This is a genomic window from Agrobacterium sp. ST15.13.015 (assembly GCF_027871645.1).
GTDB classification, from domain to species: domain Bacteria; phylum Pseudomonadota; class Alphaproteobacteria; order Rhizobiales; family Rhizobiaceae; genus Agrobacterium; species Agrobacterium leguminum.
Window position 1 is genome coordinate 1 of sequence record NZ_JAQAHF010000005.1, and the last position, 57,671, is coordinate 57,671.

At 59.6% G+C, this 57,671-nt stretch carries 48 protein-coding genes and 1 riboswitch (1 of these 49 running past the window's edge); of the genes, 30 read left to right on the forward strand and 18 right to left on the reverse strand.

The features are described 5' to 3' along the window. Positions 1 to 143 precede the first annotated feature (143 nt). From PIB16_RS09245 to PIB16_RS09265, 5 genes are all read left to right on the forward strand, one after another. Positions 144 to 1,094, forward strand: a complete 951-nt coding sequence (locus PIB16_RS09245) for a phosphoribosylaminoimidazolesuccinocarboxamide synthase (protein ID WP_065657018.1) — start codon at positions 144 to 146, stop codon at positions 1,092 to 1,094. Between the two features lie 2 nt (positions 1,095 to 1,096). Further along, positions 1,097 to 1,756 carry a TetR/AcrR family transcriptional regulator gene (locus tag PIB16_RS09250; RefSeq protein ID WP_065657017.1) on the forward strand — a complete coding sequence of 220 codons (660 nt, stop codon included), beginning with the start codon at positions 1,097 to 1,099 and terminating at the stop codon, positions 1,754 to 1,756. A gap of 198 nt (positions 1,757 to 1,954) precedes the next feature. After that, positions 1,955 to 3,157 carry an efflux RND transporter periplasmic adaptor subunit gene (locus PIB16_RS09255; protein WP_271045491.1) on the forward strand — a complete coding sequence of 401 codons (1,203 nt, stop codon included), beginning with the start codon at positions 1,955 to 1,957 and terminating at the stop codon, positions 3,155 to 3,157. Between the two features lie 53 nt (positions 3,158 to 3,210). Beyond that, positions 3,211 to 6,300 carry an efflux RND transporter permease subunit gene (locus PIB16_RS09260; RefSeq protein ID WP_271045492.1) on the forward strand — a complete coding sequence of 1,030 codons (3,090 nt, stop codon included), beginning with the start codon at positions 3,211 to 3,213 and terminating at the stop codon, positions 6,298 to 6,300. 149 nt (positions 6,301 to 6,449) lie between these two features. Further along, positions 6,450 to 7,895 (forward strand): efflux transporter outer membrane subunit, encoded by a 1,446-nt coding sequence (locus tag PIB16_RS09265; RefSeq protein ID WP_065657015.1) that lies wholly within the window; start codon positions 6,450 to 6,452, stop codon positions 7,893 to 7,895. Between the two features lie 111 nt (positions 7,896 to 8,006). On the opposite strand, the gene efp is transcribed toward PIB16_RS09265, so the two are convergent. Next, positions 8,007 to 8,576 carry an elongation factor P gene (efp, locus tag PIB16_RS09270; RefSeq protein ID WP_003504809.1) on the reverse strand — a complete coding sequence of 190 codons (570 nt, stop codon included), beginning with the start codon at positions 8,574 to 8,576 and terminating at the stop codon, positions 8,007 to 8,009. A gap of 251 nt (positions 8,577 to 8,827) precedes the next feature. Between efp and epmA the strand changes: the two genes are divergently transcribed. From epmA to PIB16_RS09285, 3 genes are all read left to right on the forward strand, one after another. Then, positions 8,828 to 9,892 carry an EF-P lysine aminoacylase EpmA gene (epmA, locus tag PIB16_RS09275; RefSeq protein ID WP_271045493.1) on the forward strand — a complete coding sequence of 355 codons (1,065 nt, stop codon included), beginning with the start codon at positions 8,828 to 8,830 and terminating at the stop codon, positions 9,890 to 9,892. Next, the gene (locus PIB16_RS09280; protein WP_271045494.1) at positions 9,889 to 10,953 is read left to right on the forward strand and encodes a lysine-2,3-aminomutase-like protein; all 1,065 of its coding nucleotides are present in this window, start codon (positions 9,889 to 9,891) and stop codon (positions 10,951 to 10,953) included. Before epmA ends, PIB16_RS09280 begins: the two co-directional genes overlap by 4 nt. Before the next feature lie 378 nt (positions 10,954 to 11,331). Then, positions 11,332 to 11,523 carry a hypothetical protein gene (locus PIB16_RS09285; protein WP_003492264.1) on the forward strand — a complete coding sequence of 64 codons (192 nt, stop codon included), beginning with the start codon at positions 11,332 to 11,334 and terminating at the stop codon, positions 11,521 to 11,523. A 384-nt stretch (positions 11,524 to 11,907) separates the two neighbouring features. Here the strand turns inward: PIB16_RS09285 and PIB16_RS09290 are convergent, their stop codons facing one another. Together PIB16_RS09290 and PIB16_RS09295 are read right to left on the reverse strand one after the other, a co-directional pair. Then, complete coding sequence (locus PIB16_RS09290) at positions 11,908 to 12,144, reverse strand: Lrp/AsnC ligand binding domain-containing protein (protein WP_003521320.1); 237 nt, start codon at positions 12,142 to 12,144, stop codon at positions 11,908 to 11,910. Between the two features lie 103 nt (positions 12,145 to 12,247). After that, on the reverse strand, positions 12,248 to 13,174 hold the full coding sequence (locus PIB16_RS09295) for a LysR family transcriptional regulator (protein WP_220317657.1): 927 nt from the start codon (positions 13,172 to 13,174) through the stop codon (positions 12,248 to 12,250). Between the two features lie 130 nt (positions 13,175 to 13,304). On the opposite strand from PIB16_RS09295, the gene PIB16_RS09300 reads away from it, so the two are divergent. From PIB16_RS09300 to modC, 4 genes are all read left to right on the forward strand, one after another. Further along, complete coding sequence (locus tag PIB16_RS09300; protein ID WP_271045495.1) at positions 13,305 to 14,588, forward strand: NAD(P)/FAD-dependent oxidoreductase; 1,284 nt, start codon at positions 13,305 to 13,307, stop codon at positions 14,586 to 14,588. A gap of 267 nt (positions 14,589 to 14,855) precedes the next feature. Continuing rightward, entirely contained in the window at positions 14,856 to 15,647 is a 792-nt protein-coding gene (gene modA / locus PIB16_RS09305; protein ID WP_271045496.1) for a molybdate ABC transporter substrate-binding protein, read from the forward strand. A 53-nt stretch (positions 15,648 to 15,700) separates the two neighbouring features. Continuing rightward, positions 15,701 to 16,408, forward strand: a complete 708-nt coding sequence (gene modB, locus PIB16_RS09310) for a molybdate ABC transporter permease subunit (RefSeq protein WP_020813461.1) — start codon at positions 15,701 to 15,703, stop codon at positions 16,406 to 16,408. Further along, positions 16,405 to 17,481, forward strand: a complete 1,077-nt coding sequence (gene modC, locus PIB16_RS09315; RefSeq protein WP_271045497.1) for a molybdenum ABC transporter ATP-binding protein — start codon at positions 16,405 to 16,407, stop codon at positions 17,479 to 17,481. Before modB ends, modC begins: the two co-directional genes overlap by 4 nt. On the opposite strand, the gene PIB16_RS09320 is transcribed toward modC, so the two are convergent. The 6 genes from PIB16_RS09320 to thiC form a co-directional block, all read right to left on the reverse strand. After that, the gene (locus tag PIB16_RS09320) at positions 17,450 to 17,845 is read right to left on the reverse strand and encodes a winged helix-turn-helix domain-containing protein (RefSeq protein WP_271045498.1); all 396 of its coding nucleotides are present in this window, start codon (positions 17,843 to 17,845) and stop codon (positions 17,450 to 17,452) included. The two genes, modC and PIB16_RS09320, sit on opposite strands and share 32 nt — an antisense overlap. Positions 17,846 to 17,848: 3 nt before the next feature. Further along, the gene (locus tag PIB16_RS09325; RefSeq protein WP_271045499.1) at positions 17,849 to 18,853 is read right to left on the reverse strand and encodes a P1 family peptidase; all 1,005 of its coding nucleotides are present in this window, start codon (positions 18,851 to 18,853) and stop codon (positions 17,849 to 17,851) included. Between the two features lie 89 nt (positions 18,854 to 18,942). Continuing rightward, entirely contained in the window at positions 18,943 to 19,716 is a 774-nt protein-coding gene (locus PIB16_RS09330; protein ID WP_142844333.1) for a thiazole synthase, read from the reverse strand. Between the two features lie 4 nt (positions 19,717 to 19,720). Then, entirely contained in the window at positions 19,721 to 19,918 is a 198-nt protein-coding gene (gene thiS / locus PIB16_RS09335) for a sulfur carrier protein ThiS (RefSeq protein ID WP_271045500.1), read from the reverse strand. Continuing rightward, positions 19,887 to 20,891: a glycine oxidase ThiO gene (thiO, locus tag PIB16_RS09340; protein WP_271045501.1), complete on the reverse strand. Its 1,005-nt coding sequence runs from the start codon at positions 20,889 to 20,891 to the stop codon at positions 19,887 to 19,889. Before thiO ends, thiS begins: the two co-directional genes overlap by 32 nt. A gap of 1 nt (position 20,892) precedes the next feature. After that, a complete protein-coding gene (gene thiC / locus PIB16_RS09345) occupies positions 20,893 to 22,716 on the reverse strand; it encodes a phosphomethylpyrimidine synthase ThiC (RefSeq protein WP_271045502.1) in 1,824 nt (607 codons plus the stop codon). A 94-nt stretch (positions 22,717 to 22,810) separates the two neighbouring features. Next, a riboswitch (TPP riboswitch) is annotated at positions 22,811 to 22,922 on the reverse strand. Between the two features lie 182 nt (positions 22,923 to 23,104). Between thiC and PIB16_RS09350 the strand changes: the two genes are divergently transcribed. The 5 genes from PIB16_RS09350 to PIB16_RS09370 are packed head-to-tail and all read left to right on the forward strand — an operon-like array spanning position 23,105 to position 28,893. After that, entirely contained in the window at positions 23,105 to 23,356 is a 252-nt protein-coding gene (locus tag PIB16_RS09350; RefSeq protein ID WP_003504852.1) for an acyl carrier protein, read from the forward strand. After that, positions 23,356 to 24,537 carry an acyl-CoA dehydrogenase family protein gene (locus PIB16_RS09355; protein ID WP_065657002.1) on the forward strand — a complete coding sequence of 394 codons (1,182 nt, stop codon included), beginning with the start codon at positions 23,356 to 23,358 and terminating at the stop codon, positions 24,535 to 24,537. Before PIB16_RS09350 ends, PIB16_RS09355 begins: the two co-directional genes overlap by 1 nt. A 4-nt stretch (positions 24,538 to 24,541) precedes the next feature. After that, complete coding sequence (locus PIB16_RS09360; protein ID WP_271045503.1) at positions 24,542 to 25,450, forward strand: amino acid--[acyl-carrier-protein] ligase; 909 nt, start codon at positions 24,542 to 24,544, stop codon at positions 25,448 to 25,450. A gap of 6 nt (positions 25,451 to 25,456) precedes the next feature. Beyond that, a complete protein-coding gene (locus tag PIB16_RS09365) occupies positions 25,457 to 26,440 on the forward strand; it encodes a DUF1839 family protein (protein WP_080856796.1) in 984 nt (327 codons plus the stop codon). Further along, positions 26,437 to 28,893 carry a beta-mannosidase gene (locus PIB16_RS09370; RefSeq protein ID WP_271045504.1) on the forward strand — a complete coding sequence of 819 codons (2,457 nt, stop codon included), beginning with the start codon at positions 26,437 to 26,439 and terminating at the stop codon, positions 28,891 to 28,893. The genes PIB16_RS09365 and PIB16_RS09370 overlap by 4 nt, the downstream gene beginning before the upstream one ends. 21 nt (positions 28,894 to 28,914) lie before the next feature. Here PIB16_RS09370 and PIB16_RS09375 read toward each other — a convergent pair whose 3' ends face one another. Beyond that, on the reverse strand, positions 28,915 to 30,720 hold the full coding sequence (locus tag PIB16_RS09375; protein WP_271045505.1) for a serine aminopeptidase domain-containing protein: 1,806 nt from the start codon (positions 30,718 to 30,720) through the stop codon (positions 28,915 to 28,917). 344 nt (positions 30,721 to 31,064) lie between these two features. Between PIB16_RS09375 and PIB16_RS09380 the strand changes: the two genes are divergently transcribed. The 4 genes from PIB16_RS09380 to PIB16_RS09395 all read left to right on the forward strand — a co-directional run bounded on the left by PIB16_RS09380 (position 31,065) and on the right by PIB16_RS09395 (position 37,236). Continuing rightward, entirely contained in the window at positions 31,065 to 33,782 is a 2,718-nt protein-coding gene (locus PIB16_RS09380; RefSeq protein WP_271045506.1) for an ABC transporter ATP-binding protein, read from the forward strand. A 43-nt stretch (positions 33,783 to 33,825) separates the two neighbouring features. Further along, positions 33,826 to 34,281, forward strand: a complete 456-nt coding sequence (locus PIB16_RS09385; protein WP_065656995.1) for a cyclic nucleotide-binding domain-containing protein — start codon at positions 33,826 to 33,828, stop codon at positions 34,279 to 34,281. 190 nt (positions 34,282 to 34,471) lie between these two features. Continuing rightward, on the forward strand, positions 34,472 to 35,332 hold the full coding sequence (locus PIB16_RS09390; protein ID WP_080856800.1) for an MBL fold metallo-hydrolase: 861 nt from the start codon (positions 34,472 to 34,474) through the stop codon (positions 35,330 to 35,332). A gap of 209 nt (positions 35,333 to 35,541) precedes the next feature. Further along, entirely contained in the window at positions 35,542 to 37,236 is a 1,695-nt protein-coding gene (locus tag PIB16_RS09395) for an adenylate/guanylate cyclase domain-containing protein (protein ID WP_080856801.1), read from the forward strand. A gap of 34 nt (positions 37,237 to 37,270) precedes the next feature. Here PIB16_RS09395 and PIB16_RS09400 read toward each other — a convergent pair whose 3' ends face one another. Together PIB16_RS09400 and PIB16_RS09405 are read right to left on the reverse strand one after the other, a co-directional pair. Further along, positions 37,271 to 37,753, reverse strand: coding sequence for a class I SAM-dependent methyltransferase (locus tag PIB16_RS09400; protein ID WP_078052412.1), 483 nt, complete (start codon positions 37,751 to 37,753; stop codon positions 37,271 to 37,273). Between the two features lie 4 nt (positions 37,754 to 37,757). Continuing rightward, entirely contained in the window at positions 37,758 to 39,098 is a 1,341-nt protein-coding gene (locus tag PIB16_RS09405) for a nucleotide sugar dehydrogenase (protein ID WP_271045507.1), read from the reverse strand. A 127-nt stretch (positions 39,099 to 39,225) separates the two neighbouring features. On the opposite strand from PIB16_RS09405, the gene PIB16_RS09410 reads away from it, so the two are divergent. Both PIB16_RS09410 and PIB16_RS09415 read left to right on the forward strand, forming a co-directional pair. Continuing rightward, on the forward strand, positions 39,226 to 40,323 hold the full coding sequence (locus tag PIB16_RS09410; RefSeq protein ID WP_271045508.1) for a glycosyltransferase family 4 protein: 1,098 nt from the start codon (positions 39,226 to 39,228) through the stop codon (positions 40,321 to 40,323). Further along, positions 40,320 to 41,063: a polysaccharide deacetylase family protein gene (locus PIB16_RS09415; protein ID WP_080856803.1), complete on the forward strand. Its 744-nt coding sequence runs from the start codon at positions 40,320 to 40,322 to the stop codon at positions 41,061 to 41,063. The genes PIB16_RS09410 and PIB16_RS09415 overlap by 4 nt, the downstream gene beginning before the upstream one ends. Here PIB16_RS09415 and PIB16_RS09420 read toward each other — a convergent pair. After that, positions 41,055 to 42,017 (reverse strand): glycosyltransferase family 32 protein, encoded by a 963-nt coding sequence (locus tag PIB16_RS09420; RefSeq protein ID WP_271045509.1) that lies wholly within the window; start codon positions 42,015 to 42,017, stop codon positions 41,055 to 41,057. The two genes, PIB16_RS09415 and PIB16_RS09420, sit on opposite strands and share 9 nt — an antisense overlap. 211 nt (positions 42,018 to 42,228) lie before the next feature. Here PIB16_RS09420 and PIB16_RS09425 point away from each other — a divergent pair, with 211 nt between their 5' ends. From PIB16_RS09425 to PIB16_RS09455, 7 genes are all read left to right on the forward strand, one after another. Beyond that, complete coding sequence (locus PIB16_RS09425; RefSeq protein ID WP_080856804.1) at positions 42,229 to 44,121, forward strand: ABC transporter ATP-binding protein; 1,893 nt, start codon at positions 42,229 to 42,231, stop codon at positions 44,119 to 44,121. Next, the gene (locus PIB16_RS09430) at positions 44,118 to 46,019 is read left to right on the forward strand and encodes an ABC transporter substrate-binding protein (RefSeq protein ID WP_271045510.1); all 1,902 of its coding nucleotides are present in this window, start codon (positions 44,118 to 44,120) and stop codon (positions 46,017 to 46,019) included. Before PIB16_RS09425 ends, PIB16_RS09430 begins: the two co-directional genes overlap by 4 nt. A 1-nt stretch (position 46,020) precedes the next feature. Then, the gene (locus PIB16_RS09435) at positions 46,021 to 47,019 is read left to right on the forward strand and encodes an ABC transporter permease (protein ID WP_080856806.1); all 999 of its coding nucleotides are present in this window, start codon (positions 46,021 to 46,023) and stop codon (positions 47,017 to 47,019) included. Continuing rightward, a complete protein-coding gene (locus tag PIB16_RS09440) occupies positions 47,016 to 48,191 on the forward strand; it encodes an ABC transporter permease (RefSeq protein ID WP_065656984.1) in 1,176 nt (391 codons plus the stop codon). The genes PIB16_RS09435 and PIB16_RS09440 overlap by 4 nt, the downstream gene beginning before the upstream one ends. A gap of 72 nt (positions 48,192 to 48,263) precedes the next feature. Beyond that, positions 48,264 to 49,472 carry a glycosyltransferase family protein gene (locus tag PIB16_RS09445; protein ID WP_271045511.1) on the forward strand — a complete coding sequence of 403 codons (1,209 nt, stop codon included), beginning with the start codon at positions 48,264 to 48,266 and terminating at the stop codon, positions 49,470 to 49,472. A 43-nt stretch (positions 49,473 to 49,515) separates the two neighbouring features. Then, positions 49,516 to 50,763: a glycosyltransferase gene (locus tag PIB16_RS09450; RefSeq protein ID WP_271045512.1), complete on the forward strand. Its 1,248-nt coding sequence runs from the start codon at positions 49,516 to 49,518 to the stop codon at positions 50,761 to 50,763. Further along, positions 50,760 to 51,911, forward strand: a complete 1,152-nt coding sequence (locus tag PIB16_RS09455) for a glycosyltransferase family protein (protein ID WP_271045513.1) — start codon at positions 50,760 to 50,762, stop codon at positions 51,909 to 51,911. Before PIB16_RS09450 ends, PIB16_RS09455 begins: the two co-directional genes overlap by 4 nt. Here PIB16_RS09455 and PIB16_RS09460 read toward each other — a convergent pair. From PIB16_RS09460 to PIB16_RS09480, 5 genes are all read right to left on the reverse strand, one after another. Further along, positions 51,877 to 52,617: a copper homeostasis protein CutC gene (locus PIB16_RS09460; RefSeq protein WP_271045514.1), complete on the reverse strand. Its 741-nt coding sequence runs from the start codon at positions 52,615 to 52,617 to the stop codon at positions 51,877 to 51,879. The two genes, PIB16_RS09455 and PIB16_RS09460, sit on opposite strands and share 35 nt — an antisense overlap. A 26-nt stretch (positions 52,618 to 52,643) precedes the next feature. Further along, positions 52,644 to 53,849 carry an MFS transporter gene (locus PIB16_RS09465; RefSeq protein WP_020808536.1) on the reverse strand — a complete coding sequence of 402 codons (1,206 nt, stop codon included), beginning with the start codon at positions 53,847 to 53,849 and terminating at the stop codon, positions 52,644 to 52,646. 62 nt (positions 53,850 to 53,911) lie between these two features. Then, a complete protein-coding gene (locus PIB16_RS09470; RefSeq protein ID WP_271045515.1) occupies positions 53,912 to 55,345 on the reverse strand; it encodes a M81 family metallopeptidase in 1,434 nt (477 codons plus the stop codon). A gap of 12 nt (positions 55,346 to 55,357) precedes the next feature. Next, positions 55,358 to 57,277, reverse strand: a complete 1,920-nt coding sequence (locus PIB16_RS09475; RefSeq protein ID WP_271045516.1) for a beta-N-acetylhexosaminidase — start codon at positions 57,275 to 57,277, stop codon at positions 55,358 to 55,360. Between the two features lie 44 nt (positions 57,278 to 57,321). Continuing rightward, positions 57,322 to 57,671, reverse strand: partial view of an SDR family oxidoreductase gene (locus tag PIB16_RS09480; RefSeq protein WP_078052402.1) — the 3' portion only. It continues 433 nt past the right edge of the window; the window shows 350 of its 783 coding nt (coding positions 434-783); the start codon falls outside the window, past its right edge — the gene reads right to left on this strand; the stop codon is at positions 57,322 to 57,324.

Here is a 57,671-nt window from a genome sequence, read left to right on the forward strand (position 1 = left end):
ATTTCTAACGGGAACCGGAGAAAAAGGCAGCCTTCATGTCGCGACTGGCCCTGTTCCAGGAAACATGCAATAGGAACGGACGAGAGTTTCAGAAGACTTGAGGCGTCCAACGCCTCTTTATAAAGCCAAGAATTGGAGAGCCCGTGCGCATTCTCGATGAAGCCGTCATTTCCGAGCTGCCGAATTATTACCGTGGCAAGGTGCGGGAAAACTACGATCTGCCCGACGGCAACCGCATCATCATATCGACCGATCGCCTTAGCGCATTTGATCGTATACTCACCTGCATACCTTATAAGGGACAGGTATTGACCCAGACGGCACGCTACTGGTTCGAACAAACGAAGGATATTTGTCCGAACCACGTCGTGAGCTATCCCGACCCCAATGTCGTCATCGGCAAGCGGCTGGACATATTGCCGGTCGAGGTGGTGGTTCGCGGTTATCTGGCCGGCACCACCGGCACGTCGATCCTGACCCTTTATAAGAAGGGTGAGCGGCAGATGTACGGCATGAGCCTGCCGGACGGGATGAAGGATAACCAGATTCTGCCCGAACCGGTGATCACGCCGACGAGCAAGGCCTTCGATGGCGGCCATGACGAACCGCTGACGCCGGCCGAGATCGTGGAGAAGAAACTGCTGACGCAGGAGCAATGGGACACGCTTTCCCGTTACGCGCTGGCGCTGTTCAAGCGCGGGCAGGAAATTGCCGCAAAGCAGGGCCTCATTCTCGTCGACACCAAATATGAATTTGGAACGGATGAAAACGGCACGATCATCCTGGCCGATGAGATCCACACGCCCGATAGCAGCCGCTACTGGATGGCCGACAGTTATGACGAAAGCTTCCGCAACGGAACACGGCCGGCAAGCTTCGACAAGGATTTCGTGAGGGCCTGGGTCGCCGAACGCTGCGACCCTTATAAGGACGACGTTCCCGAAATTCCGCAGGACCTCGTCTTGCAGACTTCGAAGGTCTATATTGATGCTTACGAGCGCATCACCGGACAGAGCTTCGTTCCCGACGATAGCGGCGAGACACCGCTTGCAAGAATACGCCGGAACCTGGAGCCGTTCTTCCCCGGAGTATGACCGTGAGCAAAACGATCGAACAGGCGAGAAAGGCCGACAGGAAGAGTGACCGTCCTGTCAGGCGCCGGCCTCGCCGTTCCGCCGAGGAAACGCGGCGGGACATTCTCGCCAAGGCAGAAGAGCTTTTCCGCGAACGTGGTTTCAATGCGGTGGCGATTGCCGATATCGCCGCGGCGCTCGGCATGTCTCCCGCCAACGTCTTCAAGAATTTCAGCTCGAAGAACGCGCTCGTCGATGCGATCGCCTTCGAGCAGATCGGCGCATTCGAACGGGACATCCAGCCGCTGGATAAAAGCCACGCGCCGCTTTCGAGACTGCGCCATCTCGCCCGCACGCTGATGGAACAGCACCACCAGGATCTAAACGACAATCCCTACATATTCGAAATGATCCTGATGACGGCGAAGCAGGACATGAAGTGCGGCGACTATTATAAAGCCGTCATCGCCAACCTGCTCGCCGAGATTATCCGCGACGGTATAGATGCGCGAATCTACGCGCCGGCCGAGATTTCTCCCCTGGCGGAAACCGTGCTCCACGCGCTGACAAGCGTGATTCATCCCGTCCTCATTGCCCGGGAAGATATCGGCAATTTAGCAACACGTTGCGATCAACTCGTCGATTTAATCGACGCGGGATTGCGCAATCCGCTTGCTAAGTGACGATTCCCAATTTACGTCACCTTCTCGCAATTGCTTGCGAAGCGCAAAAGCCTGCGCTTCTATGCGCGTGGCGGTCCGGACAGAATGAGCGAATCGGGTCCTTCCAAGGCCTTCGCCTGTCGTGTCTGTTTCCGGACGCGCATCCGCCGAGCGACATTGCGCTTATAGTTGAATGCGATCGATACGCAGGGAAGAACAATGAGCCGACGTATTTTACCCCTATTTGCTTCTCTGTGTGTGACCGCTCTTCTGGCAGGTTGCAGCGATGGCGGCGAGAGCAGCCAGAACGCCGCCCAGAGCGCCGAGCGTCCGCCGTCCCCGGTCAGCATCATCCTGATGAAGACCAGCGAATATCCCTTGACCACGGTTCTGCCCGGTCGCGCCAGCGCGTTCCAGACAGCGGAAATCCGCCCGCGCGTCACCGGCATCATCCGCGAAATTCCCTTCAAGGAAGGCAGCGAGGTCAAGCAGGGCGATATTCTCTACCAGATCGAGGACAATACCTATCTGGCGGAAGTGGCGCAGGCCAAGGCAAACGTGGCGAAGGCGGAAGCAAGCATTCCGAGCGCCCAGGCGAACCTTGCCCGTTACGAACGCCTGGTCAACAGCGGCGCGACGCAGATCGAATATGAAAACGCCAAGGTGACGCTGCTGCAGGCGCAAGCCGATGTGGCCCAGACCAAGGCGGCGCTGGAAACGGCGGAAATCAACCTCGATCTCACCAAGGTCCGCGCTCCCTTCGACGGCATTACCAGCGCAACCGCTTTCAGCATCGGCAACGTGGTGACGGCCAACCAGACGACGGCTTTGACGACGCTGCGCCGCATCGATCCGATCTATATCGATCTGATGGAATCCAGCATCAATCTTCTGCGTCTGAAAAAGGCGATCTCGGCGGGCCAGCTCGGCGGCGACACAAAGGAGACCGGCATTCACCTGACGCTGGAAGACGGCACGGAATACAAGCATGACGGCAAGATCGACATGTCGGACATGGCCGTGAGCGAAACCACGGGCACCTTCTCCATCCGCGCCCTCTTCGAAAACCCGGACGATCTTCTGCTTCCCGGCACCTATGTCCGCGCCACGCTGACCATCGGCAAGGAAAAAGGCTTCCGCATTCCGCAGCGCGCCGCAAGCCGGAACGCCAATGGCGAACTGACAGCGAAATTCGTGACGGCGGAAAACAAGGTGGAAACCCGCACCTTCCCGTCCAGCCAGCAGTCGGGCAATGCCTGGCTGGTAACTGAGAACGTCAAGGATGGCGACAAGCTCATCGTCGACGGCTTCCAGTGGATCGCCGACGGTGCGACCGTCGCACCGGTTGAAGTGACCATCGACGATCGCGGTATCGTCGTTATGCCGCAGCAAGCTCAGCCTGCCGCCGCCCCCTCGAAATAAGCATGAGCACGAAACCCTCGGTCGAAGCTCGTAAAAGGTAAGGCAGGACTGCCATGGCCCATTTCTTCATCCGGCGCCCCGTGTTTGCATGGGTTATCGCCATCGTCATCATGCTGGGCGGCGCCCTTGCGATCTGGACGCTTTCCATTTCGCAATATCCCGATATCGCACCGACAACGGTACGCGTCAGCGCGACCTATAATGGCGCGAGCGCCGAGACAGTCGAAAAATCGGTGACGACCATCATTGAGGACGGCATGACCGGCCTTGATGACCTCACTTATATGACATCGTCGTCCTCAACCGGCAGCGCCGAAGTGACGCTGACCTTCGGCAATACCATCCTGCCGGACATCGCGCAGGTTCAGGTGCAGAACAAGCTGCAGCTTGTCCAGTCGCAACTGCCTGACACGGTGCAGCAGCAGGGTCTTCAGGTCAGCCGATCCACATCCAGTATTCTGATGGTTGGCGCGCTGATCTCGACCGACGGCAAACGCAACTCGGCCGATCTCGGTGACGTCTTCTCCTCGCGTGTCGAAGACCAGATCAAGCGCCTCGAAGGCGTGGGCAGCATCAACGTCTTCGGTTCCGAATATGCGATGCGCATCTGGCTGGATCCGTTCAAGCTCAACAAGTACCAGCTGACCACGGCCGACGTGACCAGCGCCATCGAGAGCCAGAACACCCAGGTTTCCGTGGGTTCGCTTGGCGCGGTGCCCGCAGTCAAGGGTCAGCAGCTCAACGTGACGGTGACGGCGCAGAGCCAGCTCACCACCGTCGCCGATTTCGAATCGGTCATCCTGAAAGTCGAAAAGGACGGCGCAACCGTTCGCCTGAGCGACGTGGCCCGCATTGAAATCGGCCAGGAAACCTATGGTGGCGATTCCCGTTCGAACGGCCGTCCCTCTGCCGGTTTCGCGGTTAACCTCGCCACGGGTGCCAACGCACTCGATACGGCAGCGCGCGTAAAGTCGGCGCTTTCCGCTGTCGAAGGTTCGCTGCCCGAGGGGGTTTCGATCGAATATCCTTATGACACGACACCCTTCGTGAAGCTATCGATCGAGAAAGTGGTACACACGCTGATCGAGGCGATCATCCTGGTTTTCGTCGTGCTGCTGGTGTTCCTGCAAAACCTCAGAGCCACCTTCATTCCGATGATCGCGGTTCCCGTCGTGCTTCTCGGCACGTTCGGCGTCCTTGCGCTGACAGGATATTCCATCAATACGCTCACCATGTTCGCCATGGTTCTGGCCATCGGCCTTCTCGTTGACGACGCTATCGTCGTTGTCGAAAACGTCGAACGAATCATGTCGGAAGAGGGCTTGTCGCCGGTCGAGGCGACCGAGAAGTCGATGGGCGAGATCACCGGTGCGATCATCGGTATCGCGCTCGTGCTCACCGCCGTGTTCATTCCGATGGCTTTCTTCGGTGGATCGACGGGTATCATCTACCGCCAGTTCTCGGTCACCATCGTTTCGGCCATGTTGCTTTCGGCAGTGGTCGCCATCGTTCTGACGCCGGCGCTCTGTGCCACGATGCTGAAGCCGATCGGCCATCACAAGAAGCAGCGCGGACCGGGCGCCTGGTTCAACCGTGGCTTCGGCAAGACGACGGATGGTTACGTCTCCTCTATCGGTTATCTGCTGAAGCGGCCCCTGCGCGTGATGATTATTTTCGCGATCGTCATCGGCGGCTGCGCCTGGTTCTTCAGCAAGCTGCCCAGCTCGTTCCTGCCACAGGAAGACCAGGGCGTGCTGCTGACGATCATCCAGACGCCGACCGGTTCGAACATCGAACGGACCAATGAGGTGGTAAAGCAGGTCGAAAGCTACTTCCGTGAAAAGGAAGCCGCCAATGTCGAATCGGTTTTCGGCGTTCTCGGCTTCAGCTTCAGCGGTTCTGGCCAGAACAACGCCATCGTCTTCACCAAGCTCAAGGATTTCGCCGAGAGAACAGCCCCCGACCAACACGCCGGCGCCATCGTGCAGCGTGCGATGGGCACCTTCTTCGGTTTCCGCGATGCGCAGGTGTTCCCGCTTCTGCCGCCGGCAATTCAGGGCATGGGCACATCGAGCGGTTTCTCGATGTATCTCGTGGATAGCGGCCGCAACGGCACCGAGGCACTGACCGCCACGTCCAAGGAACTGATCGCGCTTGCGACCAGCAATCCGAAGGTCAGCTCGCTCAGAAGCGACAGCCAGGACAATGAAACGCAGATGAAGATCATTCTCGATCAGGAAAAGATGGGCGCCATGGGTGTCGATCTCTCCTCCGTGAACCTCATGCTGTCGACGATCTTTGCCGGCCGGGATGTCAACGACTTCACGCTGAACGGCGAGCTCAAACCCGTTTATGTTCAGGGTGATGCGCCGTACCGCATGCAGCCGGACGATCTCAAGTTCTGGTATGCCCGCAACACCAGCGGCGAGATGGTGCCTTTCTCTTCCTTCAGCGAGGTGAAGTGGATCAATGCTCCGCCGTCTCTCGCCCGCTTCAACGGCACGGGCGCCATCTCGCTCGAAGGCACCGCCGGTGCGGGCGTTGCATCCGGTGACGCCATGGACGAGATGGAACGCCTGACGGCAAGCCTGCCGGGCGGTTACACCGTGGCGTGGCAGGGCATTTCCTATCAGGAACGCCTTTCCGGCTCGCAGGCGCCGATGCTCTATGCGCTGTCGGTTCTGATCGTGTTCCTTTGCCTTGCCGCCCTTTATGAAAGCTGGTCGATCCCCTTCTCGGTCATCATGGCCGTGCCGGTGGGCGTCCTCGGCGCATTGACCGCGGCGCATTTCTTCGGGCAGTCGAACGACGTCTACTTCAAGGTGGGCCTGCTGACGACCATCGGCCTTGCGGCGAAAAACGCGATTCTGATCGTCGAATTCGCCAAGGAAAGACAGGAGCATGGACTAAGCCTGATGGAAGCGACGCTCGAGGCGGCGAAGCTGCGCCTGCGTCCGATCATCATGACGTCGCTAGCCTTCATCCTGGGTGTCGTGCCTCTCGCAATCGCAACCGGAGCGGGTTCTGCCGCACAAAATGCAATTGGTATCGGGGTGCTGGGTGGTATGCTTTCTGCAACACTGCTCGGAATTTTCTTCGTTCCGTCCTTTTTCGTCATCATTCGTCGCCTTTCAAGGCGTTAACAAAACAAAAATGGGCTGTGCCAACCGTTAATACGCTGCTAGAAATGTTGCCGATTTGGCAAATGCACGTTTCTACGGCATATCGACCGCGCAGCCCATTTGTCAGCAAGCCGCGCTCGGTAAGCCAACCAGAGAATTGGGAAAATTACATGCTGTCTATTCGCGCTACTCTTCCCCTGACAATGCTGCTGCTCTCAGGCTGCGTTGTCGGGCCCGACCACAAGACGCCGGAAATTCAATTGCCGGGAAAGTTTGCGGAAGCCGGAAAAACCAGTAATGGCGACATCAGCACCGTTGCGTGGTGGACAGCCTTTAACGATAGCCGCCTCAATGGTTACGTTTCCACTGGCCTCAGCCAGAACCTGACCGTGATGCAGGCGATCGAGCGCATCAATCAGGCGGAAGCCCAGGTCATCTCGGCCGGCGCGGGCGGTCTGCCGAGCCTGACGGCTAACGGCAGCCACACGACCAGCGAGACCAAGGGCAGCTACCGTGATGTTCCCGTCACCAACGTGTCCTCAGGCAGTCTCAGCGTCTCCTGGCTGCTTGACCTCTTCGGCCGCTATCGCCGCGCCACGGAAAGCGCCAATGCATCGCTCGATGCCGCTTACTCCACCGTCGATGTTCAGCGCCTGACGCTGATTTCTTCGGTCGCAGCAGCCTATATCGATGTGCGTTATTATCAGGAGCGCCTGGCGATTGCCCGTCAGAACCTGGCTTCCCGCCGCGAAACGCTGGACCTCACCAAGCTGCAGCTTGAAGCGGGTGCGGCCTCCCGCCTCGATGTCGTCCAGTCCGAAGGTCTGGTGAACTCGACGCTGTCCGACATTCCGGGCCTCGAAACCAACTTCCGCAAGGCGGCGCATCGCATCGCCACGCTTCTCGGCCTACCGGCCTCATCTCTGATTTCCGAATTGCAGAAGGGCGCACGCCAGCCGGTTGCCCGCAGCATTCCGCGCACCGGCATCCCGGCCGATCTCATCCGCAACCGTCCGGACATTCGTGTCGCCGAACGCAATCTCGCCGCCGCAGTTGCCTCAATCGGTGTCGCGGAAGCGCAGCTCTATCCAAGCATCGAGCTCGGCGGCTCGATCACGCCAAGCTACAATTTCCTGAGCGGTGGCGGCAGGGGAACGGCCAATAGCTGGTCCTTCGGTCCGAGCCTCGTTCTGCCGATTCTCGATGGCGGCAGCATCCGCGCCAATATCGATCTGGCCAACTCCCAGGCGCGTGAGGAATATCTCGTCTGGAAGCAGACGGTGCTGACCGCTGTGGAAGAAGTCGAAAACGCTTTGGCCGCTGTCACCCGCGATCAGCGCACGGCCGATGCATTGCGCAAGACCGTGGCGTCCTATCAGGAAGCGTTGCAGCTTTCGACGGCCAGCTACCGCGACGGCGCCTCCTCGCTGCTCGACGTTCTCGATGCGCAGCGCCAGGTTTCCACCGCACAGGCGAGCCTTGCACAGGCTGTGCAGCAGACCGCGCAGGACTACGTCTCGCTGAACGTAGCGCTTGGCGGCGGTTATGCCGTTGGCCAGACCACGGCTCCGAAGAAGGCGCCCGGCCCAACCCGGACCGCGGCAAAGGCCATGTAAGATACGCCGCAAGGCAAAGAAAAAGCCCGCGTCTCGACGCGGGCTTTTTGTTATTCGTGACACAAAAAAAGCACCGGTCTCCCGGTGCTTCTGTCTAACCGGCCGTCAGGCTCAGTTCTTGGCGCGCTCGACGTAGGAATTGTCTTCCGTCGCGATGACCACGCGGATACCGGCATCGATATGCGGCGGCACCATGGTGCGGATGCCGTTGGAAAGAATGGCCGGCTTGTAGGAAGAAGAAGCCGTCTGGCCCTTAACGACCGGTTCGGTTTCCGTGATTTCCAGCGTGACGTGACGCGGCAGTTCGACGGCCAGCGGATTGCCTTCATGAATGGAAAGAATGCAGGTCATGCCTTCCTGCAGGTAGGCCTTCTGATCGCCCATCGTTTCGGCATCAACCACAACCTGATCGTAGTTCTCCGGGTTCATGAAGTGGAAGCCTTCACCATCTTCATAAAGGAACTGGAAGTTCAGGTCTTCAACGAAAGCGCGCTCGACCTGCTCGGTGGTGCGCCAGCGCTCGGAGACCTTCACGCCGTCAACGATGCGGCGCATGTCCACCTGCGTGACCGGCGTGCCCTTGCCGGGGTGAAAGTTCTGTGCGGTAAGAACGACGTAAAGCTTGCCGTCCACGTCGAGAACATTGCCCTTGCGGACGGATGAGGCGATAACCTTGACCATATGACTTCCTTGTAACTCGATGAAATGCGTCGTAAAGGACTGCGCGGCAGCACCGGCCCCGGCAGACGTTTTGTCTTTTTTCTGGGGCGCAACTACCTCAAATCCGCACGAATTGCCAGCCTTCTACAGCAATTCGCGGAAGAGTACCTAGCGGTTTTCCGCCCGGAATAGCTTTAAATGACGCGATCAGGCGTTTTGCGGGCCGTTTATCCGCAATTGGGCGCCACAGAGAAGACGGAAAAGAACAGAGAATGCGCGCGAGCAACGAGACAATGTCGCCATGGTGGACGCCGGACGTCCACGCCGACCGCCGCGCATTTCTCATTGGGCGCAATGCGATCCAGTCGGCTTTTCGCGGCTACTTCGCCAGCGCCGATTTTCTTGAGGTCGACACTGCTGCATTGCAGATTTCCCCCGGCAACGAAGCGCATCTGCATGCTTTCGCCACGCAGGGCCTGACGCCGGCCGGCGACGCCGTGCCGCTTTATCTGCACACCTCGCCTGAATTCGCCTGCAAGAAGCTGCTCGCCGCCGGTGAAAAACGCATCACCTGTTTTGCCCATGTTTACAGAAACCGGGAACGAGGCCCCCTGCACCATCCGGAATTCACCATGCTGGAATGGTACCGGGTCAGCGAAACCTATGAGAGCCTGATGAAGGACAGCGCCAATCTTCTGGCGCTGGCAGCCGAAACGGCAAAGACGAAAAATTTCGCCTATCGCGGCCGCAGCGTTGATCCTTTCCTCGAGCCGGAGCGGGTAAGCGTCGCCGAAGCCTTCGAGCGATATGCGGGCGTCGACCTGCTGGCCACCATCAGCCGAAACGGCGAAACCGACGCTCGCCATCTTGCGGCGAACCTCACCGAGGCCGGGATCCGCGTGGCCGACGACGATACCTGGGCAGATATGTTCAGCCGCGTCATCGTGGAGCGGGTGGAGCCGGAGCTGGGTTTCGGCAGGGCGACCATTCTCGATGAATATCCGACCTGTGAGGCGGCCCTTGCCCGCAAGTCGCCCAAGGATGCGCGGGTGGCGGAGCGTTTCGAGCTATATGCCTGCGGCGTTGAACTCGCCAATGCCTTCGGCGAATTGACCGACGCCGCCGAGCAGAGGCGGCGTTTCGAAATGGAAATGGCCGAGAAGCAGCGGGTTTACGGCGAAACCTATCCGCTTGACGAGGACTTTCTGGCCGCGCTGGCAATCATGCCGCCGGCAAGCGGCATAGCGCTCGGTTTCGACCGGCTGGTGATGCTGGCAACCGGCGCGCCCCGTATCGATCTCGTCATGTGGGCCCCAGTCGCGGAATATGGACGATGACAGGGCTTGAGACCATCAAGACAGCCGAAGCACTTCTCGAAGCGGGGCTTATCGAAGCCGAAGCGCTCGAGACGCTGCGCACTGTGACGCAACGTTACGCGCTCGCCATCACGCCATCGATTGCCGGGCTGATCGACAGCCGCGACCCGCAGGATCCCATCGCCCGACAATTCGTTCCTGACCCGGCCGAACTCGTTCATCTTCCTGAAGAACGGGACGATCCGATTGGCGACGACGCGCACAGCCCCGTCCACGGCATCGTCCACCGTTATCCCGACCGGGTGCTTTTAAAGGCAGTGCATGTCTGCCCCGTTTATTGCCGCTTCTGTTTCCGCCGGGAGATGGTCGGACCGCAGGGCAACGGCATGATGAGCCCGGCGGAACTTGACGCCGCATTCGGCTATATAAAGGCCAATCCCGCCATCTGGGAGGTCATCCTGACCGGTGGCGATCCGCTGGTGCTTTCCCCACGGCGCTTGTCCGACCTGATGACGCGCCTGAGAGACATACCGCATGTGAAGATCGTCCGCTTCCACACCCGCGTGCCGGTTGTCGATCCTGACCGTATCGATGCGGCGCTGATCGATGCGCTGAAGGCCAGCGGCAAAACCACCTATGTGGCCCTGCACGCGAATCATTCCCGTGAACTCGGCGAAGCCGCAAGGCAGGCCTCGGCACGCCTGATCGACGCCGGTATCGCCATGGTGAGCCAGACGGTCCTTTTGAAAGGCGTCAATGACGACCCGGCGGTTCTTGCCGAGTTGATGCGCGCCTTTGTCGAGACCCGTATCAAGCCTTATTACCTGCATCATCCCGATCTTGCGCCTGGCACCAGCCATTTCCGGCTGACGATAGAAGAGGGGCAGCGAATCGTTTCCGCTTTGCGGGGGCATGTCTCCGGCCTTTGCCAGCCGACCTATGTTCTCGACATTCCCGGCGGCCACGGCAAGGCGGCAATTGGCAGAAATGCGGCCGAAAAAACCCGCGATGGCTGTTATTCCGTTTCCGACTTCAACGGAAACGATCATGTTTATCCACCACCAGCCACCGGCGACGATTAAAAAATACATAAAAAGCCTGCTACAGCGGGCTTTTCGCGGCGGCAGCCGACGAAAACAAAAATTTCACATTTCCGCCCCTCTCCTGTCATCATAAAGAAAAATATTCTACCTATAACAATCAGCATTGATTTTAGTGCTGGTCTGGATTATCAGTGTGGAACTGGAGAACGAGTCTCCTGATTCCGGGCCAACACCAATACAGGGAGTGTGTCATGTCAAAACATATCAACATCAACGCAATCCTTGGTTTTGAGTCCTGGAACGCTGGATTTAAATCCACGTGTTCCCGCTGCTGTCGAATGTGACTTAACGGTCTCAATTTACTGAAAATCAGTTCGACAACATGCTGTGTGAAGTAGCCACAGCGGGAGTATATCTATGCAGAAGCAAGTTATTGAATTCGCTGGCGAACCCGTCGGCATCGTCATCCCGGATAATGACCGGTTGAAGTTCATCGCGGTGAAGTTCCACGTTCACGACCTGGACGAACAGAAGTTCGACAGCGCCGACGACGTGCGGATTGCGATCCGCGATCTCGTGCGCAACCGGAATCTGGCCGCAGTCGCCTGATGCGGGAAAACTTTCGCCCGCTCACAGAACCGTCAAAACCAGAGCGCGCCAAATATCGGACCCCGAACAGCGGCCCGATGGCGCGCTTTTTTCTCGGTTGACAAGCCATCTACCCGCCTGGCACCAGCCATTCAGGGTGTATCAAAAGCTCCGATGCACTAAGCTAAAAAGCGCCTGAAAATCAGGACTAGAGCCGAACGCCACGTACGCGGTCTTCCTGACGTACCCAACTCTTCCCTCATTCCTGTGCTCGTCACAGGAATCTAGCCAGACCAAGTCCTTGGGCTGAAAGGCCTCACCCTCCGCGCAGACGCGCGTCGACTGGATTCCTGTGAAAAGCACAGGAATGAGGGCCGAGCTTGTATCGAAGGTTCGAATTGCGGGTCAGAATGCAGTAAACGTCAGCGTCGTCAGCGAACGCACGATTCCCGGAATATTGACGATGTTCTGGTTGATGAACTTGCCGATATCTTCTTCCTGCGGCAGATAGATTTTCAGCAGCAGATCATATTCACCGCTGGTGGAATAAAGCTCGGAAACCAGTTCCGTCTTATAGATGGCGTCGGCGACATCATAGGTCTTGCCGGGCTCACATTGAAGCTGAACGAAAATGGGCTTCACGGACATCTCCCGTATTTGAACTTTCGGTGCATGGCTGCTCGCGCCACGCGTCATGGCCCACTATTGGCTGAGCAGCGTCCGTCTTGCAAGACCGCTTACCGGTTTACGCCGAAAACTCCGCGGTCCTGCCGTTCGCGCCAGTTGCGGCCTCGGAAACGATCCACCGCCGAAAACTTTCGAGCGGCGCATAACCGGCGCGATCCGGCATGCAGGCGAGGTAATAGGCTTCCTCGCTCTCCACTTCCCCCGCAACAGCCGCAACCAGACGACCGCTTCGCAACTCCTCCTCGATCATGAAAGAAGGAATGAGCGAGGCTCCAACCCCGGCGCTCGCCGCCTCGGCAATCGTCGTGAACTGATCGAAAAGCATGCCATGCACATTGTCGAAACTGACGTCATGGCTGCGAAACCATTGCTCCCAGGCATCCGGCCGAGTCGTCATGTGCAGCAACGGGACATTCAACAGATCGTCCGGCCTTGAAAGTCCGTGTCGCGCCTTGAAGGCCGGGCTGCACACCGGAATGACCTTTTCGTGCATCAGGAAAACCAGCTCGGTACCCGGCCAATGCGGCAATCCGAAATGGATGGCCGCATCGACTGTGTCGGTGCGGAAATCGAACAGCGATGACCGCGTCAGAAGATTGACCGAAACGCCGGGGTGTCTGGCGATGAAATCGGGAAGGCGCGGCACAAGCCAGCGCGTGCCGAAGCTCGGCAGAACCCCGAGGTTGAGCGTGCCGCCATCCGGATTGGCACGCAGGTTGAGCGAGGCCGTCGATATGCGCCGCAAGGCCTCGCGGATTTCCCGCGCATAGCCCTCCCCCGCCCTTGTCAGCCGGATCGTCTGCCTCTCGCGCAGGAATAGCGCCACGCCAAGCTGCTCTTCGAGCGCCAGGATTTGGCGGCTGACCGCACCCTGCGTCAGCCCCAGTTCCCTCGCGGCGGCGGTGACGCTGCCCGTCCGGGAAGCGGCTTCGAAAGCCGCCAGCAGCGAAAGCGACGGCAGAAAACGGCGTGGCGGCAGGACCATATTCCCTCACGGAATGAACTCTTGACGATATGTCGATATTCAACAGGCAAGACCGCTTGTAAAGTCTTATAAACAAGGGCTTGTCACTCATACGAAGAACAAATGAACTGGCCCGGAACACGGTGGAACGATGTATAATGACCCCCGCTCGCACGGCCTCTGGGAAAAGACCGCGCCGCAGCCGCCCGTAACGCCCGCCTTGCAGGGCGCAGCAGTTGCCGATGTTGTCGTCGTCGGAGGTGGTTTTACCGGCCAGTCTGCCGCCCTTCATCTTGCCGAACGCGGTGTGGATGTCGTTCTTCTCGAAGCAAGGGAAATCGGCTTCGGCGGCGCAGGCCGCAATGTCGGCCTCATCAATGGCGGCATGTGGGTCATGCCGAAAGAGCTACCCGGCGTGCTGGGCGAGGTTTACGGCGAGCGCCTTCTCGATCTTCTGGGCAATGCCCCGCTTCTCGTGCGTGAACTGGTGGAAAAACACGCAATTCCCTGCGAGATCGAAAAAAACGGCACGCTCCATTGCGCCGTCGGAGAAAAAGGGCTCGCCGAAATCCGTGAGCGCTGCGAACAATGGGCGGAGAGAGGCGCACCCGTCCGCATCCTCGATGCCGAAGAGACAGCGAGACGTACCGGCAGTACGGGCTATTCCGGTGCGCTTCTGGATACACGCGCCGGCACGATACAGCCGCTTGCCTATGTTCGAGGCCTTGCCGCAGCCGCCCATAAAGCGGGCGTGCGCCTGCACAACGAAAGCCCCGTGGTAGCGACCGAACGCAGCAACGGAAAATGGGTGGTGAAGACGTCGCAAGGGTGTGTAACCGCCAACTGGATCGTTGTTGCCACAGAAGCCTATAGCACCGGCCCATGGCGGATCGTTCGCGATGAACAGGTCTACCTGCCCTATTTTAATTTTGCGACGAGACCGCTCGGCGATAACCTGCAAAAGAGCATCCTGCCCGGCCGTGAAGGCTGCTGGGATACGAAGGAGATTCTCTCATCCTTCCGCATGGACAAAGCCGGCCGGCTGGTCTTCGGCAGCGTCGGCGCCCTGCGCGGCAGCGGCACCGCCATTCATCGCGCCTGGGCGAAGCGCTCGCTGAAGCGGCTTTTTCCGCAGCTCGGGGATACGGAATTCGAATGTGAATGGTACGGCCAAATAGGCATGACGGACAATGCCGTGCCCCGCTTTCACAAATTCGCTGAAAATGTCGTCGGCTTTTCAGGCTATAACGGCCGCGGCATCGCGCCGGGCACGGCCTTCGGCAAGGTCATTGCGCAGCATATTCTCGGTGAAATTGCTGAAGCCGAATTGCCGCTGCCTTTGACGGAGCCGAAAGCGCAGACTTTCCGGACGGTGAAGGAAGCCTATTACGAGGCAGGCGCACAGATCGCCCATTTCGCCGGCGAGCGTTTTTGATCGGACACGGAGCCGCTTCAAGGAACGACATCATCCTTGGGCTTGTCTCAAGGATTTAATCACATTCAATAAAATGAAGACGTTGCTGATGCGCGGGACAAGCCCGAAGCATGGCGAGGAGAGCTCTTCGAGCTTAACCACCTCTCTAAACAGACATCCGGCAGCCTCTTTTCCTCATCCCATCGATATATCCTTGAAAATATAATGATTGCCCTATAGGCCTATCGATATATTCATCGGGATATCTCGAACCGGGGGTAACAGACCATGAGACTTTTGCGTCGCAGCTTCTTCAAAACCATTGCCGCAGCCACATCCTTCTGGATAGCGGCCTCACTCGCGGCCGTTCCGGCCAATGCAGCCGAAAAAGTCACGGTGTTTGCCGCCGCAAGCATGAAAAACGCACTCGATGCTCTCAACGCCGAATGGGCAAAGGAAAGCGGTAACGAAGCAACCGTTTCTTATGCAGCAAGCTCGGCGCTGGCCAAGCAGATCGAGCAGGGCGCACCGGCGGATATCTTCATTTCCGCCGATCTTGCGTGGATGGACTATGTCGCCGAAAAGAAGCTGATCAACGCTGACACCCGCTCCAATCTTCTCGGCAACCGCATTGTTCTCGTCGCTCCCGCAGACAAGGCAAAGCCGGTCGAGATCAAGCAAGGCTTCGATCTTGCCGCTCTGGTGGGCGATGGCCGTCTGGCCATGGGTGCGGTCGATTCCGTGCCGGCGGGCAAATACGGCAAGGCCGCTCTGGAAAAACTCGGCGTCTGGTCCTCGGTCGAACAGAAGGTCGCCGGCGCGGAAAGCGTGCGTGCCGCCCTGCTGCTCGTCTCGCGCGGCGAAGCACCCTATGGCATCGTCTACCAGACCGACGCCGCCGCCGATCCGGGTGTGAAGATCGTCGGCACCTTCCCGGAAGACAGCCATCCGCCGATCATCTACCCGGTCGCCATTCTTTCGGAAGCCAAGTCCCCGGTAGCAAAAGCGTATCTGGATTTCCTGAAATCGGCCAAGGCAACGCCCTTCTTCGAAAAGCAAGGCTTTACCGTTTTGAAATAAACTGCCTTTCGTGGCCCCAACGGACGGGCCGCCAGAGATGACGATTGCAGGATATGGCATTGCATTGGTGGACACTCAGCCCTGAAGAATGGACGGCGATCAGGCTCAGCCTGTGGGTGTCGTCCATCGCCATGCTTGCCAGCCTGCCTTTCGGAATTCTGGTCGCCGTGGCGCTCGCGCGCGGCCGCTTCTGGGGCAAGTCTCTCCTCAACGGCATCGTCCACCTGCCGCTCATCCTGCCGCCCGTCGTCACCGGCTTTCTGCTGCTCGTCCTGTTCGGCCGCAGGGGCGCGATCGGGCAATTTCTCGATAGCTGGTTCGGCATCGTCTTTTCCTTCCGCTGGACCGGGGCGGCGCTCGCCTGCGCCGTCATGGCCTTTCCGCTGATGGTGCGTTCCATCCGCCTCTCCATAGAAGCGGTGGACCGCAAGCTGGAAGAGGCCGCGGGAACATTGGGGGCAAGCCCGTTCTGGGTGTTCCTCACCGTCACCCTGCCCTTGACCCTGCCCGGCATCATTGCCGGCATGATTCTGGCTTTCGCCAAAGCCATGGGCGAGTTCGGCGCGACCATCACCTTCGTGTCCAATATTCCCGGCGAGACCCAGACTTTGTCCGCCGCCATCTATACCTTCACTCAGGTTCCGGGCGGCGATGCCGGCGCCTTGCGGCTAACCATTGTCTCTGTCGTGATTTCCATGCTCGCGTTGCTCGTCTCGGAGTTTCTGGCCCGCATCGTCGGCAAACGGGTGAGCATGGAATGACGCTTTCGGTCGCCACCCGCCATCGCCTCGGCTCTTTCGAACTCGATGCGTCATTCACCTCCGAAGGCGGCGTCACCACGCTGTTCGGACGCTCCGGCTCCGGCAAAACTTCGATGATCCGCATCATAGCAGGCCTGCTGCGGCCGGATGAGGGACAGGTTTTGCTCGATGGCGAAGTGCTGGCCGATAGCGGAACACGGCTGTTCCTGCCGGCTCATAAACGCCGCTTCGGTTATGTTTTTCAGGAAGCACGGCTCTTCCCGCATCTCAGCGTGGCGCAGAACCTGCATTACGGCCGCTGGTTCGCCGTGAACAAAGCCGGGAGCGCGAATGAAGACCGCATCGTCGACATGCTCGGCATCGGCCATCTCTTGCAGCGCCGGCCGGACAAACTTTCCGGTGGCGAAAAACAGCGTGTCGCGATTGGCCGCGCGCTCCTCTCATCACCCAGGCTGCTGCTGATGGACGAGCCGCTCGCCTCGCTCGACGAGGAGCGAAAAGCCGAGATCATTCCCTATCTCGAGCGGCTGCGCGACGAGACAAAAATCCCGATCGTCTATGTCAGCCATTCTATTCAGGAGGTCGCCCGCCTCGCCGACCGCATCGTGGTGATGAAGGACGGCAAGGTGGAGGCGCAGGGAAAAGCGGCCGACGTGCTTTCCAGACCGGATTTCAGCGCGCATCTCGAACGACGCGAGGCGGGCAGCATTCTTTCCGGGCACATTGAAAGCTTTGATGAGCGACATGGCCTCGCCGCCGTGAGGCTAAAGACCATGATGCTCCATGTTCCGGCAAAGAGGGGAACGGCCGGCAGCCCCGCACGGGTGCTCATACCGGCGCGCGACGTGATGCTGGCAACCGTAAAACCCGAAGGCTTAAGCGCGCTCAACATTCTCGCGGGCCATATCGCGACTGTTTCGGCCAGCGAAGACGGCATGGTCACGGTTCAGGTGGATTGCGGCGGCGACATCATCCAGTCGCGCATCACCGATCTGTCACGCGAGAGGCTGGAGCTGGAGCCCGGAAAACCGGTACACGCGATCATAAAGTCGGCGGCTCTCGATCCCTATTGAGGGCCGCATCGGGATTGCGGTTGGTCTCCAGCCAGTCGATATCCGCGCGCAAGGCCTCGTTCATCCGCTTTTCCATGCCCCGATAGCGCTCCAGCACCTCAGTGCCAAAAGCGGTCAGTGCCGCACCGCCGCCCTGTTTGCCGCCACGCTGCGATTCGATAACCGGTTGCCTGAACATATGGTTCAGCGCATCCACCAGCAGCCATGCGCGACGATAGGACATGTCCATCGCCCGCCCTGCGGCAGCGATGGAGCCGGTCTCGACAATCAGCTCCATCAATTCGATCTTGCCATGGCCGAGACGTTCCCCGGGTGGAAAGTCGATACGAAGAACAGGCTTCAGTGGAGAAAGGGCCTCACTCATCGTTCAAAGGCTCCGTCCATGAAGATCGCGATAGGCTTTTTGCGCTCCATGCACCGGCAAGGCCGTCGCCTCATAGATGCCACGCGCGACCGCGCGCGCCATTACCATGGTCGCCAGATGGCAAAGCTCGGCGAAATGAACGCCGCCCTCAAGCGGCTTTTCACCGGTCGAGGCCGCGAACATGGTGTCGCCGTCGCTTGGCAAATGGGCGGGCAGAACGGCGCGCGCCAGCCCGTCATGCGCCATGATGGAAAGGCGATGCGCCTGCGCCTTGGTCAGCGCGGCATCCGTCACCACCGCACCGATGGTCGTTGCCGTGAGATTGACCCCCTTGAGGCGCAGCGCGGTATGATCCGGCTCGAAACGATCGGGAAAACCGCAATCGCCGTATTCACCCTGCACTTCAAACGGCGCGGACCAGAAATGGCGGCTCGTTCCAACGGTTGCCGAGCCGAGCGCATTGACGGCAACGATGGCCGCCACCTTATAACCGCCGGAACTGACGGCGCTTGCCGAACCGAGCCCGCCCTTGAAGGTGGCGGTCGTCGCACCCGTTCCGGCCCCGACCGTTCCAAGTGGGAAGGGCTCCGGACGCGCCGCCTTGAAGGCCGCATATCCCATCTCGCGATAGGGCGAATGCAGTCCCCAGTCCTTGTCGCCGCCATTCAGCAGATCCATCAGGATCGCCTGCGGCACGATGGGAACGCGGGTGGAACCCACCTGCAGGCCGCGTCCGATTTCGCGCAGCCCGGCCTGAACGCCGCCCGCCGCATCCAGCCCGAAGGCAGAACCGCCTGACAGCACGAAGGCATCCACCGTTTCCACCGTCATCGCGGGATCGAGCAGTCCGGTATCGCGCCCGCCCGGCGCACCACCCAAAACAGAACCGGAAGCGATGGCGGGCTTTTCGAAAACAATCGCCGTGACACCGGAGCCGAGAGCAAGATCGGTGACATTGCCGACCGAAACGCCGCCGATATCCGTCAGAAGATTGGTGAGTGCCGCCATGCCGTTTCCCTTTTTCTCCCGGTATCCCGCCACCATCAGGCACTGTCAACGCAAAACGTGAGGTGCCTGATGTCGACGACAAGCCACGATCAGGAAAAAACCGCCGTTCCGATCACGGGCGTCGAGGGAACGGCCATGTCCCTCGGCTCCAGCGGCCCGGAAAGATATGCCTGATGGCCGGCGTCTATGGCGCGGGCGAAAGCCTCCGCCATGCCGACCGGGTCTCCCGCACCCGCCACAGCCGTGTTGAGCAGAACGGCATCGTAACCGAGCTCCATCACCGTGACAGAATGCGACGGGCGGCCGATACCGGCATCGACGATCAGCGGCACATCCGGGAAACGCGCCCGCATGGATTTCAGCGCCGTCAGATTGAGCGGTCCCATGGCGCTGCCGATTGGCGCACACCAGGGCATCAGCACCTTGCAGCCTGCCTCCAGCAGCTTCTCGGCGACGACCAGATCGTCCGTCGTATAGGGAAAGACCTCAAAACCGTCGTCGCAGAGGATTTTTGCCGCCTCGACAAGTGCGAAGACATCGGGCTGCAGCGTGTCGTGATGACCGATGACCTCCAGCTTGATCCAGTTAGTGCGGAACACATCGCGGGCCATCTTTGCCGTCAGCACCGCTTCCTTGACCGTGTGGCAACCGGCGGTATTGGGCAGGATCTGGCGATCCAGCTCACGGATAAGCTCAAAAAACTGACCGCCCTTCTTGCCAGCCGCCGTTTCCCGGCGCAGTGAAATCGTCAGAATATCCGTGTTGCTCGCCCGCACGGCATCGGCAAGCACGGCAGGCGACGGATAGCGCGCCGTGCCGAGCAGGAGACGGGACGAGACCTCGCGGCCATAAAGCGTCAGCATGGTTTCAGCCTCCCTGCATCGGCGAGAGGACTTCGATACGGTCGAAAGCCTTCAGCTTATAATCGGCGCGCTCTTCCGTATGCACCAGATCGCCGTTTACCGCCGTCGCCAGCCACTCACCCTCGTATTCGAGGCTGGCGAGCAGGCCGGCCAGCGTCTCGGCGGCGAGATCAAGCTCGTCGCCATTCACCAGAAGTTTCATGATCCCGTTCCTTTTGAGAGAGAGTTTGACAGACGATTTCAGCCGCCTGCCGCGCCGTCGCCGGCGACAGCAGAAAGCCATGCCGGTGCGCGCCATTGATGAAAACTGTCCCGCCATCCTGCGTGACCTCCGGCAGATTGTCAGGATAGGCGGGGCGCACGCCGGTGCCTGTCTCGATGATTTCCGCTTCCGCAAAAGCCGGATGCACGGCATAGGCGGCATTCAGGAACTCCATCATCGAGCGGGCGGAAATGGCGCCCGCATCTTCCGTCTCGATCATCGTCGCACCCACCATGAAACGGCCGGGCTCGCGCGGCACGATGTAAAGCGGAATGCGCGGATGCAGCAGCCGGACGGGGCGAGACAGGGAAACCTCGCGCGTGGCGAGATAGAGCATCTCTCCCCGCACACCGCGAAGATCGGAAATCCCGCCGATTGCCGCAGAACCAGTGCAATCGACCACGCGGTCGAACGGCTCTTCATCCATCGGGATACCCATATGGAACTGCACACCCATGGTGCAAAGCCGTTCATGCAGCGATTTCAGTGCAAGACGCGGATCGAGATGCCCCTCACCCGGAAAATAAAGCCCGGATCGAAAGCGCCCGGCAAGATCTGGCTCCAGCGCGGCGATTTCGCCCTCATCCACCCAGCGATAGCCAGCGGTCCGCGATGCGAAACGCGAAAGCTCCGCCTTATCGCGGGCCGGCGCAACAACCAGCGTGCCGTTACGGACGACAAGACCGGGTGTCGCTTCATCCCACCAGTCGAGCGCCGTCTGACCGAGCGTCAGAACCGGCTCTTCAGCGCTTTCACGCTCGCACCATGGCGCCAGCATGCCGCCCGCATACCAGGATGCGCCGCGAGAGGGTTCGGCATTGCGCTCGCAAACCGCGACGGTAACACCGGTCCGCACCAGTTCGAAGGCCGCCGTCAAACCGGCGACCCCCGTTCCCTTGACCAGAACGCGCATGCTATTCGGCATCCGCCGGAGTCGCGAGCGGCATGTAAAGCTCACCGCCTTCCTTGAAGCGTGCGGCCATGGCCTCCAGTCCCTCCTTCTGCGCCTCGGCGCGGATATCGTGGGAAATCCGCATCGAGCAGAATTTCGGCCCGCACATGGAGCAGAAATGCGCGACCTTGTGCGCTTCCTTCGGCAAGGTCTCATCATGGAAAGAGCGCGCCGTATCCGGGTCCAGCGACAGGTTGAACTGGTCCTCCCAGCGGAACTCGAACCGCGCGCGCGACAGCGCATCGTCCCGCACCTGCGCCGCCGGATGACCCTTGGCGAGATCGGCAGCGTGGGCAGCGATCTTGTAGGTGATGACGCCGACCTTCACGTCGTTGCGATCCGGCAGGCCGAGATGTTCCTTCGGCGTGACGTAGCAGAGCATCGCCGTGCCGAACCAGCCGATCATCGCCGCACCGATGCCGGAGGTGATATGGTCGTAACCCGGCGCAATATCGGTGGTGAGCGGCCCGAGCGTATAGAACGGCGCCTCGCCGCAGGTCTTCAGCTGCTTGTCCATATTTTCCTTGATCTTGTGCATCGGCACATGGCCGGGGCCTTCGATCATCACCTGGCAATCCTTCGCCCAGGCGATCTGCGTCAACTCACCGAGCGTCTCCAGTTCCGCGAATTGTGCGGCGTCATTGGCGTCGGCAATCGAGCCGGGACGCAAGCCATCGCCCAGCGAGAAGGAGACGTCGTAAGCACGGCAAATATCGCAAATCTCGTCGAAATGCTCGTAGAGAAAACTCTCCTTATGGTGATGCAGACACCACTTGGCCGTGATCGAGCCGCCGCGCGAAACGATGCCGGTGACGCGGTTGACGGTGAGCGGGATGTAATGCAGCCGCACGCCGGCATGAATGGTGAAATAATCCACACCCTGCTCCGCCTGTTCGATCAGCGTATCGCGGAACACTTCCCAATTGAGGTCTTCGGCAATGCCGTTGACCTTCTCAAGCGCCTGATAGAGCGGCACCGTGCCGATCGGCACCGGCGAATTGCGGATGATCCATTCGCGGATATTGTGGATGTTGCGACCGGTAGACAGGTCCATGACTGTATCCGCACCCCAGCGGATCGCCCAGACCATCTTCTCCACCTCTTCCGCCATGGAGGAGGTAACGGCGGAATTGCCGATATTGGCGTTGATCTTGACGAGAAAATTGCGGCCGATGATCATCGGCTCAAGTTCCGAATGATTGATATTGGCGGGGATGATGGCCCGGCCCGACGCCACTTCCTGACGCACGAATTCCGCCGTGACGTAGTCAGGGATATGCGCGCCGAAGCTTTCGCCGTCACGCACAAGCTTTTCCCTGGCCGCCTCGCGCCCGAGATTTTCGCGGATGGCGATGAATTCCATTTCCGGGGTGATGATACCTGCCCGCGCATAGGCAAGCTGGGTTACGGCTTTACCGGCCGTGGCTCTGAGCGGCTGGTGGCGCACGGAAAATTCAGGCGTCAGGCGTTCGCCGGTGGCAAAGCCGTTATCCTCCGGCTTGACGTGCCGGCCGTCATAGGCCTCGACGTCGCCGCGCGCCACGATCCAGTCATGACGCAGACGCGGCAGGCCCTTTTCAATCTGAACGGTATGCGAAGGATCCGTATAGGGACCGGAGGAATCGTAAACCGTCACCGGCGGTTCACCCGCCGTCGGATGAACGGCGATCTCGCGCATCGGCACGCGGATATGGGGATGTAAAATCCCGGCTTTGTGGATTTTGGTAGAGGCGGCATGCGGCCCCGTAGTAACCGACAACGGGATATTCTTGGCAGCGATATTCATCTTGAGGCTCCAAAGTTTGACAGTGGAGACCCAGTTCGAGCCGGAATGATGGAAAATACCGCAGCGCCGACAGCGCAATGCACACGCCAGCCGACCTTCGGTCTTTGCACCGTCCCTACGCCAGTATGAACTGGATCAGGTTCAACGGGTCACTGCGCATGAAAGCAGAATCTCAGCCCCTTGACGGGACACCCCTGGTGAATGGCCACAGCAAAAAACACCGACCGGCATTTGTCAAGGCCGACGATCCATGCTTGGCAAAGGTGCGGGAATGGCGCATGCTGCCGTTAGTTGTAATTAACCTAACGGTTTAGGCGAATATTATCGTTTGCAACGTAACGATAAGCACAAACCATCCTGATGTGAAATTCATGGGAGATACGTCGGAATGAACGCGACTATTCGTGAAATACTGGCCAAATTCGGCCAGCTTCCAACCCCTGTCGATACGATTGCAGATGAAGCCGATCTTTATGCGGCAGGCCTTTCTTCCTTTGCATCCGTGCAATTGATGCTCGGCATCGAAGAAGCATTCGATATCGAATTCCCCGACAATCTGCTGAACCGCAAGTCATTTGCGAGCATCAAGGCCATTGAAGACACCGTTAAGCTCATTCTGGATGGTAAAGAGGCAGCCTGATGAACGTCACCGTAGCGCCGCAGGATGAAACGCTGTCCGCGCGCGCGGGCCGTGTCGCGGCAATTGCCGCCAAACACGCGGATGATGTGGATGTCACCGGCCGTTTCCCACAGGAAGCCGTCGACGCCTTGCGACAGGAACGCCTGCTCGGCATCCAGGTCCCCTCTTCGCTGGGCGGCGAAAGCGCGTCCTTACAGGAGATCGCCGATATCTGCGCCCGGCTCGGCCAGGCCTGTTCGGCAACCGCGATGATTTTCGCCATGCACCATATCAAGGCATCCAGCCTGGTGGAACACGGCGAGACGAGCGCGTGGCATGCCGGCTTCATGAGCCGCATCGCCGGCGAACAGCTTCTGCTCGGCTCCGCCACCACCGAAGGCGGCATTGGCGGCAATCTGCGCAACTCCATCTGTGCAATCGAGGTCGAAGGCGATTTCTGCCGGCTGGAAAAGGACGCCACCGTCATTTCCTATGGCAGCAATGCCGATGCGATCCTCATCACCTCGCGCGCCCACAAGGATGCCGCGCCCGCCGATCAGGTGATGACGGTCTTTCTGAAAAACCAGTACACGCTCGAAAAGACCCATGTCTGGGATACGCTCGGCATGCGCGGCACCTGTTCGGACGGCTTCCTGTTTCGTGGCGAAGCGCCGGCGGCGCAGATATTCCCGAAACCCTTTGCGGAAATCGCCGCACAATCCATGCTTGCAAGCTCGCATCTCCTGTGGAGCGCCGTCTGGTATGGCATCGCCTCGGATGCGGTGCTGCGCGCCCAGTCATTCGTCAGAGCCGCGGCGCGCAAATCGCCCGGCACCGCTCCTCCCGGCGCGATCCGCCTTGCCGAGGTTTCCACCAAGCTGCAGGTCGTGAAATCCAACATCATCGCCGGCATCAAGGCTTACGAGGACACCAAGAGCGACCCCGAAAAACTGATGTCCATGGCCTTTGCCGTCGCCATGAACAATGTGAAGATCTGCTCTTCGGAAACCATTCTCGAGATCATCGACCATGCCATGCTGGTCTGCGGCATCATGGGCTACAAGAACGGCACGCCCTATAGCCTCGGCCGGCACCTGCGCGACGCGCATTCCGCCCGCCTGATGATTTCCAACGACCGCATTCTCGGCAATTCCGCCAATCTCCTGCTGGTTCACAAGCAGGACACCAGCCTCTTGGGATAAAACCATGGACATGCAAACATCGTTTCTCGATCGACTGTTCGAAGAAGGCCTGCTGATTGAAACCGGTGTGGACGGTCTTTATGGACGCAGCGGCCAGTTCGAGGATGTCATTGCCGCATTCGAGAGGCTGATCGACCGCACGGGCGGCGCTGACGGCGCCGAAGCGATCCGCTTTCCGCCCGGCATCAACCGCGCCTATTTTGAAAAGAGCGGTTATATGAAGAGCTTCCCACAGCTCGCCGGCACGGTCCATTCCTTCTGCGGCTGTGAGCTTGACCATGTCAGCCTGCTGAAAACCATGGACGAGGGCGGCGACTGGACCAAGGACCAGAAAGCCACCGACATCGTGCTGACGCCGGCGGCCTGTTATCCGCTTTATCCGACGATCGCCAAGCGCGGCGCGCTGCCTGCCGGCGGCGGTCTCTATGACATCCAGTCCTATTGCTTCCGCCACGAGCCCTCCAAGGATCCGGCCCGGCAGCAGCTTTTCCGCATGCGCGAATATGTTTGCATGGGCACCGAATCCGACGTCACCGAATTCCGCCAGACCTGGATGGATCGCGGCGTGGAGATGATGAAAGCGGTCGGGCTAGACGTCACCATCGATATCGCCAACGATCCCTTCTTCGGCCGCGCCGGCAAAATGCTCGCCAACAACCAGCGCGACCAGAATCTGAAATTCGAGCTCTTGATCCCGGTCACATCGACGACCAGCCCGACGGCCTGCATGAGCTTCAATTATCATCAGGATGCCTTCGGCCAGAAATGGGGCCTCAACCTCGCCAATGGCGATGTCGCCCACACCGCCTGCGTCGGTTTCGGCCTTGAACGCATCGCGCTGGCGCTGTTTGCCCTTCATGGTCTCGACGTGAAGAAATGGCCTGCGAAGGTCGTGGAAACGCTCTGGGGCTGATCATTCATGCGGCAGATTTTTCCCGGTCTCGATCCCAAAAACTATGTGCAGCATCCGCTCCATTCCTCCGAGAGAATGTGGCCGGAGACCAATTGCTACATCGATTTATGGATCGAGGTGCTGGCCTCGAAAGGTCTGCCGCCGGAAGCCATGTTCGGTTTCACGCTCACGCAGGATTTCGAAGGCGACCAGTTCACCTTCTTCAAGGTGCCGCTGGAAGACCTCGAGGCGCTTTATGGCGTTCGCGCCACCGAACTTGCGATCTTCGACAGCGTGGAAAACCACATCGAGGCGCAGCTCGCACGCGGCCGCATCTGCCTGATCGAGATGGACAGCTTCTATATGCCGGATACCCATGGGGTGGGCTACCGGAAGGAGCATGGCAAGACCACCATCGCCATCAACCGGCTCGACCTCGCGAAGCGCGAACTCGACTATTTCCATAACGCCGGCTTCTTCCACCTTTCAGGTGAAGATTTTGACGGCCTGTTCCAGCATCATCTGGCCGAGACCGACCCGCCATTCCTGCCCTATACCGAATTTGCGAAATTCGCTGATAGCAGCCCCTCGCCCGCACATATTCGCAAGACGGCCGAACGGCTCCTGAAGTTTCATTTTTCCAGACGGCCCTCCGCCAACCCGGTCCGTGCTTTTGCCGGCGTTTTTCCGGCGCAGGTGGAAAAGGTCGCTGACCGACCCTTCGGCTTTTTCCACAAATATGCCTTCAACACGCTGCGCCAGCTCGGCGCCAATTTCGAACTGGCGGCAAGCCACTTCGAATGGCTGGACGCGGAGGGTTTTTCTGAAGCAAGAGACCACGCGCTCAAGATTTCCGAGGTTGCCAAGACCGTGCAGTTCCAGCTCGCCCGCGCCGTCACGCGCCGCAAATTTGATGCGCTGGCCACCGTGCTCGATCCGGCAGCGGATGCGTGGGATGGTGTGATGGAAGCGCTTTCGACTAAACTCACTGATGCCAGCGAGGCCGCGTGAGGACTTATCTTCCCGGCGAGAGCGAGGAATTGCTGAGCGAAGGCTGGACGCTGACGCTGACACCCGCCGATGCCTGCGAGACGCCGTCCGATATTCCCGCATCGCTTGAAAGCCTTCACGTCTCCGTTCCCGGCACGGTGGCGCAGGCTCTGGAAGCGGCTGGAAAATTCGACCGCCTTGCCCCGGCGCCTCTCAATGACAGGGATGCCTGGTATCGGCTGACGATGATTTCCGATACGCGCGAACGCGCCACCCTGCGCTTCGACGGTCTCTCCACCATTGCCGAAATCTTCTTCAACGGCGAGCTGATCGCCGCGAGCCAGAGCATGTTCGAAAGGCTGGAAGTGCCGGTCGAACTTACGGGCGCGGACGAGCTTTGCATCTGCTTCCGGGCGCTTGCGCCGAGGCTTGAAAAAACCGGTCCCCGCGCCCGCTGGCGGCCGCAGATGATGAATACCCAAGGGTTGCGGCTGATCCGCACCACCGCACTCGGTTACATGCCCGGCTGGTGCCCGGAAATCCACGCCGCCGGCCCATGGCGGCCCATCAGTCTGATCAGACGGGACGCGGTGCTTTGCACGCTCCGATCTTCGCTGGACGAGGCAGGAACGGCAACGGTCGCCATCTCGCTGGAAACCAACCGGCCCATAAAATCGGCACGGCTTGGCTGTGCGGGTTATAGTGCCGATCTTTCCAGGGATGAGAACGGCAAGTTTTCCGGCGAACTCCATATACCCGAAGTCGAAACATGGTGGCCGCACACCCATGGCAGGCCTGCGCTGCACGACACGCTTTTGGAATTGGACGGCGAACAACATAGGTTGGGGCGTACCGGCTTCCGGCGGGTCGAGATCGATCATGGCGAAGACGGTGAGGGTTTCGGCCTCAAGGTGAACGGTCAGCCGGTCTTCTGCCGTGGCGCGGTCTGGACAACGGCCGATATTGTGCGCCTGCCGGGAACCGGGGCGGATTATGAGCCATGGCTTCGAAAAGCCGCGGAAGCCGGCATGAACATGATCCGCATCGGCGGCACCATGGCTTATGAGACTCCGGAATTTTTCGCGCTTTGCGACGAACTCGGCATCATGGTCTGGCAGGACGCCATGCTCGCCAATTTCGATTATCCGGCAAAGGACGAGAGCCTGCGCCAGCATATCGTCACGGAAATCTCGCAGTTCCTCGAAGCCACCGCGCTTTCTCCATCGCTCACCGTCTTCTGCGGCGGCAGTGAAATGTACCAGCAGGGCGCGATGCTCGGTCTGCCGGAACAGATATGGAAGGGAACGCTCACCGAGGAGGTTCTGCCGGAACTCCTTGCCGAGAAGCGGCCGGACACAGCCTATGTCGCCAATTCCCCCTCCGGCGGCGCATTGCCCTTTTTTCCCAACGTCGGGGTCGGCCATTATTACGGCGTGGGCGCCTATTGCCGCCCGCTGGAAGATGCGCGCCGCGCCGATCTGCGCTTCGCCGCCGAGTGCCTCGCCTTCGCCAATATTCCCGAGCAGGAAACGCTGGATAGATATCTACCCGGCGTGGCCGTGCACGATCCGCGATGGAAGGCACGCGCACCGCGCGATCGTGGGGCGTCCTGGGATTTCGAGGATGTTCGCGACCATTATCTAAAGCTGCTCTACGACGTCGAACCGGATGTTCTGCGTCGCGAAGACGGCGGCCTTTATCTCGACATGTCCCGGGCCGCCACGGCCGAGGTCATGGAGGCGACTTTCGCCGAATGGCGGCGCAGCGGCTCCTCCTGTCAGGGCGCTCTGGTCTGGACCCTGCAGGATCTCGTTCCCGGCGCAGGCTGGGGTGTCATCGATGCGACCGGCAGGCCCAAATCCGTCTGGCACGCGTTGAAAAGGGCGTTCCGCCCCATTCAGGTTACTTTTTCCGATGAGGGCACGAACGGGCTGGATATACACCTCGTCAACGAGACCGGCGGCGGCCTCGAAGCCATGCTGGAACTGACCTGCCTGCGCGAAGGTGCGCAACCCGTCGTCCACGCCAAACGACCGCTCACGCTTTCGCCGCGACAGAGCCGGACCATTGCCGCAACAGATTTGTTCGGCGCCTTTTTCGATACGACCTATGCCTATCGTTTCGGCCCTCCGTCCCATGATGTAACGGTCGCCCGGCTTCGCGACGTTGCGACAGGACACGTCATCGCGGACGCATTCCATTTCCCTCTGGGCCGTAAAAAGGCGCTGCACGCCGCAAACCTTCAGGTCGCGATCAGTGAAACGAGCGGCAACTGGTTTCTTGAAATCGGCACGGACCGGCTGGCACAGTCCGTCCATGTCGAGGTGCATGGTTATTACGCCTCGGAAAACTGGTTCCATCTCGGCCCCGGCGAAACCAGAAAAATCAGCCTCCTGCCGGAGACCCCGGCGACGGAAACCCCTCCTTCCGGAGAGGTCGTGTCACTGGGTTCCAGCCGGCGATTTTCCTTCTAGGGCATGACAGCCAAGGCATTTTTACCGCAAATGCGCGAGAGCCAGCCGCTTCACCGCGTCGATATAGATTTGTCTGGCTTCCGGCGTTGAAAGATTGTGATCGGCATCGGGAATAATGGTCAGCGACACGTTCTTATAGGCCGCCAGTCCTTTGCCATTGGCGTCGAAGTAATATTGGAAGTGCTCCAGACCATCGTCGTTGTCGCTGTAGAGCAGATGAACGGCGGTATCAGTCGCCTTCAATTTGTCGAACGCACCATAGACGGCACGCCCTTCCTCGCTGCCCCTGCGGAACAGCCTCGCCGTTTTTGTCGAAAGCCTCTTGATCGTCGCCTTGACGATGTTCCGCCCCGCACTTGCCACATCGACATCGCCGCTGATGAGACGCTTGAATGTCGCGCCCTGACGAAAACGCTGGCTGTATTCCCCAAAGGAACGCGGGCGTTTATGCAGGGCCTCATCCACCGAGCGGCCTTTGCGCCAATGGAAGACGACCGGATTGACCGCGACCACGGCGTCGATCCGCTCATCGGCGATTGCGCCGTTGAAGGCGAGATAAGCGCCGCTGCACCGGCCCGCCGCAATGAAAGGTCCCTTGCCGCGCTTGCCGAGAAAATCGAGTGCGGCAGCCACGTCGTCATTCTGCGCGGCATCGTAAAGAACCTGCTCGGGCACGTTTTTGACCGGAGGGCTGTCGGCAATATTGGCCGCGTCGAAGCGAAGCGATGCCACCCCCTCGCGCGCCAATGTACGGGCCATCTGCACGGAAAGCCTGCCCCAACCCGCATGCCGGTCATAGGCGGCGCCAAGCAGAAGAACCGAAGAAACCACCTCCCGGTCGTCAGGCCCGCAAAAAATACCGAAAAGCCGTCCGCCTTCTCCAAATTGCACCGGCTGCTCGACAAAACCGCGCCCACGCTGCGGGGCATTGACTGTGAAATCCTCCTGGAAGATCGCCGGACTCTCGGCATGGGTCTGGGAGAGAACCCAATCGACCAGCCGGTTGACCACATCGTCGGATATTTTCGAAAGCGTAGGGCTGGAAACGAGATCGTCGTAACCTGAAAACTCCGCCTCCTCCACCGCACCGCCCATCGCAACGAGATGCCTGGCGAAATCGGCATCGGTTACGCGGCCCGGCCGGGAAAGCGCCAGAATGCTGCGCGCCGGAGCAGCGGTCAGATTTGAAAGATTGGCCTTCCTGATCGCATCCGCAACACCGGCAGGCATGGCCATACCGGCAATCGATCCCGCCTCCGTCATCCGTTGCGCGGGCCGGAGACCGAGGCCATCGTCGATCATGGAGGACCACATCGCCAGCTCACGCAGATAGGCGCGGCCGGAAACCACAGGCGCCAGAAGCGCCATGGAACCCACTTCAGCCACATCGGCAAACGCCTGTGCAGCAATCAGGCAGCCAAGGCCCTGAGCGACAACGACCACTTCGGCGCAGCCGGAAAGACGCTTCAGACAGTTGAGCGCCGAGCGCGCGTCGGAAATCCAGTCCGCTGCACGGCCCGCATCGTCAGGGTCGAAGGCGTCACCCGCGCCCAGATAGTCGAATCGCAGGCTGGCAACACCGCAAGCGGCCAGCCGCTCGGCCAGTACCCGTTGAAACTTGCGGCTGCACAGCTCCTCCATGCCCCATGGGCTGACGAAAAGAACGGCGTGGCGCTGTCTGACGTCTTCGCGCGCTGGATGGAAAATCCCGGTAAGTCCATCAAAAGAGACCGGATGCGCAACCGCCCCATTCGAGGCAATGCCGGAAAGCGACAATGCATCAAGAGACGGATCGCTGCCTGTACGCTCTGAAATATCTATCGCCATCGACCTTGCCATCATTGCGCCAGTGTCTGGCTCAACCATTACGGGATCATTGTATCGAAGCGTCTTACCGCCGGATCTACAATAAAAACAACAACATTAGAGAAGTCTAAAAATATAGTCGCATTTATATCCATTGCCGCCCGTACGGTGCAAAAATGAACGCCGGGATGGCGGGCAAGTCCAGGCGAGGCCGCTATTTTACTCGAAACCGCTTGAATATACTGATAAATAGCGAGTCCCATACCTATTTGCAGGAGGAGGTTGCGCCACCCGGCCACCGGATCGTCTAGACACCGCGCAAACCAACACGCCGGGCCACGCCCGACAGGTCATAGAAGTTTTATATGGAACAAAGCCTTACGCGTTATATCTGGTCGCACACGAGGCGGCAGCAGCTTTTCATTCTGCTGATCGTGGCCCTGTCGATGATCCCCTATTTCCTCGCCTTCGACCTGCCCAAGCAGATCGTCAACGGCCCAATTCAGGGGGATGGTTTCGAAGGGGCGAATGCGACGCAGCTTTTCATGCATCTCACGGTCGATATTCCCTACTGGGGCACCGTGACATTATTCCCCGGGCTCGAGCTCAACCGCATGTCGATGCTGATGGCGCTCAGCCTGACGTTCCTTGCGCTTGTCATCATCAACGGGCTCTTCAAATATTACATCAATACCTATAAGGGCCGTCTTGGCGAGCGGCTTCTGCGGCGCATCCGCTTCGAGCTCATCGACAAGATCCTGCGATTCCCACCCTCCCATTTCAAGCGGGTCAAAGGCGCGGAAATCTCCAGCATGGTGAAGGACGAGGTGGAGCCGCTCGGCGGATTTACCGGCGACGCCTTCGTGCAACCGGCCCTTCTCGGCGGCCAGGCGCTCTCCGCGCTCTTCTTCATTCTCGTTCAGAATTTCTGGCTGGGCCTGATCGCGGCTTTCATGGCTGCCATTCAGGTGGGCATCATTCCCAAAATGCGCCGCCGCCTCATCGAGCTTGGCCGCCAGCGGCAACTCAGCGCCCGCCAGCTTGCCGGACGCATCGGCGAAATGGTTGACGGTATCGGCACCATTCATGCCTATGACACGTCCAATTACGAGCGGGCGGATGCCTCACACCGTCTCGGCGACATCTTCAAGATCCGCTACGATCTCTACCAGTGGAAGTTTCTGGTCAAGTTCATCAATAACTTCCTCGCACAGCTCACTCCCTTCTTCTTTTATGCGCTCGGCGGTTATCTCACACTGAAAGGCAGCCTCGATGTCGGGCAGCTGGTCGCCGTCATCAATGCCTATAAGGAACTGCCCGGACCGCTGAAGGAACTGATCGACTGGGATCAGGCGCGTCAGGACGTGCAGGTGAAATACGAGCAGGTCTTCGAGCAGTTCGATGCCCCGAACATGATCGACGAGAAGGTGCAGAAACTGTCTCCCGGCGCAGTCGCGGCGATCAGCGCCCCGATCGTCGTCGCCAATCTGACGCTGGAGGATGACAGCGGTAGCCGGCTTCTGGAACAGGCATCGCTGAAGGTCGAGCCGGGCGAGGTGATCGCCATCGTCGGCGGCTCGGGCGCCGAAGCGCTGGCGGATGCGATCGGCCGCACGCTCTGGCCAACCTCGGGCAAGATCAGCATCAACGACGTCGACATATTGGAACTGCCGGAATCGCTGACCGGGCGGCGCATTTCCTATGTGTCCTCGGACAGCTATTTCTTCCACGCCAGCCTGAAAGACAACCTGCTTTACGGCCTCAAACACGCCCCGCTTGCGGACAGGAACTATGAGGGGTCAGCGCTGGAACATCGCAAGTGGGAAATCCGCGAAGCAAAGATGGCGGGCAATCCGCTGATCGATATCAACAGCGAATGGATTGACTACGCTTCGAGCCCGGCCGGCGACGGCAGGCCGGAAAATCTCATCCAGGCCATTCTGGCTGTCCTCGACAGCGTGGAACTGTCGCAGGATATTCTGGAGTTTGCGCTGCGTTCGTCGATCGACCCTTTGACCGACCTGCATCTTGCCGCGCGCATCGTTGAGCTGCGGCATGTGCTGCGTGCGGAGCTCGAAAAGGAAAATCTGAGCGGCCTCATCGCACCCTTTGAACTGGAGAGCTATAACAGCGAGGCGACGGTCGGCGAAAACCTGTTGTTCGGCACCATGCGGGATTCTTCCCAGACAATCCGAACCGTCATCGAAAGCGACTATTTCCGCTCCCTGATGCGCGAAACCGGCCTCGTAAAAACCCTGTTCGAGATGGGTTACACGATTGCCGAAAACATCGTGGAAATCTTCGCTGACCTGCCGGGAGACCACCCCTTCTTCCAGCAGCTCACCTTCATGACGCCCGACGACATTCCGGTCTATCAGCAGATGCTGCAACGTCTTCAGAGCCGGAGTTTCGACGAGGCCAATGAAAGCGAAAAGCGCGCAATGCTGCGGCTCAGCTTCTTCTACATCGAGCCTCGCCAGCGTTTCGGTCTGCTGTCGCCGGAGATCATGAACCGGATCGTCGAAGTCCGGCACATGTTCCATGAAAACCTGCCCGACAGCCTGAAAAACGTGATCGAAATCTACGATCCGACCAAATATATGAGCGCCACCAGTCTGCTGGACAATATCCTGTTCGGCAAGGTCAGCCATCGCTACACCGACGCCTCGCGGCGCATCACCCGCATCGTCGCCGATGTCATGCGCAAGCAGGGTGTCTATGAACGCGTGCTGGCGGTGGGCCTGGACTTTAACCTCGGCGCGGGCGGCAAGCGGCTTGGCCCGCTCCAGCGCCAGAAGCTCAATCTCGCACGGGCGCTGATCCGCAAATCCGATTATTACGTCTTCAACCGCCCTCTTCCCGGCCTCGATCCCCGACAGCAGGAGGAAATTGTCGAGCGGGTCATCACACTCCTGAAACAGAACAACAATAACCCGTCGATCATATGGGTTCTGTCGAACGCGACGCTCTCCCGCATGTTCGAGCGGGTGATCGTTGTTCACCAGGGCCTGATCACCGCCGACGGAAGTTACGAGACTCTCGCCGAGGAAAACGGTACATTCAAGGATATGGTCGCAACATAAATCCAAGAAGGTGACCGAGGTGGAACAAGAACAGGGTAAGTCAATGCTGTTTAAAGACGAAATTCAGATGCTGAAAAGGGTGCCGTTTTTTTCGGAAATGGAACCGTCAAAGCTCAAACTACTGGCATTCGCATCCGACCGGGTGTCCTATCATGCTGGCGACGTCCTGTTTCGTCAGGGAGATGTCGGCGATGCGGCCTATGTCGTCTTGACCGGAAAAGTCGATGTTCTGGTCGATTCCCCATCGGGCACGCTGAAAGTGGCCGAAATGACCGGCAATGCCATTGTCGGCGAAATCGCTATCCTCTGCGATAGCGTCAGAACCGCGACCGTTCGCGCCTCTACCAATGTGGAAGCCCTGCGCATCGGCAAGGAACAGTTCTTCAAGCTCATGTCCGATTTCCCCGACATCACGATCAAGGTCATGCGCGTTCTGGCCGAACGCCTTACCCAGACGACGGCGGAACTGAGCAAAGCGCGGGCAGGTGCCCGGACATAAACGACGATTCCTTGCTACCTTGAATGGCGATATTGGAAAAATAAATGTCGTACTATTGCAATATAAATGAAATGCTGACTGAATAAGGGGTAAAGGCGTCCGCCAGAAACGAGCGGATATAAGAATCTATAGAGACAACGGGCTTCATGGGAGGAAAGCGTGCAAGATTCCGTTGTTATTGGGGTGTGTCATGGCGTTCGATTCCGACACAGCAAGTCGGGAAAGTAATAGAAATTTTCGGGTAAAGATCTGGGGTGCGCGGGGAACGCTTCCTGTTTCAGGTGAAAACTTCCGAAAATACGGCGGAAATACCATCTGCATCGAGGTGAGATGCGGCGATCGCGTTCTTTTGTTCGATGCGGGTTCGGGCTTGCATCCCGCTGGCCTTGCGCTGCGGGCGGAAGGCATTACCGACGTCAACCTGTTCTTCTCGCATTGTCATTACGACCACATTGTCGGCTTCCCCTATTTCAAGCCCTTTTATAACAGCTCCAACGATGTCGCCATCTGGTCGGGCCACCTCGCCGGCACGATGACCACCCGGGAAATGCTCAAGGACTTCATGAGCCCGCCGTGGTTTCCCGTGCCGCTGGAAATCTGCTGCGCAAAAATCGACACGCGGGACTTCATGCCGGGCGATACGCTCGATGTGCATCCCGGCCTTTCGATCAGAACAGGAATGCTCAACCATCCCGGCAACGCCATCGGATATCGGCTGGACTGGGAAGGAAAGTCCCTCGCCATCATCACCGACACCGAACATGAGCCGGGCGATATGGACGAAACCGTGCTCGACCTGATCAGGGATGTCGACCTTTTCCTCTATGACGCCATGTTCACCGATGAGGAAATGAGCCTTTATCGCGGCTATGGCCATTCGTCCTGGCAACAGGCGATCCGCCTCGCCAAACACGCCGGCGCCAAAAATGTCGGCTTCATCCACCACGCCCCAAGCCGCAGCGACGAAGAACTGGACACTATCGAAAAACAGGCGAAAGCCCAGTTCAGTGGCGCCTTCGCGGCCATGGACGGCCAGATCATCGAGCTCTGACGCAATCCGGCTCCGGCGAGGTCGACCTGTCCGACCGCTTTTTTGAAACCCTGAATTCGACAACTCTTGCCATGCGGGCGTTCGAACACGCACAATTGACCGTTTCCGATCGATTGCTCCACGATATTGCCACGAGACAGCCTGCAATAAGGGTGCCACCGCATACTACATGATGATTCTGCGCTGAATGACCACATGATGGGATTTGCATGATCCGTTTCTTTTCGGAGACCAATTTGAGACGCGCCCGGATTTTATCCGGCCTCATCATATTTGCTTTCGTATTTTCCCATCTTTTCAATCACTCCCTCGCACTCATCTCCATCGATACCGCCGAACGGGCGCGAAAATGGTTCAGCCTGATCTGGCTCAACCCCGTCAGCAGCCTGCTTTTTTATGGTTCGGTTCTGGTGCATGTCTGTCTTGTTCTGCGCTCGCTTTATCTGCGCAGAACGCTGCGCATGCCGCTCCGCGAAGCGCTTCAGGTTATCTTCGGCCTGTCCATCCCGTTCCTGATCATCGGCCACGCCGTCAATATCCGCGTGTCGCACATGCTTTATGGCATCGATGTCGGCTATTATTCGGTCATCCGCAGGCTGTGGATCAACAACCCGATACAGGGCGCCTGGCAAAGCCTCGCCTTGATCGTGATCTGGGTCCACGGATGCATTGGCCTCTATTTCTGGCTGCGCTACCGGGACTGGTATCCGCGGATAGCCGGGCTGTTCATGACGGTGGCCGTGATGCTGCCGCTCCTGGCGCTGCTGGGCTTCAGCGATGCCGGCCGCTGGCTGGCGGAAATCGATGAAAAATATGCGCTTCCGCCCGGACTTGCCGACAATACGATTCAAAAGGACGAGCTGCCACTGCAGCGGGAAATGGAAACACGGATCCGTTTCATCACCGGCACGGCGGAGACGTTGTTCGTCGGCGCGGTAATGCTGGTTTTCGCCATGCGTGGCCTACGCAGCTTTCGGCAACGATTGACGGCAATCGAAATCCGCTATGAACATGGCGCGCAGGCACATGTACCTGCCGGGCTCAGCATTCTGGAAGCCAGCCGCCTTGCGGGAATTCCGCATTACTCCGTCTGCGGCGGCAAGGGACGCTGCTCAACCTGTCGGGTCAAGGTTCTGAACAGCAAAGGCCCGTTACCGCCACCGGGAGACATCGAGCAAACCACATTGAGGCGCATCCATGCCGATTCGGATGTCCGGCTCGGCTGTCAGCTACGCCCCACCAGCGATATTGATATCGCCCTTCTCGTTTCGCCGCCCCAGCAAAGCGACCTGCCGGCCGATGCACAACCGGCCCGCCCCGGCCGGGAAGAAGAAATCGCCATCCTCTTTTGCGATCTGCGCAACTTCACCACGCTTTCCGAAGCGAAGCTGCCCTATGATGTCGTCTTCCTTCTGAACCGCTATTTCACCATCGTCGGCCAGGCCGTCGAACAGGCGGGAGGCCATCTCGACAAATTCATCGGCGATGGCGCCATGGCGCTTTTCGGACTTGGTGAGGACGCGGAACATGCCTGCCGCAACGCCATGAAGGCGGCCGCGACCATATTGCGGGATATAGCAATCCTGAACGAGGGGCTGGAGAAACAATTCGCCGTCCGTCTGGAAGTCGTCGTCGGCATTCATTCCGGTCCGAGCATCGTCGGCGTCATGGGATATGGCGCGGCCAAAACCCTGACGGCCATCGGCGATACCGTCAACGTGGCAAGCAGGCTCGAATCCAAGGCCAAGGAATTCGGTGCAGCCATCGTTGTTTCCGAACCGGCCATCATTCAGGCGGGACAGGAGATTGCCGATCTCAGAAGCGAAGAAATCGCCATTCGCGGCCGCAACTCGCAAATGAAGGTCTTCCTGCTCTCGAAAGAAGAGAGCGAGCGCTATTTATGAGATAGCCCCGACACACCTGTCGGGGCGCGCGATCTCAAATCTTGCGATAGAGAAAATAACGGTCCGTCGGCACGCTTGCCGGCACCGGCAGCGGCTTCAACATGGGATGATCCAGAGGCAGACCGCTGACCGCGAGACCGCCTTTCGCCAGCATGCCCGCCGCAAGATCGGGCAACCATGTGAGGGTAACCGCATCCTTTTCCGGATAGCCCGTGCCGATATCGGCATGCACGAACGCCGCTTCCGTGCCGACGAAAGCCGGAGCGGTTTGCGATATTTCACCGATCACCAGATCTTCCTGTGCCGGAACGGAGGAAGCATGCGCACCCATGGCCCTGTCGAAAGCGATGATGCGGCGGTTAGGGAACAGTTCCCGCAGGTGATTGAAGGTGCGCCCGTTGCCAAGGCCGATTTCCATGAGCGCGCCTTCATCCGGCAGATCGAGATCGGCTGCGACATGGTTGAGGATATCGCGCTGCGCGGTCAGCCGGCGAATGAAACTATCGAGTCTGCTCATGTTATCAGGCCTTGATGATGTGTTTTGCGGCTATATCCCGACGCGCGAAAACATTGCGCGTGTCGATGATAAGCGGCGCCCATTCGCTTAGAGCGGCATAATCCACATTGTCATGATCGGTCGCAACGAGAACGGCGTCGAAAGCGCCGATCGCCTGCCTGTCCCACGGCACGGATTTCATGCCCATCAGGTGGCTATATTCCCGGGTTTTCGGGATTTCGGCTACGTGAGGATCGAAATAGGCCGCTTCGCCGCCACGCTCCTGAATAAGCTCGATGAGCTTCAGAGAGGGGCTTTCGCGAATATCCGGCACATTCTTTTTATAGGCGAGGCCGACGACCAGCACCTTCGAGCGGCTGAGCGCTTTGCCGGAATGAATATCGAGCGCCTCCGCGACCCGCCCCATGACGTGACGCGGCATGCCGGTATTGATCTCGCCGGCCAGTTCGATGAACCGCGTCGGCAATTCATATTCGCGCGATTTCCAGGTGAGGTAGAAAGGATCGATCGGTATACAATGGCCGCCAAGGCCCGGGCCGGGATAAAACGGCATGAAACCGAACGGCTTGGTCTTCGCCGCATCGATCACTTCCCATATGTCGATACCCATCGCCTCGTAAACGACCTTGAGTTCGTTGACGAGCGCAATATTGACGGCACGGAAGACGTTTTCGGTGATTTTGACCGCCTCGGCCGTGGCATTTGTCGAGACGGGGACGATCTTTTTGACCACCGAACCGTAAAATGTAGCCATCAGCTTTCCGGCCGCCTCGCCATCGCCAGCGACAACCTTCGGAATGGTCGAAGTTTCGAAATCGCGATTGCCGGGATCTTCCCGTTCGGGTGAAAAACCGATGAAGAAATCAACGCCGGAGACAAGCCCCGTGCTTTCCAGAATGGTCTTCACCACCCCGTCAGTCGTGCCGGGATAAGTGGTCGATTCCAGAACCACGAGCTGGCCCTTGCGCAGATGGGCGGCAATATCGCGACAGGTCTTTTCGACATAGGAAAGGTCCGGCTCGCGATATTTCGTGAGGGGCGTTGGCACGCAGATGGCGATGACATCGCATTCGGCCAGCCTGGAGAAATCCGAGGTGGCGACAAAGCCGTCATCCTGTCTCACACTCGCCAGCACCTCGTCGGAAACGGCCTCGATATAGCTGCGTCCGGCCTCGATCGCGGTAATTTTACCGGGATCGATATCGAAACCGACAACCTTGAAACCGCCCCTGGCGATCGTCATGGCAAGCGGCAGACCGACATAGCCGAGGCCTATCACCCCCGCTTTGGCGCTTTTGTTTTCAATGCTGGAAAGCAGGTTCCGGGAAATGTCTGGGGAAGTCAAAGCGTGTCACGCTCCGCGCATGTGCAAAAGATGCCTTTCAGTTGGGCAAGAATGACGGACCTGTCAAGGCTCGGCCCTTTCAAATTCCGGTTGACGCCCTAGCCACCGCCAACGCACAACCGTCGCCATGAAGATCGCCTTTTATGCGCCGCTCAAATCTCCCAACCATCCCGTTCCCTCCGGTGACCGGCTGATGGCCCGTTTGCTGATGATGGCGATCACGATGGGCGGTCACGATGTTTCCGTCGCTTCGGAACTGCGCAGCTTCCTGAAACAGCCCGATGACCCGGCAAGGGCGTTGGTCGCCGATGAGGCCGAGCGCGAAATCGAGATCGTCACACGGCGCTGGCGACGGGATGGCGTGCCGGATCTCTGGTTTTGTTACCACCCCTATTACAAGGCGCCGGACTTACTCGGACCGGAACTAAGCAAACGTTTCGACATCCCCTATGTCAGCGCTGAAGCGTCCTACTCGCCGAAACGGAATGGTATGGGATGGCAGGCGGTTCAGGATGGGTTGCTGGCCGCATTGAACGCCGCCGCCATCAATATCTGCTTCACCGCGCGGGATCGTGAAGGGCTTGTGCGGGCCTCGCCCACCCTTCGCTGGGCCATGCTGCCGCCTTTCATCGATACTGGGGCTTTTCTCAAGAACACGCCGAAGCCGTTACCCGCAAGGCTCATCACCGTCGCCATGATGCGGGCGGGTGACAAACTCGACAGCTATCGCGCCCTTTCCGAAGCGCTCGCCCTGTTGCCGCAGGATCTCGACTGGACGCTGGATATCGTTGGCGACGGACCGGAACGCACGGCCGTAGAAGCCATGTTCACAACGTTTCCCAACCACCGTCTCGTCTGGCACGGGGAAAAAACCGCAGCCGAGATCGCAATGCTCCTTTCAAAAGCCTCTCTCTATGTCTGGCCGGGCCGTGGCGAGGCCTATGGTCTTGCCTATCTCGAAGCGCAGGCTGCCGGCCTGCCCGTTGTGGCCGAAGAAGTGGCTGGCGTCCCCGAGGTGGTAAAATCCGGCGTCACAGGATTACTGACACCAGAAAATGATAGAGCCGCCTATGCCGAGGCGATTAAAACCCTGCTCGGCGACGACAGACAGCGCGAAGAACTGGCACAGGCGGCCCGGCAATTCGTGAGGGACGAACGGTCTCTGGAAAATGCCGCAAAAGAACTGAACCATATCCTGCTGCAAGCAAAGGCGCGAAGATCATGAGTCTGGAAAAACTCGTTGCGGCACTGGACGAATGCGGGCGGCGCGGCATATCCGCCGATCTCTGGCTTCGGGACGACGATGCGGTGGAGCCGACGCCCGCGCTCGACACGTTGCTCGATCTTTGCGGCGGCTTCTCCGCTCCGGTCACGCTCGCGGTCATCCCCGAGATGACGACCGATAAGCTCGCACGGCATCTGGATGTGTCGGACATTGCCCAGGTCGCCGTGCATGGCTGGTCCCATACGAATTATGCCGGCGAGAAGGAAAAGAAACAGGAACTCGGATCGCATCGCGATCCCGCTGTCGTTCTCGATGAATTGCAATCCGGACTGGATAAACTCCACGACCTGCATGGCGGGCGTTTGGTGCCGATGCTCGTGCCGCCGTGGAACCGCATAGATGCCGATATCGTGAAGGCACTGGCGGGCCTCGGATATCGCGCCCTATCCGTTTTCGGCCCGGAGAAAAGCACCCTGCCGCCCTGCCTGAACACCCATGTCGATGTAATCGACTGGCACGGCAGTCGCGGTGGCCGTAACGACGACGTGCTCTTCGCCGAGACCGCCGCCCGCATCCTGACGACCGCCGAAAACGGCGGCACCACCGGCATCCTCACCCACCATCTCGTCCATGACGACAATGTCTGGCGCTTTCTGAGACGGCTTTTCGAGGTGACCGCCGAACATACCGCCGCCCGCTGGCGTTCTTCGAAAGACCTCGTCGACGACATCTCACCATGATTTCCAGGCGATCAGCAACCCGCTCGCCTCGGTAGAAAGTTCCCGCCTGACCGCTTCCACCGTCTCAAAGGGGGCGCGGTCGGGAAGGGACGCGGCAACGAACCCCGCCGGCGCAAGGCTGATACTTCCCGCGCGGGCGACGATGGTGAAGATCAAGGGGCCGGTCGACCACCAGGCAGGCGCGCGCGGCATGTCTTCGATAATCCCGGGAAAGGCTTCCAGCATCCTGCTGAAAACCGGATGTCCGGCAGGCGCAGCGATGAAGGAATTGGCAAGCAGCATGCTGCCCTGCCCCGTGTCCCGCGGCGTTTTTTCGTCAAACACCGTCAGCCCCGCCAGAGGCAGGAATGTATCGAAACTCACATCGTCCCGCGCCGGATACCAGTCGCAATCGAGATAGATACCGCCAAACCGCTCCAGCAGAATATAACGGGCCACGTCCACCGCGCCCGGATAATCGCCCTTGTCCAGCATGGTTTTGAAGACGCCGTTCGAAAACACGCCCTCCCGCTCAAGATCGGCCTCCCGCCAGAGCCGATAGTCGTAACCATGGTTCGAAGCGTGGGCGGCCCATGCCTCAACCGATACCGGCGGGGCTTTTTCCCCGATCCATATCTGATGGATGAGCCTTGGCACATCTTCACGGCTTTTGACGCTGATCGTGCGACGTTCTTCCGTGGAAAACCGCGCATATTTCTCCAGCACCTGTGGGGGTGGAACAAGCGTATATTGATAACCGATCTTCGCGACCATATCGCCCTCGGCCTTGGCGAGGCGCAGCCGTGCCGCGTGCAGCCGGCGCGGCAGGCCGAGCACCGTTTGCTCACCCATCAGGTGGCCGTCCTTTGCTGCAACCAGCGATAAGAGAAGCGCATTGGCTTCCGCATACTGACCGCCATTTTGCAACTGCCGGGCCTTATCCAGCTGGGCATCGTAATATTTCTTGTCGGACATGGATCCTCATCCAGAAACGCTCGTTAACATATCGCCAAACAAAAGGCGTCAGGCAAGCCGTCGTGTTTCGGAAGCCGGCTTTGAATTCGCTAAACAATTCGATGTTTCAGAGGCATAGACAGACAACACACCCTGCGATAACGTGGATTTAAGCCCTCCTGAGCAAATTGTCACAAGGCAACGATAAAGAGACGGCAAGGAACCCTTTGGCATGAGCGCAGGCGCAGATTTGCTTCGTATTGAAAATCTGCGGGTCTCGTTTTCTCTCATGGGCGGCACCATAGATGCCGTCAGGGGCGCGAGCCTTCGCATTCTTCCGGGAAAAGTCACGGCTCTCGTCGGCGAGTCCGGCTCGGGAAAATCCGTCATCGGCCAGACCATCATGGGCATCCATCCCAAGACGGCGCGCGTGAATGGCCGCGTGCTGTTCACCGATCCGGAAAATGCCGCGGCCGGCCCTGTCGATCTGCTGCAATTGCCGAAGGACGGCCGGGAAATCCGTTCGATACGCGGAAATCGCATCGGCCTGATTTTTCAGGAGCCCATGACCTCCTTTTCGCCGCTGCACACCATCGGCAACCAGATCGACGAGGCGCTCAGGATTCACAGCATCCTGTCACCGGCCGAACGTGCGGAAAAAATGCATGAAACGCTCGACCTCGTGGGGTTTTCCAAACCCAAGAAGGTCGTGAACATGTATCCCTTCGAGCTGTCGGGCGGCATGCGCCAGCGCGCCATGATCGCCATGGCGCTGATCTGTCGCCCCGCACTTCTGATCGCCGACGAGCCGACGACGGCGCTGGATGTGACCATACAGGCGCAAATCCTCAAGCTGCTGCGCGATCTGCAGAGCCGCCTGAACATGAGCATGCTGCTCATCACCCACGATCTCGGCGTGGTGGCCAATATCGCCGACGAGGTCGCCGTGATCTATCAGGGCGAGATCATGGAGGCCGGTACGGTCGACGACATTTTCAAGTCGCCAAGCCACCCCTATCTCAAGGGCCTGATGGCCGCCGTGCCGCATTTCGACATGAAGCCCGGCGAAAGGCTGAAGGCGCTTCGCGAAATCAACATTGACCACGAAAGCCTCGTCGGCAAAAAAAACGCCGCGGTGAACAAGACCCCCGGCCCGCTTCTGACCGTGAACAATATCAGCAAGACCTTCACGACCCGGAAGTCCAGCTGGTTCCGCAAAGGCGATGCCAACGCCACCAAGGCGGTCAATAGCGTCAGTTTTGAAATTCGCCGCGGAGAATGCCTCGGGCTGGTGGGCGAAAGCGGCAGCGGCAAAACCACCGTCAGCAAAATCCTCATGCGCGCCGTTCGCCCGGATGAAGGCTCGGTGACCTTTCACCGGCCTGAGGGCGACATCGACGTCCTCAATGCCAGGGACGGAGACCTGAAAGAGCTGCGGTCGAAGATACAGATGGTCTTCCAGGACCCGATATCGTCTCTGTCTCCACGCATGACCGTGGGCAACATCCTGAGCGAGCCGCTGGAAATCCACGGACGGGGGGATGCGAAATACCGCGCGGAGAAAGTCCGGGGTCTCGTCAGGGCCATCGGCCTGGGCGAAAGCGCGCTGAACCGCTACCCCCATAGTTTCTCCGGCGGCCAGAGGCAACGCATCGGCATTGCCCGCGCCTTGGCACTCGGCCCCGAATTGTTGATCTGCGATGAGCCGGTCTCCGCCCTCGATGTCTCGGTGCAGGCGCAGATCCTCAATCTGCTGAAGGATTTGCAGCAGGATCTCGGGCTGACCTATCTCTTCATTTCGCATAATCTGGCGGTGGTGGACTATATGGCCGACCGCGTGGCCGTGATGTGCGAGGGCCGCATCGTGGAGCTGGCGCCGCGCGAAATCCTGATGCGCTCTCCGGTTCATCCCTATACGAAATCCCTTCTGGCGGCCGTGCCTTTCCCCGATCTCGACCGCCCGCTCGATTTCCGCACCATCGGCAAGATCAGCGCGACGGGCAAATTCGACTGGGGCAAACAGTTCCGCGACGAGGGTGATGGCGACATGATCTCCGCCGATCTCGGCGAAGGCCATTTCGTGCTTGCAAACGGCAATGCCGATATCCGGGAGCTTCGCCCTTGATCACGCGTCGCACCACCCTTGCCCTCTTGGCCTCCGTCTTCCTGCCGGCCTATGCGCGGGCCGCCTATATCGACCCCACCTATTTCAAGGAAAAACGGGAAAAGGGCGAATTGCCCGACGTGGCCGAACGCCTGCCGAAAAACCCGCGCGTCATCGACATGAAAGCGCTTGGCCGTGAGCCGGGAAAACATGGTGGCTCGGTGCGTATGCTCATTGGCGGCCAGCGCGACATTCGCCTGATGCCGATCAGCAGCTATGCCCGCCTTGTCGGTTATGACGAGAAATTCGAGCTTCATCCGGATATTCTCGAAAGCTACGACGTTCAGGAAGAACGCATCTTCACCTTCAAGCTGCGCGAGGGCCACAAATGGTCCGATGGCAGCGACTTTACCTCGGAGGATTTCCGTTATTTCTGGGAGGACGTTGCCCTCAACAGGGAAATCCACAAGGGCGGCCCGCCGATAGAGCTTCTGGTCAACAGCAAGCCGCCGCTTATCGAAGTCATCGACCGGCTGACGGTGCGCTACACGTGGGATGGCCCGAACCCGGATTTTCTGGCGAAGCTGGCGGCGGCCTCACCGGCGCGGCTGTTCCTGCCCGCCGCCTATATGAAACAGTTCCACGTCAAATATCAGACGGCGGAAAAACTCGCCAAGCTGATCAAGAAAAACAAGACGGATGACTGGAGCGGGCTGCATATCAAGATGTCGCGGCAGGTGCGGCCCGAAAATCCCGATCTGCCGACGCTGGATGCCTGGCGCAACACCACCGCGCCGCCGGCCGAACAATTCGTCTTCGAGCGTAACCCCTATTATCACCGGGTCGACGAAAACGGCTTGCAACTGCCATATCTCGATCGTTTCCTGCTCAACGTCACTTCGTCCGACATCATCTCGGCCAAGACGGCGTCCGGCGATAGCGATCTGCAATATTTCGGCCTCGATTTCGCCGATTACACCTTTCTGAAGGATGCCGAAAAGCGCTTTCCCCTGAAGGTGAACCTCTACAAACGCTCTCAGGGTTCGCGCATCGCGCTGCTGCCCAACCTCAACTGTGCCGACGCAGTCTGGCGCAGCGCTTTTCAGGACGTGCGCGTGCGCCGGGCGCTGTCGCTCGCGATAAACCGGCACGAAATCAACATGGTCTGCTTTTACGGGCTGGCAAAGGAAAGCGCCGACACCGTTCTGCCGGAAAGCACGCTTTACCGGCAGGAATTTGCGGACGCCTGGAGCGCTTTCGACCGTGCGGCGGCCAACAGGCTGCTCGATGAAGCCGGTCTCGACAAGCGCGACAATGCCGGCCTTCGGCTCCTGCCGGATGGTCGCCCGGCCTATATCATCGTCGAAACGACAGGCGAAAGCACGCTTGAAACCGACGTGATGGAACTGGTGACGGATCACTGGCGACATATCGGCATTGCCGTTTCCGTCCGCCCCACCCAGCGCGATGTCTTCCGCAAGCGCGCCATGGGCGGCGAGGTGCTGATGTCGGTATGGATGGGCATGGACAACGGTGTGCCGACGCCCGACATGCTGCCATCCGGCCTGGCGCCCACCGGTGACGACCAGCTGCAATGGCCGGTCTGGGGTGTGCATTATCTTTCCGGCGGCCGCGAGGGCAAGGAGCCCGATCTGCCGGAGGCGGCGCATCTGCTCGATCTCCTGAAAAAATGGCGCAGAAGCGTTACCGAACAGGAGCGTGAAGCCATCTGGCTGGAAATGCTGGGTATTTATACGCAGCAGGTGTTTTCCATCGGCATCGTCAACGGCGCGCTGCAACCCGTCGTTCATGTCAAACGCATGCGAAACGTACCGGACAAGGCGCTTTTCGGTTACGAGCCCACATCCTATCTCGGCGTCTATATGCCGGATGCCTTCTGGTACGACGGAGACGCCTGATATGCTGCGGTATATAATCAAGCGCATCCTCGTCATGATCCCGACGCTGATCCTGATCTCGATGCTGGTCTTCACCATCATCGAGCTGCCGCCGGGCGATTATTTCGAAAGCTATGTCGCCGAGCTGCGCGCCATGGGCGAGACGGCAAACCTTGCCGAAATCGAGGAGCTGCGTGTCCGCTACGGTTTCGACCAGCCGGCCCCGATCCGCTATTTCCGCTGGGCGACAGGGATGCTGGTCGGCGATTTCGGTTATTCTTTCGAATATCAGCTGCCGGTCAGCGATGTGGTGGGAGACCGCCTGTGGCTGACGGTGCTCGTGTCGTTCCTTACAATCATCGTAACATGGCTCATTGCCTTTCCGATCGGCATTTACTCGGCCACGCATAAATACAGCTGGGGCGATTACGGGCTCACCTTCCTCGGCCTGCTCGGCATCGCCATTCCCAACTTCATGCTGGCGCTGATCCTGATGTATTTCGCCAATATCTGGTTCGGCATCTCCATCGGCCACCTGATGGACCGGGAATATCTGAACCAGGCGATGAGCTGGGCGAAGTTCAAGTCGATCCTCGAACATATCTGGATTCCCGTCCTCATCATCGGAACGGCGGGCACCGCCGGCATGATCCGCCGTCTGCGCGCCAATCTGCTCGATGAATTGCAGAAACAATATGTGGTCACCGCCCGCGCCAAGGGGCTACACCCCTTCAAGGTGCTCACCAAATATCCGCTGCGCATGGCGCTGAATTTCTTCATCTCGGACATTGGCTCGATCCTGCCGGCCATCATTTCCGGCGCGGAAATCACCGCCGTCGTGCTGTCGCTCGAAACCACCGGTCCCATGCTCATCAGGGCGTTGCAGAGCCAGGATATGTATCTGGCCGGTTCGTTCCTGATGTTCCTCGCATTCCTGACGGTGATCGGCGTTCTGGTGTCGGATATCGCCCTTGCCATACTCGACCCGCGAATCCGCTTCGGAGGTGGTAACGTCAAATGACTTCATCCATTCCGAAACCCGGCGAAGCGCTGCCCCATTACGTCTCGACCGCGCCCTTCGACCCGTCGCTGATCGAACCCAACACGTCAGGAATGGCGGCCTTCAGCAAGGCCTCACAGCTGCGTCTTATGTGGTGGCAGTTCCGTCAGCACAAGATCGCGGTGTGGTCCGGCGCCTTTCTGGTGGTGCTTTATCTTTCGATCCTGATCAGCGAATTCCTCGCCCCCTATAATCTCCACACCCGCAATATCGAGCATATATACGCCCCGCCGCAGGCCATTCACCTCTTCAATGACGGAAAATTTGTCGGCCCCTTCGTTTATGGCCGGGAAATGACACTCGACATGGACAATCTGAGACGGGTCTACCGCGATGTGCCGACGGATATCCAGCCGCTGCGTTTCTTCTGCAAGGGCGATACCTATCGCTTCTGGGGCATGTTCGAGGGCAGAACCCATCTCGTCTGCCCGGCGGAGGGCGGTGAATTGTTCCTGCTCGGCACGGATCGTCTCGGCCGTGACGTGCTGTCCCGCATCATCTATGGCGCGCGCATTTCGCTGACCATCGGCCTTCTCGGCGTCGCCATGAGCTTCGTTCTCGGCATTGTGATCGGCGGTCTGGCGGGTTATCGCGGCGGCACCTTCGATCTGATTGTCCAGCGCATCATCGAGGTGCTGCAATCCATCCCGAGCATTCCGCTCTGGCTGGCGCTTGCGGCGATCATGCCGGTGACCTGGAGCCCCATCCTCGTCTATCTCGGCATCACCATCATTCTCGGCATGCTGGACTGGACGGGCCTTGCGCGCGCCGTGCGCTCAAAACTTCTGGCGCTTCGTGAAGAAGACTATGTTTTGTCTGCACAATTAATGGGTGCCGGAACGCCGCGCATCATCGGCAGACACCTTATTCCCGGCTTCATGTCACACTTGATCGCATCGGCAACGCTGACGATCCCCGGCATGATTCTCGGCGAAACCGCACTGAGCTTCCTCGGCCTCGGTCTCAGACCACCGATCACAAGTTGGGGAATTCTGCTCACGGAGGCGCGCAGCGTCAGCGTCATTGCGCTATATCCATGGCTTCTCATCCCGACGATCCCCGTCGTTCTCGTCATTCTGGCCTTTAATTTCTTCGGCGACGGACTACGTGATGCTGCGGATCCCTTCAGATAAAATGGAACACCCTTTGATAAACTGCCCTTCCGCCATCGCCTTTTTTGTGAAAGGCAAAAAGAGGTGTGGCCCATGACCTCCCGTTTGAACGACGCGCGTATCCTCATGTACAGCCACGATTCCTTCGGGCTCGGGCATCTGCGGCGGTGTCGCACCATCGCGCATGCTCTGGTGGAGGATTATCGCGGCCTCAACGTCCTCATCATTTCAGGCGCGACGATTGCCGGCGCTTTCGATTATCGCGCCCGCGTCGATTTCGTAAAAATCCCGAGCGTCATCAAGCTGCGCAACGGCGAATATACGTCCATGGACAGGCATATCGATCTTCAGGAAACGCTGAAGATGCGCCGCTCCATCATCTACCACACCGCCGAAAGCTTCCAGCCGGATATCTTCATCGTCGACAAGGAGCCCATGGGCCTGCGCGGCGAGGTGGAGGAAACGCTCGCCTATCTCAAGGGACAGGGCACCAAGCTCGTCATCGGCCTGCGCGATGTCATGGATGCACCGCAGCTGCTCGAAGCGGAGTGGAAGCGCAACAATGTCATGACCAAGATCGGCCAGTTCTATGACCACGTCTGGATTTATGGCCCACCCGATTTCCACGATCCGCTGACGGGGCTCGACGTTCCGCATACCGTTCGCGACAAGATGGATTTCGTCGGTTTCCTGCAAAGATCGAAGACGCAGGCCGAAACCGTATCGCATCGGCCGGAAGGCGATTACCTTCTCGTTACCACCGGCGGCGGCGGCGATGGCAGCGAATTGATCGACGACGTCATCAACGCCTATCGCCATGACAGCGAACTGACGCACAAGGCGCTGGTGGTGCTCGGCCCCTATATGCCGGCGGATCAACGCCAGCGCTTCACGAGCAGCGTTGCCGATATTCCGCATATCGAAATCATCGAATTCGACAACCGCATGGAAGACCTCGTCGCCGGCGCGCAGGCCGTCGTCTCCATGGGCGGTTACAACACCGTCTGCGAGATATTGTCCTTCGACAAACCCGCCCTCGTCGTGCCGCGTACGGTGCCGCGCGAAGAGCAGCTTATCCGCGCCAGCCGCGCCTCGGAGCTTGGCCTTTTCGACATGCTTCTGCCGGAAGATGCCGAGAACCCGGCAAAAATGGCGGCTGCTCTGAAAGCGCTGCCGAACCGCGCACCGCCTTCCGTCAATGCGCGCGGACTGAAGCTGGACGGTCTGGAAAACATATCGCGCCGGATAGCCGAATGGCTGCCGTCCGAGGGCGACAAGGCGCCGATCACGCTGACTGCGTGACCGATTCCCCGACAAACACCGCTTCAAAAGAGACACGCGCAACGTGACCGATACAAAAAAAATCGTGGTGCTCCTCAAGGGCTATCCGCGCCTGTCTGAGACTTTCATCGCCCAGGAACTTCTGGGGCTGGAAAAGGCAGGGCTGAAACTCGAACTCATGTCGATGCGCCGGCCCACGGACAAGAAGCGCCACCCCGTTCACGATGAAATTCGCGCACCCGTCACATATCTTCCGGAATATCTGCACGAGGAGCCACTGCGGGTTTTGAAGGCGCTTTGGGCCTGCCGCAGGAAGCCGGGCTTCTCCAAGGCGCTTCGCCGGTTTTTCACCGACCTGCCGCATGATCTCAGCCGCAATCGCTTCCGCCGTTTCGGGCAGGCTGCGGTGCTCGCGCATGAATGGCCGGCGGATGCCGAATGGCTGCATGTCCATTTCATCCACACGCCCGCCTCTGTCGCCGCCTATACCCACCTCATCACCGGCACGCCCTGGACGATTTCGGCCCACGCCAAGGACATCTGGACCTCCAGCGACCGCGACCTTGCCGCCAAGCTGCAAAGCGCCCGCTGGGCCGTGACCTGCACTGCCGGCGGCTTCCAGCATCTGCAGACCCTTTCCGGGTCAAGGCAGAATGTGCATCTGAGCTATCACGGCCTCGATCTCACCCGTTTCCCGCATTTCGAAACGCCACGACCGGCAAGAGACGGTTCAGATGCCGATGATCCGGTCAGGATTTTGAGCGTCGGCCGGGCGGTCAAGAAAAAGGGCATCGATATTCTCCTGCGTGCGCTCGCCTCGCTGCCCCGGGATATCCACTGGCGCTTCACCCATATCGGCGGCGGCGATGAACTGGCCTCCCTGAAGAAACTCGCTGACGAACTCGGCGTTGCCGACAGGATCGTCTGGACCGGCGCCATGGACCAGAAGCAGGTGCTGGAGAACTACCGGGAAGCGGACCTCTTCGCCCTTGCCTGCCGCATCACCAGCGATGGCGACCGCGACGGCCTGCCAAATGTGCTGGTCGAGGCCGCGAGCCAGGCGCTGACCTGCATCTCCACCAATATTTCCGGCATTCCGGAGTTCTTCGTCAGTGGTGAAAACGGCCTGCTGACGGAACCGGAAAATCCGGCCGCCTTCGCAGAGGCCCTGCGCACGGCCATCACCGATCCGCAATTGCGCCAGCGCCTTAGCAGCGCCGCCGAAAACCGTGTGCGCACCGCCTTCGACCATCGCACCAGCATTGTCGAGTTGAAGGCCCTGTTCGAGACCGAGTGGGAAAAAACGCCATGACCGATACGGAAAAACGCCCCTGCGTCTTCTTCTACGTCCAGCACCTTCTTGGCATCGGCCATATCGCCCGCGCCAGCCGCATTGCCAACGCCCTTCAGGCAAACGGTTTCGATGTCGTGCTGGTCACGGGCGGCACGCCGGTTCCGGGCTTTCCGGGCGAGGGCATCCGCCATGTCGAATTGCCGCCCATCGCCGTCAGCGATGGCAGTTTTGCCGGCCTGGTCGACAGTTCCGGCAAACCGGTGGACGACGACTTCAAGAGGCTAAGAACCGATATGCTGATCGGCGCCTATCACGGCGCCAAACCCGATATCGTTATCATCGAGGCGTTCCCCTTCGGCCGCAGGCAGGTGCGTTTCGAATTGTTGCCGCTTCTCGATGAGATAGAAGACAGCGAACCGCGCCCGCTCGTCATGGCGTCGCTGCGCGACATCTTGCAGGAAAAAACCAAACCGGGCCGGGACGAAGAGACCGTGTCACTGGTGAAGAAACATTTCGATGCGGTGCTCGTCCATGGCGATCCGGATTTCGCCCGGCTCGAAGACACGTTTCCCCTCGCAGGCGAAATTAGCCAGCGCATCGTCTATACCGGCCTCGTCGCCCCTCTTCCGCCGGCGGAACCAGCGGAAAAATTTGATATCGTGGTTTCCGCAGGCGGTGGCGCCGTTGGGGCCGCACTCATACGGGCTGCTCTCGAGGCTGCCCCCCTACTAAATGGCAGCAAGAGCTGGTGCCTCGTGACCGGTCCAAACATGCCGCAGGCGGATTTCGATGCGATCTCGGCGCGGGCGGCGGGCAATGTGTCCGTCTTCCGTTTCCGCAAGGATTTCGCAAGTTTGCTCGCCGGCGCACGGCTTTCGATTTCACAGGCCGGTTACAACACCGTCTGCGATATTCTTCAGGCAAAATGCCGCTCGCTTCTGATCCCCTTCGCAGCCGGGGGCGAAACCGAACAGAGCGCCCGCGCCGAACGGCTGGCGCGGCTGGGGCTGGCGCATGTGCTGGAGGAGAAGGATATTTCTGCGCAAGCGATGGCCGATGCCATCAAGGCCGCATTGTCCCTGCCGGCGCCCGGCACGATCACGCTCGATCTCGATGGCGCGACCGGAACGGCTAGAGCGCTGCGCCGTCTTTACGATGAGCGGTGAGGATCGTCTTCAACTCGCGAACCGCCGCCTCATCGGTAACCTTGCGCCCTGCGCCGGTAAAACCGAGCTTCGCCACCCTGCTTTCCGGATCATAGGATGGAACGGCGGAACAGGATGCGTGGATTTCCCTGATCGGAAAGCGATTCAGCAAGGTCTGAACGCTCTGGGGACGCACGCCGGCACCGGGCATGATGACGATCCGGCCTGCCGCCATCTCGGACAGGTGGGCCAAAGCCTCAATCCCTTCGAGCGCCGAACGCGCGCCGCCTGAGGTGAGAATTCTTGGGAACCCCAATGCGATGGCGGCTTCCAGGGCCTCGTCCATATCAGGCACGACATCAAAGGCCCGGTGCAGCGTCACATCCAGCCCGTCGGCATGACTGCGCAGTTCTTCAAGCAAGACAATATCTAGTGAACCATCGCCACGCGATGCGCCGAGCACCACGCCGGAAAGACCGGCGGCACGTGCCGCGTCGATATCGCGTTTCATCACATCCGCTTCGTCGCGCGTGAACACGAAATCACCGGCGCGGGGCCTGATCATGACGCTCACCGGCAACCCGCAGGACGCCGCGCGCTGCATAAAACCCGCCGATGGCGTCACACCGCCGCCCGAAAGCGCCGCACAGAGCTCGATCCGATCGGCCCCGCCGCTGACCGCCGCTTCCAGACCGGCGACATCGTCCACGCAAATTTCGAGAATCATCGTAACCTCTTTCATTTGAGTGGCCGTTACCTGCGGCGGCCCTTTCCATCAAGCGCGTAAAGCATATAAACGCCGCCGAGCCCTACGATCGCTCCCAATATGGAGGTTCCCGAATAGCTGGAGACCAGGGTTCCAACGGCAAAAATCAACGCGCCCAGACCAGCGCCGAGGAAGATGTTGACGGCGATCAGCGAGCTTCCGAGTCCCGGCCGGTCCGCGATCAGTTCCTGCAAGTAGGTAATTGGAATGCTGATGATCGCGGCGGCGCCCAGCGCACTGATGACCGTTTGGGCGTAGATATGCCACGGCGCTGAAGCAAGCCCCTGCAGAATGAGATAGATGGCGTAAAGCCCCGCTCCCGCCGCAAGTGTCAGTGTCTGCGGAACCTTCTTCTCGATCCAGCCCCAAAGGAGAATGAAGACGATTTCCAGCGCAGCGACGATACCCGCAACAATGCCGATATCCGCCACCGTGCCCTTGGCCTGTCCGGTTATGATGAGCGAGCGCACGGAATCGTTGAGATGCAGCATCGAGCAGATGAGCGCGATGGCGATGATCCGGAGCAGCACCCGCCGCGATCCGATTTCCGCAAGCGAGGCGCGCAGGCCAAACCGCGCTTCAGTATTTGCCGAAGCCGGCGTGGCGGCCCGCGGCAGGCAGAAGGCGACGAGCAGAAAGCAGACAAGCGCGCAGATGCCCGAAAACAGGAACGCCATCAGCATATTCCCGGAATTCACCAGAAAAACACCGACAATGCCCGGCACCAGCACCCAGGAAAGCGAGATGGTTGCCCGCATGATCGAATTCACCGCGATCATCTCACCCGTCGAAAGGTTGCGCGCATCGGCGCGCACATGGGCGAAGATCAACGAATTCATCGCTCCGAAAATCGGCAGAAGCACCAGCTTTGCAGCGACGAAGGCGGTGGCGTTGCCGGCCAGATAGACCAGCAGATAACCGCTGACGCCAAAGAGCGCGATATAGAGCATTGGCTTGCGATATTCACCCAGCCTGTCTGCGACAATGCCCATCAAAACGCTGGCGCTGACATTGATGACGGCAGCAAACAGCATCAACAGCGAATAGACGCTGTTGCTCAGTCCTATTTCGCGAATGCCGATGACCGCCTGATAGGGGGCGGTCGCCGCATTCGAGAACCCGAAGAACAGGATGGCGAGCGCCCCGATGCGGATCGACGGATTGTTGATGACGATGGAAAGAGCCGACGGCATGGATATTCGCCTGAGATGATCCGGCACCGCCGGATCGCTGGGTAAAAGCTACCGAACCGCTGTCATCGCCAGCGGGCCGAAAGGATGGGCTGAGGGGTATAATCGAAATGCGGCTTCCATGGGTAAAAATCGCCGTCCCGGCGGCGATTGGGAAGGTTTTCGATATCCTGATTGATGACCCCTTCCGTCAGCGCCATGAGGTTAGGATTGGCTATAGGCGCAAGCTCCGGTGAGAGATAACCGGACTTGACGACCAGCAGCCGCACCTCCTTTGGATTAAAGCCGAGACGGGTGAAATCGGAAATCATGTGATAGGGCCTGCGCCGCGCCGCCAGAATGACCGTGATGCCGCCGATGGCGACCACCGCCTGCCGCTGGTCAGCAGCACCGGGATCGTCCAGTTTCACAACACGGGCCTCGACGGTCACGGACGGGCTCTGCGGATCGAGACTGCCGCCGATTTTCAGGGAAAGCGCAGCACCTTCGCCGGCCGCAAAACAGGCTTCGACCGCCGGCCTGTCGGTGATGCCGCCCAGCAACGCGCCCTGCCAGTTGCGCGCAATCAGCGCAGCCAGAACATCGGCGCGATCGCCAACCCCACCGCCGGTCGGGTTATCGCCGGAGTCGGCCAAGATGATCGGCCGCGTTGCCGTGTTTTCGGCGATATCCAGAATGGCCTCGAGCGGCTCTGTCACGGGGCCGAAACGAAAATCCTGCCGGGCATTCCAGTAGGATTGCGCGATCTCGGTCGCAACCGCCTGTGCGGCCGCTTTGTCCGTTCCCGTCACCACGGCGCAGGCCGTCGCCCGGGGTTCGTCCGCCCAGACGTAGCCGATCATGAAATTCGCATCCCAAATGCCTGGCCGCGCATCGTGATCCGGCAGAACCGCATAAAGGCTTTTAGTGGGTTCGTCTTCCGTGGAGGTCTTCTCCCCCGGCAGCAGAACCGGAATTTTCGCCCAGGCGACGCCGGGCTTTTCGCCCGTCTTCAGGGCCTTCAGCAGCATCGTCCACGCCCGCACCATCGTCTCGCGCACATCGATATGCGGCGCAGTTCGATAGCCGGCAAATATGTCGAGCTGATCGATGATCGTCTGGCTGACATTGCCATGCAAGTCATAGCTCGCAGAGACCACGACATCCGGCCCGACGACAGCGCGGGCGCTTGAAATCCAGTCACCTTCCGCATCGTCCATGCCTTCGACATTCATCGCGCCGTGCATGGCGAGATAAAGCCCGTCCAGCGGCAGGCAGGCCTTAAGGCGTTCGAGAAACTCCGCCTTGAACGCCTCATAGGCCACGCACGAAACCGGTCCGCCCGGCACCGCCCGCGCATGCAGAAGCGGCAGCACCTCCGCCCCGCCTTCACCGAGGAAATTGAAATACTCGGCCTCCAGCAGTTCCGCGCCGCGAAAGACGCGAAAATCCTGCTCGCCCATCAGCACCGGCGAATAGGTGCTGCACTCGGTATGAATTCCACCCACGGCAATACGCATGTCGGTTTCCCCTCAATAAACCGGGCTCAAGGGGACGATGGCCGCAAAACGCAGCCAGTCCTTTTGCGCTTTTGGCGTCCACGCCGCCTCGGCAATCGCCGGGAGACGGGGGAAAACCAGATGGTTGAAATAGGCGCGATTGAGGAAATGTTCGGACCAGATGCAGGCCTGAACGCCCTTCATCCGCTCCTTCAACTCCTCGGGAAATTCGCCGACAGCCTCATAGGCATAAGTATGCGAAGGCGGAACGGTGCCGGCCCAGCTTGCGCCCGGCTCCTGCCAGGCTTCGTCCTGCACCATGTCGAGATAATAGGCCTGACCCGGTGTCATCACCACGTCATAACCCTGCTTTGCAAGCTCAAGCCCGACTTCCGGCTTCTGCCATGCCATCAGCAACGTTCCGGCCGGATCGACGCCGCCACCGTGGGAAACCTCGTCCCAGCCGGCAAGCTGGCGGCCGCGCTCATGCAGCATTCCCTGAATGCGCTTCATGAAATAGGACTGGACGCCGAAGGTGCCATCGAGCCCCTCCTTTTCCATCAGCGCCTTGGCAAGCGGCGAGGCCAGCCACGACCCATCCGCAACCTCATCGCCGCCAATATGGATCAGCCGCGACGGGAACAGCTCCACCATCTCGTCGAATATCTTGCCGAGGAATTCATAGGTCGGCTCGATGGCCGGGTTAAGCGCATTGTTCGGGTATCCCTGCACAGAGCGGTAGCTGTCCGGCGCTTCCTGCCCGTCCGTCAGCTCCGGATAGGCCACGAGAGCCGCCGTGCTGTGGCCGGGAATATCGACTTCCGGCACGATTTCGACGTTCAATGCCGCCGCATGCGCAACGACCATGCGCACCTCATCCTGTGTGTAATAGCCCGACACCGGCTCAGCCCCGTTACCGAGCTGCGGCAGAAGCGGCGCATCCGGGCCGCGCGTTGCGCCAACGGTGGTCAGCAGCGGATAGGCCTTGATTTCGAGCCGCCATGCCTCGTCATCCGTCAGGTGCCAATGGAAGCGGTTCATGCGCAGCCATGCGAGAATATCGATAAGCCGCAGGACATCGCCTGTCGGATAGAATTGCCGGGAGACATCGAGATGGCAGCCGCGCCAGCTATAACGGGGTGCATCGCTGATGGCGCCGGAGGCCGGGAAGCGGAATTGAGGATCGATGCGCGCGCCATGCAGCAGCTGCGCCAGAACCGTCAGGCCATATTGCAGACCGGCAGCGGCCGAATATTCCACGACCACCGCTTCTTTTGAAAAAGTGAGGCGATAACCTTCCGCTTCCAGCCCGCTGTGCCGCTTGAAGCGAAGCGGTTTTCCCTCATGAACCGGCGCAAGGCTAAAGGGCACGTGCCCGACGGCAAAGAGCCGGCGGAACAGCGAAAGCACGGTTTCCACCGCAAGCACTTCTTCTGCACCCGCATCTTCCGCCGGGAAGAGCGCGACGGGAAAACCGTCGCCCGGTTCGGCGTCGATTTCAGCGGGCCAGGGCTGGATGGAAAAGGGCAGATCGAGCTTGCCTTCCGGAAGCAGCACCGGCGCCGGCTCGCTATGACGCCCATCCAGCATCAGGTCACCGACATCGACGGCGCGATGCGTTCCATCGGCAAGGCTGACATAGGCGGATTTCGCGCCATCCGTGCGATGCCGGGCCGGCCGCAGCAGGCCATCGACGGTGAAGCGCCAGGATTTCCCCGGCTCGAGCACGAAGCCCGGCGGCGGTGCAAACTCATGGAAATTGGCGTTGCGGCGCAGGTAAACGGCATTGTCGCAAGCGGGCTTGTCTACCGTCCGCGTCAACGACGTGTAGACGATGCGAAAATCCTTCAGCGGCTCGCGGGAAAGATTGACCAGGGTAAAGGTAAAACCGCCGGAGGCGGAATCTTTGAGCGGATGCCAGGAATTTTCGAGACGATAATGTGCGAGCGCCATGATGCTCCCCTTTATTGCGCATTGAGCCCTCAGGAGGGCTTCGGTCAGTAATGTTCGGATTGCGAGAAGGTCCGGGCCAGCGGCGCCTGCCCCGCCGTCAGTCCGCAATCGACCGGCAGGCACACGCCGCTGATCGCCTCCGCCTGTGGGCCGGCCAGAAAGGCAACGGCATTGGCCACATCGTCGGGCCTCACGATGCGTTGCAGCGGATACCAGTGCTTCGCCTCTTCGAAGACCTGAGGATTGGCGGCGGCCCGCGCCTCCCACGCCTGGGTGCGCACGGTGCCCGGCGCAACGGCATTGGAACGGATGCCGAATTTGCCATATTCCACGGCGATCAGCTTGGTCAGATGGATCAGCCCGGCCTTTGCGGCGCTATAGGCCGGATGGCCGA

Bases quoted from the DNA above. Each gene is read 5' to 3' on its own strand.
- PIB16_RS09300 (WP_271045495.1), top strand. From the start codon at position 13,305: ATGTATAATGACCCCCGCTCGCACGGCCTCTGGGAAAAGACCGCGCCG.
- PIB16_RS09295 (WP_220317657.1), bottom strand. From the start codon at position 13,174: ATGGTCCTGCCGCCACGCCGTTTTCTGCCGTCGCTTTCGCTGCTGGCG.
- PIB16_RS09355 (WP_065657002.1), top strand. From the start codon at position 23,356: ATGAACGTCACCGTAGCGCCGCAGGATGAAACGCTGTCCGCGCGCGCG.
- PIB16_RS09415 (WP_080856803.1), top strand. From the start codon at position 40,320: ATGAGTCTGGAAAAACTCGTTGCGGCACTGGACGAATGCGGGCGGCGC.
- PIB16_RS09380 (WP_271045506.1), top strand. From the start codon at position 31,065: ATGGAACAAAGCCTTACGCGTTATATCTGGTCGCACACGAGGCGGCAG.
- PIB16_RS09395 (WP_080856801.1), top strand. From the start codon at position 35,542: ATGATCCGTTTCTTTTCGGAGACCAATTTGAGACGCGCCCGGATTTTA.
- PIB16_RS09330 (WP_142844333.1), bottom strand. From the start codon at position 19,716: ATGCTGACGCTTTATGGCCGCGAGGTCTCGTCCCGTCTCCTGCTCGGC.
- PIB16_RS09465 (WP_020808536.1), bottom strand. From the start codon at position 53,849: ATGCCGTCGGCTCTTTCCATCGTCATCAACAATCCGTCGATCCGCATC.
- PIB16_RS09365 (WP_080856796.1), top strand. From the start codon at position 25,457: ATGCGGCAGATTTTTCCCGGTCTCGATCCCAAAAACTATGTGCAGCAT.
- PIB16_RS09425 (WP_080856804.1), top strand. From the start codon at position 42,229: ATGAGCGCAGGCGCAGATTTGCTTCGTATTGAAAATCTGCGGGTCTCG.
- efp (WP_003504809.1), bottom strand. From the start codon at position 8,576: ATGGTCAAGGTTATCGCCTCATCCGTCCGCAAGGGCAATGTTCTCGAC.
- PIB16_RS09475 (WP_271045516.1), bottom strand. From the start codon at position 57,277: ATGGCGCTCGCACATTATCGTCTCGAAAATTCCTGGCATCCGCTCAAA.
- modA (WP_271045496.1), top strand. From the start codon at position 14,856: ATGAGACTTTTGCGTCGCAGCTTCTTCAAAACCATTGCCGCAGCCACA.
- PIB16_RS09460 (WP_271045514.1), bottom strand. From the start codon at position 52,617: ATGATTCTCGAAATTTGCGTGGACGATGTCGCCGGTCTGGAAGCGGCG.
- PIB16_RS09435 (WP_080856806.1), top strand. From the start codon at position 46,021: ATGCTGCGGTATATAATCAAGCGCATCCTCGTCATGATCCCGACGCTG.
- modB (WP_020813461.1), top strand. From the start codon at position 15,701: ATGGCATTGCATTGGTGGACACTCAGCCCTGAAGAATGGACGGCGATC.
- PIB16_RS09350 (WP_003504852.1), top strand. From the start codon at position 23,105: ATGAACGCGACTATTCGTGAAATACTGGCCAAATTCGGCCAGCTTCCA.
- PIB16_RS09325 (WP_271045499.1), bottom strand. From the start codon at position 18,853: ATGGCGGCACTCACCAATCTTCTGACGGATATCGGCGGCGTTTCGGTC.
- PIB16_RS09400 (WP_078052412.1), bottom strand. From the start codon at position 37,753: ATGAGCAGACTCGATAGTTTCATTCGCCGGCTGACCGCGCAGCGCGAT.
- PIB16_RS09255 (WP_271045491.1), top strand. From the start codon at position 1,955: ATGAGCCGACGTATTTTACCCCTATTTGCTTCTCTGTGTGTGACCGCT.
- thiC (WP_271045502.1), bottom strand. From the start codon at position 22,716: ATGAATATCGCTGCCAAGAATATCCCGTTGTCGGTTACTACGGGGCCG.
- PIB16_RS09390 (WP_080856800.1), top strand. From the start codon at position 34,472: ATGGCGTTCGATTCCGACACAGCAAGTCGGGAAAGTAATAGAAATTTT.
- PIB16_RS09420 (WP_271045509.1), bottom strand. From the start codon at position 42,017: ATGTCCGACAAGAAATATTACGATGCCCAGCTGGATAAGGCCCGGCAG.
- PIB16_RS09265 (WP_065657015.1), top strand. From the start codon at position 6,450: ATGCTGTCTATTCGCGCTACTCTTCCCCTGACAATGCTGCTGCTCTCA.
- PIB16_RS09445 (WP_271045511.1), top strand. From the start codon at position 48,264: ATGACCTCCCGTTTGAACGACGCGCGTATCCTCATGTACAGCCACGAT.
- PIB16_RS09260 (WP_271045492.1), top strand. From the start codon at position 3,211: ATGGCCCATTTCTTCATCCGGCGCCCCGTGTTTGCATGGGTTATCGCC.
- PIB16_RS09440 (WP_065656984.1), top strand. From the start codon at position 47,016: ATGACTTCATCCATTCCGAAACCCGGCGAAGCGCTGCCCCATTACGTC.
- thiS (WP_271045500.1), bottom strand. From the start codon at position 19,918: ATGAAACTTCTGGTGAATGGCGACGAGCTTGATCTCGCCGCCGAGACG.
- PIB16_RS09375 (WP_271045505.1), bottom strand. From the start codon at position 30,720: ATGGCGATAGATATTTCAGAGCGTACAGGCAGCGATCCGTCTCTTGAT.
- PIB16_RS09410 (WP_271045508.1), top strand. From the start codon at position 39,226: ATGAAGATCGCCTTTTATGCGCCGCTCAAATCTCCCAACCATCCCGTT.
- PIB16_RS09470 (WP_271045515.1), bottom strand. From the start codon at position 55,345: ATGCGTATTGCCGTGGGTGGAATTCATACCGAGTGCAGCACCTATTCG.
- PIB16_RS09385 (WP_065656995.1), top strand. From the start codon at position 33,826: ATGCTGTTTAAAGACGAAATTCAGATGCTGAAAAGGGTGCCGTTTTTT.
- PIB16_RS09320 (WP_271045498.1), bottom strand. From the start codon at position 17,845: ATGAGTGAGGCCCTTTCTCCACTGAAGCCTGTTCTTCGTATCGACTTT.
- modC (WP_271045497.1), top strand. From the start codon at position 16,405: ATGACGCTTTCGGTCGCCACCCGCCATCGCCTCGGCTCTTTCGAACTC.
- PIB16_RS09285 (WP_003492264.1), top strand. From the start codon at position 11,332: ATGCAGAAGCAAGTTATTGAATTCGCTGGCGAACCCGTCGGCATCGTC.
- epmA (WP_271045493.1), top strand. From the start codon at position 8,828: ATGCGCGCGAGCAACGAGACAATGTCGCCATGGTGGACGCCGGACGTC.
- PIB16_RS09455 (WP_271045513.1), top strand. From the start codon at position 50,760: ATGACCGATACGGAAAAACGCCCCTGCGTCTTCTTCTACGTCCAGCAC.
- thiO (WP_271045501.1), bottom strand. From the start codon at position 20,891: ATGCGCGTTCTGGTCAAGGGAACGGGGGTCGCCGGTTTGACGGCGGCC.
- PIB16_RS09280 (WP_271045494.1), top strand. From the start codon at position 9,889: ATGACAGGGCTTGAGACCATCAAGACAGCCGAAGCACTTCTCGAAGCG.
- PIB16_RS09360 (WP_271045503.1), top strand. From the start codon at position 24,542: ATGGACATGCAAACATCGTTTCTCGATCGACTGTTCGAAGAAGGCCTG.